Annotated in this window: 48 protein-coding genes and 2 pseudogenes (1 of these 50 cut by a window edge); 22 read left to right on the top strand and 28 right to left on the bottom strand. The window is 67.9% G+C overall.

Annotation, left to right across the window (positions count from 1 at the left end; all coding sequences use genetic code 11):
- Nucleotides 1-499 precede the first annotated feature (499 nt).
- Both AC07XB_RS24280 and AC07XB_RS24275 read right to left on the bottom strand, forming a co-directional pair.
- Nucleotides 500-667 (bottom strand): annotated as a pseudogene (locus AC07XB_RS24280) (transposase); the annotation flags it as partial.
- Nucleotides 668-727: 60 nt separating this feature from the next.
- Nucleotides 728-832: pseudogene (locus tag AC07XB_RS24275) on the bottom strand (hypothetical protein); the annotation flags it as partial.
- A gap of 251 nt (nt 833-1,083) precedes the next feature.
- Here AC07XB_RS24275 and AC07XB_RS24270 point away from each other — a divergent pair.
- Nucleotides 1,084-2,520 carry a pyridoxal phosphate-dependent decarboxylase family protein gene (locus tag AC07XB_RS24270; RefSeq protein WP_492830193.1) on the top strand — a complete coding sequence of 479 codons (1,437 nt, stop codon included), beginning with the start codon at nt 1,084-1,086 and terminating at the stop codon, nt 2,518-2,520.
- Between the two features lie 170 nt (nt 2,521-2,690).
- Here AC07XB_RS24270 and AC07XB_RS24265 read toward each other — a convergent pair whose 3' ends face one another.
- From AC07XB_RS24265 to AC07XB_RS24250, 4 genes are all read right to left on the bottom strand, one after another.
- Complete coding sequence (locus AC07XB_RS24265; RefSeq protein ID WP_253932450.1) at nt 2,691-2,966, bottom strand: hypothetical protein; 276 nt, start codon at nt 2,964-2,966, stop codon at nt 2,691-2,693.
- A gap of 34 nt (nt 2,967-3,000) precedes the next feature.
- Nucleotides 3,001-4,044: an EamA family transporter gene (locus AC07XB_RS24260; RefSeq protein WP_492830191.1), complete on the bottom strand. Its 1,044-nt coding sequence runs from the start codon at nt 4,042-4,044 to the stop codon at nt 3,001-3,003.
- Nucleotides 4,045-4,310: 266 nt separating this feature from the next.
- Entirely contained in the window at nt 4,311-4,958 is a 648-nt protein-coding gene (narL, locus tag AC07XB_RS24255; protein ID WP_253932448.1) for a two-component system response regulator NarL, read from the bottom strand.
- A gap of 193 nt (nt 4,959-5,151) precedes the next feature.
- On the bottom strand, nt 5,152-6,621 hold the full coding sequence (locus AC07XB_RS24250; protein WP_492830189.1) for a histidine kinase: 1,470 nt from the start codon (nt 6,619-6,621) through the stop codon (nt 5,152-5,154).
- 296 nt (nt 6,622-6,917) lie between these two features.
- Between AC07XB_RS24250 and AC07XB_RS24245 the strand changes: the two genes are divergently transcribed.
- On the top strand, nt 6,918-9,188 hold the full coding sequence (locus AC07XB_RS24245) for a sensor domain-containing protein (protein ID WP_492830187.1): 2,271 nt from the start codon (nt 6,918-6,920) through the stop codon (nt 9,186-9,188).
- Between the two features lie 31 nt (nt 9,189-9,219).
- On the opposite strand, the gene AC07XB_RS24240 is transcribed toward AC07XB_RS24245, so the two are convergent.
- From AC07XB_RS24240 to AC07XB_RS24195, 10 genes are all read right to left on the bottom strand, one after another.
- Complete coding sequence (locus tag AC07XB_RS24240) at nt 9,220-10,014, bottom strand: TorF family putative porin (RefSeq protein ID WP_492830185.1); 795 nt, start codon at nt 10,012-10,014, stop codon at nt 9,220-9,222.
- 57 nt (nt 10,015-10,071) lie between these two features.
- Nucleotides 10,072-11,034: an electron transfer flavoprotein subunit alpha/FixB family protein gene (locus tag AC07XB_RS24235; protein WP_492830183.1), complete on the bottom strand. Its 963-nt coding sequence runs from the start codon at nt 11,032-11,034 to the stop codon at nt 10,072-10,074.
- Nucleotides 11,031-11,831: an electron transfer flavoprotein subunit beta/FixA family protein gene (locus tag AC07XB_RS24230; RefSeq protein WP_492830181.1), complete on the bottom strand. Its 801-nt coding sequence runs from the start codon at nt 11,829-11,831 to the stop codon at nt 11,031-11,033. The genes AC07XB_RS24235 and AC07XB_RS24230 overlap by 4 nt, the downstream gene beginning before the upstream one ends.
- Nucleotides 11,828-13,270 carry a hypothetical protein gene (locus AC07XB_RS24225; RefSeq protein ID WP_492830179.1) on the bottom strand — a complete coding sequence of 481 codons (1,443 nt, stop codon included), beginning with the start codon at nt 13,268-13,270 and terminating at the stop codon, nt 11,828-11,830. Before AC07XB_RS24225 ends, AC07XB_RS24230 begins: the two co-directional genes overlap by 4 nt.
- Nucleotides 13,271-13,281: 11 nt before the next feature.
- On the bottom strand, nt 13,282-15,444 hold the full coding sequence (locus AC07XB_RS24220) for a heterodisulfide reductase-related iron-sulfur binding cluster (protein ID WP_416048571.1): 2,163 nt from the start codon (nt 15,442-15,444) through the stop codon (nt 13,282-13,284).
- 78 nt (nt 15,445-15,522) lie between these two features.
- Nucleotides 15,523-17,715 carry an oxidoreductase gene (locus AC07XB_RS24215; protein WP_416048570.1) on the bottom strand — a complete coding sequence of 731 codons (2,193 nt, stop codon included), beginning with the start codon at nt 17,713-17,715 and terminating at the stop codon, nt 15,523-15,525.
- A 117-nt stretch (nt 17,716-17,832) separates the two neighbouring features.
- Nucleotides 17,833-18,876: a heme-dependent oxidative N-demethylase family protein gene (locus tag AC07XB_RS24210; protein ID WP_492830177.1), complete on the bottom strand. Its 1,044-nt coding sequence runs from the start codon at nt 18,874-18,876 to the stop codon at nt 17,833-17,835.
- Nucleotides 18,877-18,884: 8 nt separating this feature from the next.
- Nucleotides 18,885-19,847 carry a PDR/VanB family oxidoreductase gene (locus AC07XB_RS24205; protein WP_492830174.1) on the bottom strand — a complete coding sequence of 321 codons (963 nt, stop codon included), beginning with the start codon at nt 19,845-19,847 and terminating at the stop codon, nt 18,885-18,887.
- Nucleotides 19,844-20,401 (bottom strand): dimethylamine monooxygenase subunit DmmA family protein, encoded by a 558-nt coding sequence (locus AC07XB_RS24200; protein WP_492830172.1) that lies wholly within the window; start codon nt 20,399-20,401, stop codon nt 19,844-19,846. The genes AC07XB_RS24205 and AC07XB_RS24200 overlap by 4 nt, the downstream gene beginning before the upstream one ends.
- A 33-nt stretch (nt 20,402-20,434) precedes the next feature.
- Nucleotides 20,435-21,550 (bottom strand): aminomethyl transferase family protein, encoded by a 1,116-nt coding sequence (locus tag AC07XB_RS24195; RefSeq protein WP_492830169.1) that lies wholly within the window; start codon nt 21,548-21,550, stop codon nt 20,435-20,437.
- Between the two features lie 186 nt (nt 21,551-21,736).
- Here AC07XB_RS24195 and AC07XB_RS24190 point away from each other — a divergent pair, with 186 nt between their 5' ends.
- From AC07XB_RS24190 to AC07XB_RS24165, 6 genes are all read left to right on the top strand, one after another.
- The gene (locus tag AC07XB_RS24190; protein WP_492830167.1) at nt 21,737-23,782 is read left to right on the top strand and encodes a sigma-54-dependent Fis family transcriptional regulator; all 2,046 of its coding nucleotides are present in this window, start codon (nt 21,737-21,739) and stop codon (nt 23,780-23,782) included.
- 176 nt (nt 23,783-23,958) lie between these two features.
- Complete coding sequence (locus AC07XB_RS24185; RefSeq protein WP_477132760.1) at nt 23,959-25,005, top strand: beta-ribofuranosylaminobenzene 5'-phosphate synthase family protein; 1,047 nt, start codon at nt 23,959-23,961, stop codon at nt 25,003-25,005.
- An 83-nt stretch (nt 25,006-25,088) separates the two neighbouring features.
- Nucleotides 25,089-25,994, top strand: coding sequence for an NAD(P)-dependent methylenetetrahydromethanopterin dehydrogenase (locus AC07XB_RS24180; RefSeq protein ID WP_492830165.1), 906 nt, complete (start codon nt 25,089-25,091; stop codon nt 25,992-25,994).
- Nucleotides 25,995-26,014: 20 nt separating this feature from the next.
- Nucleotides 26,015-27,022 (top strand): methenyltetrahydromethanopterin cyclohydrolase, encoded by a 1,008-nt coding sequence (mch, locus tag AC07XB_RS24175; protein WP_416048562.1) that lies wholly within the window; start codon nt 26,015-26,017, stop codon nt 27,020-27,022.
- A 1-nt stretch (nt 27,023) separates the two neighbouring features.
- The gene (locus AC07XB_RS24170) at nt 27,024-27,998 is read left to right on the top strand and encodes an ATP-grasp domain-containing protein (protein WP_492830163.1); all 975 of its coding nucleotides are present in this window, start codon (nt 27,024-27,026) and stop codon (nt 27,996-27,998) included.
- Nucleotides 27,995-28,912 (top strand): triphosphoribosyl-dephospho-CoA synthase, encoded by a 918-nt coding sequence (locus tag AC07XB_RS24165; protein ID WP_492830161.1) that lies wholly within the window; start codon nt 27,995-27,997, stop codon nt 28,910-28,912. Before AC07XB_RS24170 ends, AC07XB_RS24165 begins: the two co-directional genes overlap by 4 nt.
- 49 nt (nt 28,913-28,961) lie before the next feature.
- Here the strand turns inward: AC07XB_RS24165 and AC07XB_RS24160 are convergent, their stop codons facing one another.
- Entirely contained in the window at nt 28,962-29,426 is a 465-nt protein-coding gene (locus AC07XB_RS24160; protein WP_492830204.1) for a dihydroneopterin aldolase, read from the bottom strand.
- Between the two features lie 419 nt (nt 29,427-29,845).
- Between AC07XB_RS24160 and AC07XB_RS24155 the strand changes: the two genes are divergently transcribed.
- From AC07XB_RS24155 to AC07XB_RS24140, 4 genes are read left to right on the top strand one after another with little or no spacing between them, the layout of a single operon-like run.
- Nucleotides 29,846-30,442: a flavoprotein gene (locus AC07XB_RS24155; protein WP_492830202.1), complete on the top strand. Its 597-nt coding sequence runs from the start codon at nt 29,846-29,848 to the stop codon at nt 30,440-30,442.
- Nucleotides 30,421-31,806 carry a DUF6513 domain-containing protein gene (locus tag AC07XB_RS24150; protein WP_492830159.1) on the top strand — a complete coding sequence of 462 codons (1,386 nt, stop codon included), beginning with the start codon at nt 30,421-30,423 and terminating at the stop codon, nt 31,804-31,806. The genes AC07XB_RS24155 and AC07XB_RS24150 overlap by 22 nt, the downstream gene beginning before the upstream one ends.
- The gene (locus tag AC07XB_RS24145; protein WP_492830157.1) at nt 31,803-32,432 is read left to right on the top strand and encodes a DUF447 domain-containing protein; all 630 of its coding nucleotides are present in this window, start codon (nt 31,803-31,805) and stop codon (nt 32,430-32,432) included. The genes AC07XB_RS24150 and AC07XB_RS24145 overlap by 4 nt, the downstream gene beginning before the upstream one ends.
- Entirely contained in the window at nt 32,429-33,133 is a 705-nt protein-coding gene (locus AC07XB_RS24140) for a (5-formylfuran-3-yl)methyl phosphate synthase (protein ID WP_492830155.1), read from the top strand. The genes AC07XB_RS24145 and AC07XB_RS24140 overlap by 4 nt, the downstream gene beginning before the upstream one ends.
- Before the next feature lie 11 nt (nt 33,134-33,144).
- Here the strand turns inward: AC07XB_RS24140 and AC07XB_RS24135 are convergent, their stop codons facing one another.
- The 3 genes from AC07XB_RS24135 to AC07XB_RS24125 are packed head-to-tail and all read right to left on the bottom strand — an operon-like array spanning nt 33,145 to nt 35,849.
- Nucleotides 33,145-33,744 (bottom strand): amino acid kinase family protein, encoded by a 600-nt coding sequence (locus tag AC07XB_RS24135; protein WP_492830153.1) that lies wholly within the window; start codon nt 33,742-33,744, stop codon nt 33,145-33,147.
- 37 nt (nt 33,745-33,781) lie between these two features.
- The gene (locus tag AC07XB_RS24130; RefSeq protein WP_492830151.1) at nt 33,782-34,864 is read right to left on the bottom strand and encodes a hydantoinase/oxoprolinase family protein; all 1,083 of its coding nucleotides are present in this window, start codon (nt 34,862-34,864) and stop codon (nt 33,782-33,784) included.
- Nucleotides 34,854-35,849, bottom strand: coding sequence for an ATP-grasp domain-containing protein (locus tag AC07XB_RS24125; RefSeq protein WP_492830150.1), 996 nt, complete (start codon nt 35,847-35,849; stop codon nt 34,854-34,856). The genes AC07XB_RS24130 and AC07XB_RS24125 overlap by 11 nt, the downstream gene beginning before the upstream one ends.
- Nucleotides 35,850-35,858: 9 nt before the next feature.
- Between AC07XB_RS24125 and AC07XB_RS24120 the strand changes: the two genes are divergently transcribed.
- The 7 genes from AC07XB_RS24120 to AC07XB_RS24090 all read left to right on the top strand — a co-directional run bounded on the left by AC07XB_RS24120 (nt 35,859) and on the right by AC07XB_RS24090 (nt 43,659).
- Nucleotides 35,859-36,587 (top strand): HisA/HisF-related TIM barrel protein, encoded by a 729-nt coding sequence (locus AC07XB_RS24120; protein ID WP_416048553.1) that lies wholly within the window; start codon nt 35,859-35,861, stop codon nt 36,585-36,587.
- 287 nt (nt 36,588-36,874) lie between these two features.
- Entirely contained in the window at nt 36,875-38,221 is a 1,347-nt protein-coding gene (locus AC07XB_RS24115) for a molybdopterin-binding domain-containing protein (RefSeq protein WP_492830148.1), read from the top strand.
- Nucleotides 38,218-39,900, top strand: coding sequence for a formylmethanofuran dehydrogenase subunit A (locus AC07XB_RS24110; RefSeq protein WP_492830146.1), 1,683 nt, complete (start codon nt 38,218-38,220; stop codon nt 39,898-39,900). The genes AC07XB_RS24115 and AC07XB_RS24110 overlap by 4 nt, the downstream gene beginning before the upstream one ends.
- A gap of 40 nt (nt 39,901-39,940) precedes the next feature.
- Complete coding sequence (gene fhcD / locus AC07XB_RS24105; protein ID WP_492830144.1) at nt 39,941-40,855, top strand: formylmethanofuran--tetrahydromethanopterin N-formyltransferase; 915 nt, start codon at nt 39,941-39,943, stop codon at nt 40,853-40,855.
- Nucleotides 40,852-41,670 carry a formylmethanofuran dehydrogenase subunit C gene (locus AC07XB_RS24100; RefSeq protein ID WP_492830142.1) on the top strand — a complete coding sequence of 273 codons (819 nt, stop codon included), beginning with the start codon at nt 40,852-40,854 and terminating at the stop codon, nt 41,668-41,670. Before fhcD ends, AC07XB_RS24100 begins: the two co-directional genes overlap by 4 nt.
- A 14-nt stretch (nt 41,671-41,684) precedes the next feature.
- Complete coding sequence (gene pabB / locus AC07XB_RS24095) at nt 41,685-42,989, top strand: aminodeoxychorismate synthase component I (protein ID WP_492830140.1); 1,305 nt, start codon at nt 41,685-41,687, stop codon at nt 42,987-42,989.
- Entirely contained in the window at nt 42,970-43,659 is a 690-nt protein-coding gene (locus tag AC07XB_RS24090) for an HAD family hydrolase (RefSeq protein WP_492830138.1), read from the top strand. The genes pabB and AC07XB_RS24090 overlap by 20 nt, the downstream gene beginning before the upstream one ends.
- A 45-nt stretch (nt 43,660-43,704) precedes the next feature.
- Here the strand turns inward: AC07XB_RS24090 and AC07XB_RS24085 are convergent, their stop codons facing one another.
- From AC07XB_RS24085 to AC07XB_RS24050, 8 genes are all read right to left on the bottom strand, one after another.
- Complete coding sequence (locus AC07XB_RS24085; protein WP_416048546.1) at nt 43,705-44,658, bottom strand: VWA domain-containing protein; 954 nt, start codon at nt 44,656-44,658, stop codon at nt 43,705-43,707.
- The gene (locus AC07XB_RS24080; RefSeq protein WP_492830136.1) at nt 44,655-45,200 is read right to left on the bottom strand and encodes an MxaK protein; all 546 of its coding nucleotides are present in this window, start codon (nt 45,198-45,200) and stop codon (nt 44,655-44,657) included. The genes AC07XB_RS24085 and AC07XB_RS24080 overlap by 4 nt, the downstream gene beginning before the upstream one ends.
- Complete coding sequence (locus AC07XB_RS24075) at nt 45,197-46,189, bottom strand: vWA domain-containing protein (protein WP_492830134.1); 993 nt, start codon at nt 46,187-46,189, stop codon at nt 45,197-45,199. The genes AC07XB_RS24080 and AC07XB_RS24075 overlap by 4 nt, the downstream gene beginning before the upstream one ends.
- Nucleotides 46,186-47,085, bottom strand: coding sequence for a calcium incorporation protein MxaA (locus tag AC07XB_RS24070; RefSeq protein ID WP_492830132.1), 900 nt, complete (start codon nt 47,083-47,085; stop codon nt 46,186-46,188). Before AC07XB_RS24070 ends, AC07XB_RS24075 begins: the two co-directional genes overlap by 4 nt.
- A complete protein-coding gene (locus tag AC07XB_RS24065; protein WP_492830130.1) occupies nt 47,082-47,951 on the bottom strand; it encodes a DUF58 domain-containing protein in 870 nt (289 codons plus the stop codon). The genes AC07XB_RS24070 and AC07XB_RS24065 overlap by 4 nt, the downstream gene beginning before the upstream one ends.
- A gap of 22 nt (nt 47,952-47,973) precedes the next feature.
- Nucleotides 47,974-48,993 (bottom strand): AAA family ATPase, encoded by a 1,020-nt coding sequence (locus AC07XB_RS24060; RefSeq protein WP_492830128.1) that lies wholly within the window; start codon nt 48,991-48,993, stop codon nt 47,974-47,976.
- 341 nt (nt 48,994-49,334) lie between these two features.
- On the bottom strand, nt 49,335-49,973 hold the full coding sequence (locus AC07XB_RS24055) for a response regulator (protein WP_492830126.1): 639 nt from the start codon (nt 49,971-49,973) through the stop codon (nt 49,335-49,337).
- Nucleotides 49,974-49,985: 12 nt separating this feature from the next.
- On the bottom strand, nt 49,986-51,407 hold the full coding sequence (locus AC07XB_RS24050; protein ID WP_492830124.1) for a HAMP domain-containing sensor histidine kinase: 1,422 nt from the start codon (nt 51,405-51,407) through the stop codon (nt 49,986-49,988).
- 150 nt (nt 51,408-51,557) lie between these two features.
- Here AC07XB_RS24050 and AC07XB_RS24045 point away from each other — a divergent pair, with 150 nt between their 5' ends.
- The 3 genes from AC07XB_RS24045 to pqqB form a co-directional block, all read left to right on the top strand.
- Nucleotides 51,558-54,122, top strand: a complete 2,565-nt coding sequence (locus tag AC07XB_RS24045; protein WP_492830122.1) for a TonB-dependent receptor — start codon at nt 51,558-51,560, stop codon at nt 54,120-54,122.
- Between the two features lie 305 nt (nt 54,123-54,427).
- The gene (gene pqqA, locus AC07XB_RS24040; protein ID WP_081862393.1) at nt 54,428-54,502 is read left to right on the top strand and encodes a pyrroloquinoline quinone precursor peptide PqqA; all 75 of its coding nucleotides are present in this window, start codon (nt 54,428-54,430) and stop codon (nt 54,500-54,502) included.
- A gap of 80 nt (nt 54,503-54,582) precedes the next feature.
- Nucleotides 54,583-55,166: the 5' portion of a pyrroloquinoline quinone biosynthesis protein PqqB gene (gene pqqB / locus AC07XB_RS24035; RefSeq protein ID WP_492830120.1), read on the top strand. It continues 331 nt past the right edge of the window; 584 of the gene's 915 nt are visible here — the first part of the coding sequence; the start codon lies at nt 54,583-54,585; its stop codon lies beyond the right edge, outside the window.

Raw genomic sequence — 55,166 nt, 5'->3', positions numbered from 1 at the left:
GTGCTCCTCGAGAAACGAGACTTGGAATCTTCGTTTTACTCCAGGGGGCTTACCTCCGCGGCCCTTCATAGTATCTAGGGAAGTGCTGATCAATGAGGTTTGCGCTTGATGTTGCACAAGCCAATGACCTGGTTTTCACAATGCGAGAGAGATAGGCCGATTCAAGCCGGTTTTTCTCTCGTTTCGCGCCTTTCTTGGCACGCTTTGCGCGCTCAGGACAGATCGCTTCCCGTGCGAGATGTTTCCGTGCGTGCACGGGGTCTCTGACCGCGCGGGGTCCGGTGCTGCCTTGCCATGGCGGCAGCACCGGTGTGGCCTTCGGCTACTTCCTACAGCCTCGGCACCCCGGTCTACCCGCAGCTTTCGCCACGGGGCATCTATTACGCGGCTCAATACCCGGCCCGCGCGTACCCCTGTCAACGCTTCGCCTGCATCCTCACGGATGCACACGCATGACTCGGGGCCGTCGTGGCTGGCTAAACCTTCAACGTATGACTCTTTCATTCACAACATCTCGCCAGTTTTGACCGGCGCACAGGAAATAAATGCGCAACATCCGCTCCAGTCCGATTGGCGGTCGCCCACGTTTGCCTTTGGGGTAGTACGGCTCGACCGCCGCGATCAGGCGATGCCACGGCACAACACTTTCCATCTCCGCCAGGAAGCGCAGGTGTTCGTCCGTCCACCCCATGACTACCTGGATGACATTGTGCAATTGCGCGAGCGTCAAGTGCTCGGGAACGAGGACGCGCCGCCAAACCGGCGGGCTCAAGCCTCGCAGGCTGAATCGCAACTGGAGGACGGAGATCGCCGGTTGAGGATCGAAGGACATGCGCGCATTGTAGGTGGCTCATTGGCCTCTCGCGGGGAGAGGCTGATTTTAGCCCCCGCTTTGGCGCGGTCTCCGTGATGAAGACCGACGTGCCGATGGGTTCGCAAGCCGCAGCCTTCCCGCTCATGACCAGGCTTGCATGTCGCCACCACCGGCACCCATTGCCGCGCCCAGCACCTCAAATGCAGGAGGATTTCGTGTAGCATCCTTTCTTGAAAGAGATCGGCATCACGCTGCAGGAGAGTACTGGTATGTCGCGCAGGCAAACAGGGGATCTCGGTGTACTAGGCCGCGCTGCCGCGGCGGCCACGCGATACCGGGAATCGGTCGCGGAGAACGTGCAGCCGCCTGCCGGATCGTACGCGGCATGCCACCAGACATGGGACGGTCCCACGCCCGAAAGCGGCATGTCCGCGGCGGACACGATCGATGCCTTGCGCGCGCTGGCGGAACCTGGCTTGCTCCCGACCACCGGTGCGAGTTTTTTTGGCTGGGTCGTAGGTGCGTCGCATCCGGTCGGCGTCGCCGCCGACTGGCTCACCAGTGCCTGGGGCCAGAACTGCGGCAACCACCACGGCGCGCCCTCCGCCGCAGCCGCGGAGGACATCTCGGCCAGATGGCTGCTCGACATCCTCCGCCTGCCAGACGGTGCATCCGTGGGCTTTGTCACTGGCGCGACCATGGCCAACTTTGCCTGCCTCGCTGCCGCTCGCACGCATGTCCTGCAAAAGGTCGGCTGGGATGTCGAGGTCCAGGGCCTGTTCGGCGCACCCGAGATCCACGTGCTGGTCAGCGACGAGGCTCACACATCTGTCTTTGCCGCGCTGCGCCTGCTGGGGTTCGGGCGGGATCGCGTCACGCGCGTGCCGAGCGGGCACGACGGCGCCATGCTGGTGGCGCCCTTTCGCTCCGCGCTGGCCGCCTGCAAAGGCCCCGCCATCGTGATCGTGCAGGCTGGCCAGATCAATACCGGTGCGTTCGATCCGGTGCAGGAGATGCTGCCGGATATCCGTGAACGCTGCGCGTGGCTGCATGTGGATGGCGCCTTCGGCCTGTGGGCCAGGGCGTGCGCCGAGACAGCGCCGCTCGCCGCCGGCTACGAAGCCGCCGACTCATGGGCGACCGACGGGCACAAATGGCTGCAGGCCCCGTATGACAGCGGCTATGCCATCGTCGCCCATCCCGAAGCCCACCGGCGCGCGCTGACGGCTACCGCCAGCTACCTGCCCCACGCGGCCGCGGACGAGCGCGATCCATCGCATTACGTGCCGGAACTTTCCCGCCGTGCGCGCGGCTTCGCCACCTGGGCCATGCTGCGCCACCTCGGCCGCGCGGGCATCGCCGAGATGGTGTCGCGCCACTGCAGGCTGGCGCGCCGCATGGCTGTGCGGCTGGAAGAGCAAGCCGGCATTACCGTGCTGAACCAGGTATCGCTCAACCAGGTCATCGTCAGCTTCGGTATGGGTGAGGACGATGCGGTTGCCAACCGTTTGACCCGGGACGTGGTTGCACGCGTACAGTCCACGGGCGATTGCTATGTTGGCGGCGCTTGCTGGAAGGGCCACGAGATCATGCGCCTGTCGGTCATCTCCTGGCCTATCGGAGAGGACGACATCGATCGCGCCGCGGACAGCATCATCGAAGCCTGGCGATATGTCGCCAGGCTCGAGCGAATCCAGTCCGTCTAGATCTTGGTCACAAAAGTCCTGGCGTGATACAGCGCGGTCAGGCTGAGCGCCGTGATAATCACGATCGCGAGCACGTCAGCGCCCGGATAGCCCCAGAAATCCGACATGGCAGTCTCCTTGTTGAAGTTGGTGCTACAGCTGATATAGGTGAGGGTCCGCGGTGCGGCGCCTCACAGCAATCCGGTATCCCGCATGCGCTGGCGGCCGAAGTCGCTCACCCGGAAGCGAAATCGCATCTTGTCGGCATAGGCATCGAACTTTTCCTCGACGCTGGTCACCAGGCCGCCAGAATACAGATCCGTCAGAATGACGCGCACGGAGCCGATCCAGTACGGCCCTTGCTTGCCGTATTCCTCGCAGACCGATGCCGCGATATCGCTATCCCACATCCCGTCGGTACCGGCAATCTGCTGCAGTATGAAACCCTTGATATGCACTTTCGCCACTTGTCATCTCCGGTTCGAGAAATCGCCGCCGCACCTACAGCGAGCGGACCACTTCGAGGACGTCGCTCTTCTCCGTGTACATCAGGAAGGCGCCAGAAACTACCAGCGTGAGTCCCAACAGGAAGTTCCACGCCGGAAACTGCAACGTGAACGCCGCCAGGAACACCACCGCAAACGCGCCATAGAGCGCGGCAATGGCCTGCCCGCGGCCCACGCCGATGAGCGGGAAGGACTTGTACCAGGACACATAGCAAAAGCCGAAGGTGATGCCGGCCAGCAGCAGCCACGTGATGGCCTTGAGATTCCAGGTCTGGATGATCAGGTGGATGACGTCGACATCGCCGAACAGCGCCAGCGCCGGCAAGACCATGCACAGCCAGTAGATGGATTCCGCGGTGAAACGCACCGTAATGCCGCAATCCGGATCCGTGACATCGAGCGCGCGTCCCGCCAGCGCGCCCTCCACACCCCAGCCGATCGCGGCCATGGCGCCGCCGAGGTAGCCCAGCCACGAGGTATGCCGGTTCGAGGCGCCGGAGAGCTCGTCCAGGATCCCGGGCGCGTAGATCGCGATACCGCCGCCGACGATCACCAGGATCCCCAGCGTGGCACGCATCGTGATCTTCTCGTTGTACCAGATGCGCGCAATGCTGGCGCCGATGATCGGGTACAGCAACCCGGCGATCGCGGCGAACACGGCGCCCACATAGCCCATGGCGAGGAAGGAGCCGAAGATCGCCATCGGCCCGCCGAAGATCGCCGCGGCGAAGTACCACTTGGAAATGCGCCGCACTCGCACCAGTGTGCGGCCGAAGTCCTGGAACTTGCCCAGCACGATCAGCCACAGGAACAGAAACAGCAAGACCGAGAAGGCGTTGAACGTGGTGATGACCGCGGCCGCCGTCAGGAATTGGCGCGGATTCGCCAGATCCATGGTGGCGAACGGCGCCTCCTTCCAGACCGCCGCGCCCGGCACATACCACGCGCCCCACAAGACCGCGCACCAGAGCGCCCAGATAAAGCCCCAACGGATGCTGCGGGCACGGAATGCCACCTTCGCTTGGCCGACGGTCGTCATGAATCCTCCTGTGGTAAGCGCGTCGGGATGCGCGCCTGTTTCCTGCCTGATGTTTTTATGTCTTCGTGCGGGAATGGCTCAGGAAGACATGGAGAGGATTATTGGAGGGTGAAGGCGTGACAGACAATAATCCAAAGGAGAGATACCTACAAAGAGGCATGGCCGCGCAGCAATCCACCTCCGATAGTGGAAAACCGGCCGCTCGCATGCGAGGCGCTGCCGCCTCGGTCAGCGCAACAGCGCAGGTGCCGATCAGGATCCCGGGATCAGTGCCGCGACTTCTGGTGCTCGTGCCGCCACACCACGGCTTCCAGCCGTGAGTGCAGGTTGAGCTTGGAGAGCACGTGCTTGACGTGCACCTTGACAGTTCCCACGCTGATCCCGAGTTGCCGGGCAATCGTCTTGTTGCACAAGCCCTCAGCCAGGAAGTCCAGCACTTCGGATTCCCGGCCGGTCAGGTCCGCCTGCGCAGCAGGAACACGCTGGTTTGTTGCCACCACCTGCATCAAATTGCCGGTAATCGAGTCGCTCAACACGGACGCGCCGTTGGCCGCGCGCCGCAGGCAATCGCACAGATCCTCCGGCTCCATGTCCTTGAGCAGGTAGCCATGCGCCCCGGCACGCAGCGCCGACACGACATCGCGATCGTTGTCCGACACTGTCAGCATGATGAAGCGCGCATCCACCTGTTTCTCCCGCAATGCGCCGATCGTCTCGATGCCGCTCATGCCGGGCATGTTGAGGTCGATCAATATCACATTGGGTTGCATGCGCACGGCCATGTCGACACCCTCGGCGCCGGACGCGGCTTCTCCGACGACGCGAAAGCCCTTGTCCATGCCGATGAGTTGCGCCAGGCCTTTGCGAAACAGCGCATGATCGTCGATGACCAGAACCGTATTGCTCGCTTCCATGGCCAGTTGTCTCCGTTCTATTTTTCTGCGCGGCCGCGGCGGTTTGTCCTTCGTCCCGGTGTGGACCGCATTGCCGCCTGTGTCGGCGGCTGTTTGCAGGGGGTCCGGAGATGGTACACGGCATCCACCGATTTGTGGAACCCGCCCGTCCGCATAGCGGCGCCGTCAGGGTTTCCCCGATTGCGCGCGGCGCTTACCAGTCGGGCTGCCCCACCGGACGGAAGCGCACCGCAACGCAGCATCCGCCGCCCGGCCGCGGGGTGATGGCCAAAGCGCCGTCAAGGCTTAGCGCCCGTTCACGCATGATGGCGGTGCCGTGCTGGTTGCGCGCGTCCGCCGCCGGCTCGAAGCCGAGCCCGTCGTCCTCGATGGTGATCGCCATCGCACCGTTGTCCGCGGGCAGCAACCGGACCGTGGCCTGTGACGCGCCCGCGTGGCGCACGACATTGGACAAGGCTTCGCGCACGATTTGCACGATGTGGAATTCTTCGTTGGCCGTCAATCGGCAGTGCTTGAGCCGGTTGTCCAGCGTCATGGCCACGCTGCTGCGGGCACCGTATTCCTCCAGGGCCTCTTCCAGCGCGGCGGCGAGCCCCTGCGCATTGATCTGCGTGCGGAATGTCGTGATCAGCTCGCGCAGCTTGCGGTAGGCGCCGTTCAGCCCGTCGCGCAGTTCTTCCGCCGTCGACACAAGCTCCTCGCGCGCGTCACCGCGTTCCGACAGCGTTTGCAGCCGGCTGACCTGGATCTTCATGTATGACAGCGATTGCGCCAGCGAGTCATGCAGCTCGCGCGCCATCGTCGCGCGCTCCTCGATCAGCGCCACCCGCCGCCCCTCCTGCATGCGCCGGAAGCTACCGATGGCCAGTGCCAGGTGCGCGCCTACGGCTTCCCCGATCTGGCTCCCTTGCGACTGGCATTCGCGCGCCGTCTGAAACACCACGAACAGGTGGCCGTAACGCACCTTGCCGTCGCTGATGGGCACCGCCATCCCGGCACCGGCCTCGCCGGGCCGGGCCGGCGCGCCATGGTCCGCCATCTCGAACAGCATATGCGGGCCGGCCACCACCAGCGTGCGCGCGCGCTCGACCTGCGCCCAGCCGAGCGCGCCCACATGCACCACCGCCGGCAGTTGCAGCGCCTCGCTGGTCTCGTCGTCGAGGCAGATGCCACACGCCTGCGCCGCCAGGCTATCTGCCACCGCGCCGCAGACATTGCGCAAGGCCTGCGGGCTGAGCGATTCACCGGAGAGCGCCGTCATGACGTGGTCGAGCAAGGTCAGCCAGCGGTCCTGCGGCGTGGCAGCGGCAGCGTTACCCGCTGCCACGCCAGCCCAGGCCTCGCCCGCATGGCGGCGCAGGCGCAGGCCAACCAGCAAGCCGCCGCCGGCAACGATCAGCAAGGCAATGCGGACCGCGATGTCGACCCGCAGGTGCCGCTGCAGCGACTCAGCCACATCCACGGCGGCCTGTTCAAGCAGCGGCAAGGCTCCCGCCGCCGTAGTGAACGCGCCCGGCTGGTCCGCCTCGGAAAGGGCGGATCCGAACGGCGGATCGACCAGCAATGCGCGCGCTTCCGCCAGCCATTGCCGTGCCTCGCCATTGGCTTCGTTGCTGCCCGCAAAGCCGCTGCCGCGCTGCCGCAACTCGGCGGCCTTACTCATGAACCGCACTGCTTCGCTGGACCACGCCGCGGTCAATATGGGCTGCACCATCAGTGCCAGCGCAGCCAGTGCAGCCACCATCATGACCACCGCCCATGGACGCGCGCGATGCTGTTGCTGAGCCAAAAAAAGCAAGTATGATGGCGAGGCGCGTCTGGCAGGCACGGGATTGCTGTTCATTGGATCACCTTGGGTCGCAACGTGCATTCAGCCCTGAACGTTCGCATGCAAGCATAGCAAGCGAAGGCGGGAAAATAATAGGGGAGACGAGAGGGATTAGCGTGCGGGGAAGCATCATGCTGACCGTGTGGCTGTACCTGGGCGGCGCGGCCGCCGCGTGCGGCTACGCCATTGGCGCCACCATGGGCTGGCTGCCCAGCAGTACGCCGCTGGCCGTGGGCTGCCTCGGCGGCGCGCTCGTGCTGGTCTCGGTGGCGGCCGCCACCAACCGCCGCGTGCCTGTCAGGCACGCCGACGTAACCACGCATCGCCCGAACATCGGGCCCATTGCGCTGCATCACGACTATCGTGCCCTGGTCGACGGTATCGAGGACATCGTGTTCGAGACCGATGCCGATGCCACATTCCATTTCCTGAATCATGCGTGGAAGTTCGTCACCATGCTGGATGTGCACCTCTGCCTGCACACGCCCCTGTTTCGCTATGTCCATCCCGATGAGCAGGCGCTCAATCGCGAACAGTTTCTCACAGTCCTTTCCCGGCACAGCGACGCATGCCGCTACGAAACGCGGCTGATCTGCCATGACGGACATCCGCGCTGGATGGAGGTACGGCTGCGGCCCCGCTTCGACGGCCACGGCGAGGTGATCGGCACCACCGGCATGATGACCGACATCCAGTCCCGCAAGCGCGCGGAAGACGTGCTGCGCGCGCGCGATCGCAGCCTGTCGACGCTGCTGGATCACCTGCCCGGCATGGCGTTTCGCTGTCGCAACGACCGGCGCTGGACCATGGAATTCGTCAGCGATGGCTGCTTCGAGCTGACCGGGCTGGAGGCCGTGGACCTGCTCAACCACCCGTCCTACGACGCGTTGATCCACCCCGACGATCGCGCCTACGTGTGGGACTACGTGCAAAGCCAGCTCGCGCAGCACAAGGCATTCCACCTGCGCTATCGCATCCGGACCCACGCGGGACAGGAGAAATGGGTAAGCGAGCGCAGCCGCGGCATCTTTGCGGGCAACGGCACGCTGTTGGCCATCGAGGGCTTCATCTCCGATATCAGCGGCCAGAAACGCGACGAGGAGCGCGCCGAGCGCGAGCCGCTGCGCGACCGGCTGACCGGACTCAAGAGCCGCGCCCTGCTGCTCGACCGCATCGACCTCGCGCTGCAATACAGCGCGCCCTTCATGTTGCTGTGCCTGGATGTTGACAACCTGAAGCGGATCAACGAGCGGCACGGCCGCGCCTTCGGAGATCAGTTGCTGACCCGCCTGGGCGAGCGGCTCGCCGCCTGCTGCGGCCCTGGGATTTCTGCGGGACGCAGCGGTGGCGACGAGTTCGCGATACTCGCGCTGCAGGCCCCCGCCGGCGTGGGAAGCCCGACACTCGACCCCGCCCGTTTTGCGGGACGCACGCAGGACGAGCGCCGGCTGCGCAGCGTGATCTGCGCGCTGACGCTGGTCGATACGATTGCGGCCATGCTGGATACTCCGTTCGAGATCGACGGCGTATCCGTCTCCATCAACGCCAGGCTCGGCATCGCAATCCGGATCTCCAACCGGCCCGAGGCCCGCGCCATGCTGCGCGATGCCCTGCGCGCGGTGTATTCCGCGCAATGGCAAAGCGCGAATGGCACCGTGCGCTACGCCTTCGCCGGCGAGACGGCCCGCCGCACGGCGCAGGCCTGGCGGCGCTCGCTCGGCGAATTCGCGCGCGCCTTCGACTCGCAAGGCTTGCAGGTGAGCCTGGCCCAGGTCACGCCGCTCGGCGACGGCCTGGCCTGGGCGGAAGGCTCGGCATGCTGGCACAGCACGCGCGCTGGCACCATCCCCGCCGCGCATCTGTTCCTGTACGCGGCCCAGGCAGGCACGCTGGACAAGCTGGTCGAGCGCTACCTGCTCGCCATCTTCGACCAGGCCTATCCCCTGCTCAAGCCGCAGCAGCGGTTGTGCCTGTGCCTCGACACGGTACCGCTCGACGCCATGGTGCTGCGCGGCATCCAGGGCGCGCTGCAGGCCCTCGCCAGGACAGCCGCCCACGCTCGCATCGACCTGCTGTTGCCGCAACTCGCGGAACCCGGGCTTGCCGGGCTCGATGCCGCGCTTGCCGGTTTGCGCCAGGATGGCATCCGCCTGGGTGTCGACCTCACCCCGGCAGCCGCGCACGACGGCCCACCTTTGCCCGACTGGGCACTCCTTGTGGATTTCTGGCGGATCCGGCTCGATCATGGCGCCCCCGATACCAGCAACCTGGAGCGCCTGCTGCGGATCGCCGCCCGGCACGGCATCCCGGTAGCGGCGGGGGGTCAATCCGATGCCGCCAGCAGCCCGGACCGCTTCCAGCATTGGGTCGGGGTCGCGGAGCCCATCGGGCTGGAGGGTTAGGCGGCCATCGGCGCCCGTGCCGGGCATGGCATCAGAAGGTCTTCTTCATGCCCAGGATCCAGTGCGCCGTGCCTAGCCGCTTGCCGTCCGCTACCCACAGCGTTCGGTCGGCATTGGTGCCCGTATAGGCGAAAGAAACGATCCAGCCCTCGCCAATGGTCTTGCTGACGGCGGCGCGCCAGTCCGTATAGTTGAACTCCCCGTAGTTGCGCACCCATTGACGGCCTACGTGCAGCCCCAGCGTCACGTCCCACGGCAGTGGCACATCCGCATTCAGTTCCAGATAGCCGCTGCCGTGCGAGTTGCCTTTGCCGGTGCCCATCGATGCGCTGTCGTAGCCGAAGAAGTTGGTCAGCGTGCGCGAGTATTTCAGGGTCAGGATTTTCCAGCCGACGGCCCCGTAGAGTTCCAGCGTGTTGTACTTCTCGTCCGAACCCGGCAGCTTGGGATTTTCCGGATAGTAGAACTGCAGCAGGCCGACATCGAAGCGCCAGTCGCCGAATGACTTGGCATAGCCGCCGTACAGGTCCAGTTCCAGGCTGGCATCGTTGATCGCCTTGTGGCTGACATTGGTGCCCCAGATGCCGGCATAGAAGCCGCTTTCGTGCGCATAGTCGAAGCCGCCCTGAAGGGCCGGGCGATTCTGCGTATACGTGATGCCGCGAAAGACATAGTTGCTCATGAGCGCCACATTCGCGCTCACGATATGGGGGCTGGCAGGTGGCTTCGGCTCTTCCTGCGCGAACACGCAAGGCGCCGCGCCAGCCCCTCCGAACAGAAGAAAGCCGGAGGCGACCGCCCTGGCCCAGGATTGCGACAATTTCATGCGTCACCTTCAACAAGGAAAATGCGGCAATCGCGCGAGGGCGGTGCCGGAGCGTGATCAGAAGTGGTTTTGCAGTTCCTTGCCGATATCGAAGATGTCGCCAACGATGCCGTACTTGGCGATGGTGAAGATGGATGCTTCCGGATCGGTATTGACCGCCACGATGGTATCCACATGTTTCATGCCGGCCATGTGCTGGACCGAGCCCGAAATGCCCATCGCCACGTACAGCTTGCAGTTGGCCGCGGTCTTGCCGGACTGGCCGACCTGCCGCGATTTCGGCAACCAGCCCGAATCCGCGATCGGGCGGGAACAGCCGAGCGTGGCGCCCACCGAGTCGGAGAGCGCCTTGAACTGCTCGACATTGTCTTCCTCGCCCACGCCACGGCCGATGGAAAGGATGAAGTCGGCGCCCGGGATATCCACGTCGTCGCCGCCGGCCGGCTCCTCGAAGCCGAGATGCTGGCTGCGCGGCGTCACCGGCGGCGCGGGCAGGCTCGAAACAGCAGGCGTGCCAGCGGCCTCCACCGGCTTGAACGAGCCGGGCCGTACCGTCAACACCACCGTGGCGCGCCCCGGGAATTCCATCTCCACGTTCACCTTCTGCCCGTAGCCCGAGCGGGTGGCCACCCAGCCCTCCCCGTCCCGCTCGACCGCGAACACGTCGGTGGTGAAGCCATGCCCGTCGCGCACCGCCAGCGGCGCGGCGTAGCCCAGCGTATCGACGCTATGCGGCAGCAGCACCAGCGATGGCTGCCGCGCGGCGATCAGCGCGCGCACGGATGCCTCATACACCTCCGGATCGAAGGCATCGTCGGCGCTCTGCACCGTCACGATCTCGTCCACCCCCGCCAGCCTCAGCGGCTCCGCATAGCGCGCCGGGTCGGCGGCGATCACCGCCACCTGTACCGGCTCGCCGCTAGCCGTTTTCAACGCGGTTGCCAGGCCGACCAGCTCGCGGCTGACCGGACGCAGTTCTCCCTTGCGATGCTCGACTACCACCAGAATGCCCGCCATCATGCTTCTCCCCTGAATTCCTTGATGATCTTCGCCAGTTGCGATGCCTGTTCCGCGGGTGTGCCCTCGATCATCTGGGCGCGCCCTTTCTCCGGCACGTACATGCGGCGCACCCGCGACAGCGAACCTGCCGCGCCGGTATCGCCGGCCGCCAGCCCGATGTCGTCCGGCCCGACTACCTCGATCGGCCGTGCGGCGGCCTGCTTGATGCCGCGCAGCGATGCGTAGCGCGGGGTGTTGATGCCCAGTTGCAGGGTGAGCACGGCCGGGGTGTTGATCTTCATCGTGGCATAGGTGCCGCCTTCCAGCTCGCGTCGCACCGTGGCCGTATGCTCGCCCGGGGCGTACTCCAGCGCGGCCACTACCGCGGCATGCGGCGCGTCCAGCAGGCCGGCCATGGCCATGCCTGTGGCACCGAAGGCATGATCGGAAGCCTGCACGCCGGCAAAGACAAGATCGGCTGACTCGCGGCGGGCCAGCGCCGCCAGCACGCGCGCCACCGCGATCGGGTCGGACTCCTCGAGGGCGTCGTCCCAGACGCGGATCGCACGGTCGGCGCCCTTGGCCAGGCACTTGCGCAACTCCTCATCGGCGCTGTCGGGCCCGACCGTGGCCACGACCACTTCGATGTTGTCCCCGCCGGGCCCCTCCTTGAGCCGCATGGCTTCTTCCAGCGTGAAGTTGTCCCACTCGTTCAGGTCATGCACCAGGAAGTCGGGGTCGATGTCGCGGCTGTCGCCGCGCATTTCGAAGTCCTCATCCAGCGAGGCCACCTGCTTGATCGTCACCAGTATCTTCATATCGTCTCCATCGTCTTCAGCGGTGTTGGTCGTCCAGCTCTCGGCGCAGCCTCGGTCTGCGCGGCTGCGCACACGCCGGCCTGCCGAGCGAAATGACTGAATGTGCGGAAGCGGACCTGCGCATCGGGATCGTCGCGCATGCGCCAGCGGTCCGCGTCCGTGAGGTTGGCATGATCGAGCACCATGGCGCGGTGCAACGCGTAGCCGTCCTGGCGCAAGGCCAGCAGCACTTCACGCGGCGCAGCGCGGTTCAGGATCACCGCCCGGCGCACGTCCGGACTCTCGTGCGCTGCCAGCCTGGCAATCTGCGCTGGCGAGGTGGCGGCATTGCGCGCCACGCCCGCCAGCACGTCCACGCTGGCGCTGCGCGCGAGCCGGCGCAGCAATGCCGGCGCGAGATCATCGCGGTAGGCCACGCCCGCTTGCACCCAGTCCTCCGGGTCCGCGCCAAGCCGTTCAAGTACGTCCGCGGGACAAGCGGAATGCCGCGCCGCGCCGCGCCGCACCTCGACGTGGGCATCCCCGGCGGCAACCGTCACCAGCGCCGGTGGGCAGGCCGCATTGCGCGCCACGGTGCGGCGCACCCAGGAATCCGAGTCCTCCAGCAGCCAGCCGGCCATTCTTGCCGGCAAATCCGCCCGCCCCGCCACCGCGCGGCGCACCCCGGCCTCGGGATCGAAGCAGAGCGTCAGCAGCGCTTGCGGCGGCATGACGGCATGGGCGGCGGCAATCCGCCTCACCGTGGGGTCGGCATCGGCTGCCAGTTGCCGCAGCAGCGCCACCGGCGCACGCGCCTGTTGTGCGATGCAGCGCCGCTCGAGCACAGACTCGGGCATGGCTTCAAGCAAACACGCCGGGCAATGCGGATGCAGCAGAATCTGCGCGCGTACGGCCGGCTCGTCCGCCGCCGTCCACAAGGACTGCAACGTATCCGCGGCAGTGGCGAAATTAATCGCGAGCAAGCGATGCAGCATCGGAAGGTGGCGCCGCTCCAGCGCCGCCAGCACATCGGCGGCGGTGCCCGTGTTCTCGCACAGCGCCCGCAGTATCTTGACCTGCGTGGTGCCTTCGGCGATCTGCGCCAGCACGCCACGCGGCATGTGCGGATGCCTGGCCAGCAGCAAGCGCAGGCGTTCGCCTCCGCCGTGGCGCCAGAGCGTAACCAGCGCGTCCGCGGGGGTCGCGGGATTGCGGGCGAGACGCAAGCCAACCATGGCATCGTCGCGGCAGATCACAGCTAGCCGCGCCAGCACGAGCGGCGGGACGAATCCGGCCGACGCAAGCAGCAAGCGGTCGTGGCGGGCATCGAACAGACGCGGCGTCAACCACGCCTGGTGCGCTGGCGAGGCGTGCGCATAGAGCGCGGCGGCCGTGAGCGGCTCCGCGTCCTCCTGCGCACGCCGCAGCAGCTCGATCCAGTGCCGGCCGGAGAAGTTCATCGCCGCCTGCCCTACGCTTGCACCAGGCCGATCGCGGCGTGGCTGGCCTGGGGCGTGCCATAGGGCTCGGCCAGCGCATCGCGAATCAGCTCGATCAGCTCGCGCACCACGAACTTGCCTTCGTAGCCGCTGGTCTTCAATGCGTCCTCGAACATGGTCAGATCCTTCGGGCAGCACACCACGAAAACTTCCAGCCCTTCGATGCCGGCGGCCTCGCGCATGCGGTTCTGGGATGGTTTCTCCGCGCCGACCGGGTCGGGCATCCAGATGCGGCCGCCACCGGCGCCGCAGCAAAACGAGTTGTCGCCATGGCGCGGCATCTCCACCAGCTCGCAGCCGATCTGCTTCAGGATGTCGCGCGGCGCGCCATAGCCCTTGTTGAAGCGCCCGAGGTGACACGGATCGTGCAGGGTCACGCGCTGGCGCTGCGGCTGGCGCACCTTGATCTGGCCCTGTTCCAGCATGCGCTGCACGTAGCTTGTGTAATGCTCGATCTCGTAGGTGCCGCCAAAATCCGGGTACTCGTTGCGGATGGTGTTGTAGGAATGCGGGTCGGTCGTGACGATGCGCTTGAACTTCGCCGTGCCCAGCGTCGCGATATTGGTTTCGGCCAGCAGTTCGTAAAGCCCTTCCTCGCCAACGCGGCGCACGTCGTTGCCGGCGTTGGATTCGCCCTCGAACAGCAGGCCGAAGCTCACGCCTGCCTCATGCAGCAAGGTGGCGAACGCTTGGCTGACCTTCTGGTTGCGGGGGTCGAACGAGGCGTAGTCGCCGACGAACCAGAGCAAGTCCACCGGTTCCTTGCGCGCATCCTTGATCTCGAACGGCAGCGCCTTGGTCCAGGCCGCGCGCTTGCGCTTGGATTCCCCGAAGGAGTTGCCGGTCTTGTGGATGGTCTGCAGCGTCTTCTGCAGTTGCGGTTCCATGTCGCCGTCTTCCACCAGCTTGCGGCGCATCTGCACGATGATGGGCACGTGCTCGATCGCCACCGGGCAGATCTCGACGCAGGCCATGCAGGTGCGGCAGGACCACAAGGTCTCCATGAACACCTGGCCGCCGTCCTTGCCATGCGGGCTCAGCTTGACCTCATCCGGGAGGGCCTGCTTCTGCAGCGCGTCGTTGGCGAACTCGCGCAGCGACAGGATCACATCGCGCGGGGACAGCGGCGCGCCGGACGCCTGCGCCGGGCAAGCCTCGTGGCAGCGGCCGCACTTGGTGCAGGCATCCAGGTTCAGCAGATGCTTCCACGTGAAATCGGTGATCGTACTGTAGCCGACCTTGTCACCGGTAGCCGCCTGGCGCGGCAGGCGTTGCGCAGCCAGCGGATCGCGCAGCATCAGCGAGCCTGCGGCGGTGAAGATGTGCTTGACCTTGGTGAACGGGATCAGCGCGATCAGCGTCAGCGCCAGCAGGCCGTGGAACCACCACAGGCCGCTGCGCAAGACGCCTGCGGCCCCGGCGCTGACGCCCACGGCGCGCATCGCCTCGGCCAGCGCTGCGCCGAACGGCGACCACCAGCGCAGTTCCCACACCTCCGGCCTTTCCTGCAGCCACACCAGCCGTGCGGCCTCCAGCACGTAGCCGGTCGCACCGATGATGATCAGCGCCCACAGAAAAGCCCAGTCCTCGCGGCGGTAGCCGCTGCGGTCATAACCCGGCTCTCCCGGCTTGCGGTCCGGGCGGGTGTAATCCAGCTTGGGCGGCTTGATCCAGCCGCGCCGGATCATCATGTAGACCAGCCCTGCGATCATGGCAACGCCGGCGCAATCGAGCACCAGCGAGAACCACAGGTAGAACTTGCCATGCCAGAAGCGCAGGCCGAACAGCTTGCCGGTGATGTCGTACTCCAGCGTGATCGTGGCGGTGCCGATGAACAGCAGCGCGAAGCCGTAGAAGATCAGCCGGTGCGCGCGCCCGGCGGCGGGATCGCGCCGGGCGATGGTGCGGTGGCTGGCCACGGTGCGGCACATCTGCATGAAGCGCTTGCCGATCTCCAGCGGCGCGCCCAGCGGCTGGCCGCGACGGTACTTGCGGATCTGCACATAGGTGCCATAGCAGAAGACACCGATGGCGGCGAAGCCCACCAGGTAGAACAGCACGATGGCGGGTGACGAGAATCCTTCAAACAGGACCCGGGTGACCTGGAGCGGGTCGAACTTGTCTGCGGCGGGCATGGCGGCTTCCGTCTGTGTTTGCGCGGGGGTGCGAAGCTTCCGGCGGGGACGGCCTGCGCGGCCGCCCCCTGCCCGGGGTCAGATCTTGTAGATGATCTCGAACGTGCCTTCTTTCTTGTGCGGCACGCCCCAGACTGGCACCTCCCGGCGGTACGGCAGCGGGATCTGCGCGTCCGCCTCCTCGATCTCGCGCGCCAGCCGCTGGCCGCCGAAGGTGGCGTCCGCGATCAGGCGCGGGGCCTCCGCGTCGCCGATCAGGTACACACCCTTGATGCCAAGGCTTTCCCAGCGGTCCTCGGCCGCCTTCAGCTGGCGGTGCAGGGTATCGTCGGAGCGGCGGCCGGTCACCAGCACCAGCGAGTCGAACTCCAGCCAGCGATGGCTCTTGTTCTCGTCGCGCGGCGACTTGCCGGGGCCGCGGTAGGTGCGGCGCGAGCCGTCGCCCCAGATGCTGTAGACCTCCAGCCGGCCCGGCTCGATGCGGCTGCAGAAATGGTCGCCCATCTCCTTGACCTTGAGCTCGTGCAGGCGCCGCATCATGTTGGGATATTCCAGCGTGAAGTGCATGTAGTTGGCCAGGTGCACGCCACTGACGATGGTCACCTCATGGCCCGCGGTGGCGAGCTTCTCGGCCAGGCTCGGCGCCATGAAGTAGGTGTCCGCGTTGAGGATCACCACCCGCTTGCCGATCGCCTTCTTGCCGGCGATCACCTGCTCCGGCGTCAACTGGTCGTCGCGCGAAGCGTCCGCGCCCGGGATCGGGTCGTGCGTCAGGCAGTTGGTGCCGTCGGTGACCCAGTGCGAGCCGGTGGCGATGACCACCTTCTCGGCACCATACTCCAGGATGGCGTTGGCCGTCAGCGCCTTCTGCCCCAGCGCGAGCTGGCTCTGCTTGTTCTTCTTCAGCAGCTTGTTGATCTGGGTCTCCCGGTAGTCGCGGTGGTAGCCCCACTCACCCAGGCCCGGCAGCGTGATGATCTGGTTCAGGTGCCCGCCGATCTTCTCGGCCTGGTCCACCAGGTGGACGGTATGGCCGCGTTCCATCAGCACGCGCGCGCATTCCGAGCCGGCCGGGCCGGCGCCCACCACCAGCACGGCGTCGTCGGACTTCTTCTTGGCGAACTTCTCCGGGTGCCAGCCACGGCGATATTCCTCGCCGGCGGTGGCGTTCTGCGTGCAGATCATCGGAGGGCCGCCGATCTCCCACCGTGAGATGCAGACATTGCAGCCGATGCAGACGCGGATATCGTCGATGCGCCCTTCCTCGATCTTCTTTGGCAGGAACGGGTCGGCAATCGAAGGACGCGCCGCGCCGATGATATCGGCGATGCCCTTGGTCACGATCTCGGTCATCTTCTCGGGATCGGTAAAGCGCCCCACGCCCAGCACAGGTTTCTTCGATACCTGCTTGATAAATCGGGTCCACGGGATCTGGTGGCCTTGCAGGTTGAAACGCGAGGGGCCGGCGTCCTCGCCCCACTCGGCGATGTCGCCCACGTCCACGTCCCACAGGTCCAGCAGCGAATCCGCCATCTCGACGAACTTCATGCCGTCCTGCTCCACCTCGATCCCCGCGCAGCCGTACAGCGAGTCCACCGCGAAGCGCGTGGCGATGGCGCAGTCGTCGCCGACGGCGCGCCGCACTTTCTCCAGTGTTTCCAACCAGAAGCGGGCGCGGTTCTCCAGCGAGCCGCCGTACTTGTCGGTGCGTTTGTTGTAGTACGGCGAGAGGAACTGCAGCGGCAGGTAGGAGTGCGCGCCGTACACGTAGACGATATCGAAGCCCGCGTCACGCGCCCGATAGGCGGCATCGACGTAGTACTGCTGCACCTGCGCGATGTCGCGCAGGTCCATTTCCTTGCAGTAGGTCAGCGTTTCGAACTCCGACGCGTACTGGCTGGGGCCGCGCGGCGTGGCCCGGCTTTCCATGCAAGGCGCGTGCGCGCCGCCGTACCACATCTCGATGCCGGCCAGCGCGCCGTGCTTGTGCACCTCGTCGGTCATCGCGCGCAGGTTACGCACGTCGCCTTCGTCCCAGATCCGTGCTGACAGGCGGTGCGTGTCGTCGGATTCCGGGTGGATGGAGCAGTATTCCGTATTGAGCGCGGCCCAACCGCCTTCGGCCTTCAACGAGCGGTGCGCGGCCTGGAAGCCGGGCAGCGTGGACCCGGCACCGATGCAGTGAGGCACCTGGTAGAACCGGTTGCGCAATGTCTTGGGACCGATCTGGATCGGTTCGAACAGGATGTCGTAGCGTGGGTCGCGGGCCATTTTTTGTCTCCAGCCGGTTTGTAAGGCGATCGCGCAAGGCGTCGCAAGCAGTGCGGAGCGCGCTGGCTCCGCATGGGATCTTTTGTGGGGGCCGATCTTGTCGCGGCGCTGCGGCGCTTACCCGGGGGCGGTGCCCGCGCCGAGGGTGCGGCCGTCGTCGTACGCTGCCAGCCAGTCGATCGCCGCCTGCCGGTAGCGCGTGATGCCTTTGTAGTCGGCCAGTTCGTCCGGCAACGTGCGCAGCACGCGGTGCAGGCGCGCCGCCCACTTGGGCACCGTGGCCAGCTCCTGCAGGCTGATCAGGTAGCAACGCACGCCAAAGCCGACGGCATTGCTGCGGGGCAGCCGGAACAGGGTCTGCAGTTCTACCCTCAGGTGCACCAGCTCGCCCGCGTTCTCGCGGATGACGGTGGCGCGGTCCGCCCCCCACTCCGGATAGCGTTCCGGTGACGTGTCCAGGCGCGGGTGAATCGTCATGGTCCAGTTCAAGCGGCGCACCGGCGCGCCCACGCGCAAGAGCAGGAGATACTTCAGCGCGCGGTCGAAGATGCCCAGTTCGTGCGCCAGCGGCACGGGCCCGTGCCATTCGCCGAAGCTCATGCCGAGATCGAAATCCAGCGACCAGTCCGCCTGCGTGGTGACCATGCCGGCGTCCATGAACAGGTTGTCCTGGCGATGGTCCATCAGCACCCAGTCGCCCTGGTTCTGCCGCGTGATGTATTCCAGCGGTGGATAAGGCAGCGTCGCGGCATCGCCGAAGACAAAGTCCTGGCGCAGGCCGAGTATGCGGTTCTCCCAGGTCCATCGCGCGCCGTCTCGCCGCAGCGAGAAATGCGCGGGATAGCTGGCCGCCAGCGATTCCATCATCAGCTCAAGCGTGTCCCACTGCGCCTGCATCATGTGCGGCAAGGCCATGCAGCGGCCCGGGTCCTGCGCAAGCACCAAGGAGCGTTCGCGGCACTCGGCGATGTAGTGCTCGTCAACGTCGAAGGGGTGCTCGGTGACGCTGCCCGCCGGCCCGGCGCTGTGCGGTTCAATGTTGACCGAGTACATGTACAGGTCTTCCATGAACGGGAACGGAAAACGCTGGATGGCGGCCGAACTGTTGGCGTATGCGAAATCGTCGCGGAAGCTCTCGCCGGTCTTGAACGTGATATGCATCGCGTCTCCTAGATCGCCAGCACCAGACGCTGGCAGTTCGCCCGGGACACGCAGGGCATCAGCTTGCGGCCGCTCGCCCTTTCCTCGGCGGAAAGATAGTGATCGTGGTGGACCAGCTCGCCGTCGGTCTCCAGCACCTCCAGCTCGCACTGGCCACAAGCACCGCCGCGGCACAGGTAGGACACTTTCACACCGGCTGCCTCGATCGCTTCGAGCAGGCTGGTCTGGGCGCCCACTTGCAACGTGATGCCGCTGCGGGCGAGCACCGCCTCGAACGGCGCGCCCACCGGCGGCGCCAGGAACTGCTCCCAATGCACATGGCTGTCCGGCCACCCTGCGGTGCGCGCCGCCTGGCGCAGTGCTTCGATCATGCCGGCGGGACCGCAGACATAGGCATCGGTACCCAGCGGCTGGCCCGCCAGCACCTTGGCGAAGTCCAGTTGCTGGCCAGCGTCTTCCACGTAGAGACGCAGCCTCTCGCCCGCAAGCCGAAGCAGCTCCGTGGCAAAGCCGGCATGCTCCTGGCTGCGCACGGCGTAGTGCAGCTCGTACGGCGCATCCAGCCGCCGCAGCTCCGCCAGTTGCGAGAAGAACGGCGTGATGCCGATACCCCCCGCGATCAAGATGTGCTTGCGGCGCGTCTTGAGCAGCGGGAAGAGGTTGACCGGGGCCGAGACGCGCAGAATCGAGCCTTCCTGCACCTGTTCATGCATGAAGCGCGAACCACCCCGTCCTTCGTCGGCGCGGCGCACGCCGATCTGGTAGTGACTGGTGTCCCAAGGCGAGCTCATCAGGGAATACGGGTTTCGGTGCGGGCGGCCTTCGCCCTGCATCTCGACCACGATATGGCTGCCCCCCGAGAAGGCGGGAAGGTCCGCTCCATCAACGTGGCGCAGCGTGTAACGCTTGACCAGCGGCGTCACCGCCTCTATCCGCGCCACGCGCACCGGTAGGCTCTCTTGCGACGTCATGCTGCCCCCGGTGTTTCCGCGTCGGCCATCACGCCCATGAAGGCGGCCAGGCGACGGGAATAATGATCACGCACCAGCAGCTTGCGGCCGCAGCCCGCGCATGGAGCGATGCCTCCGGATACCGCGCCGTTGCAGGTGCGGCAATGCACGCAGTAGACCCGCCGCGAACCCGGTGCCACGCATTCGCATTGCATCTCGGCGGGGTCCAGCCCATGCTGTTCGGCCACCCGGCTCACCTGGGCGAGGAAATCCTCGTCGCCGGCAGCGTAGAAGCGCAAGCCCATCGGCAACACGGCCAGCGCTTCGCCCAACTGGTCAAGCAGCGCGGCCATGGACGCGGTAACCGTCACATCGGTGCCGGCGGAGCGCAACGCTTGTGTCAGGTCGGCGCCCGCCTCGGCGGCGTATAGCACCTTGCACGCGCCAGCCTCCCTGGCCAGGCGCCGCAGCGCGTTGCCGCCCACGCCCCGGGCCACCGCCAGGTGCGCCTTGCCGCTGCCGTCGAACTGCAGCGGGCGGTACACCGGCATGCTCTTGATGCCTGTCACCAGCATGGCAAGCTCCTGCGTGGATAGATGGATGCCTGCTCAGGCGGCCTTGACTTGGGTACGCAGGCGCTGCGGATCGTAGAACGGCGTCTTGGTCACCGTGCCCGTATGCGCACCGTTGCTGTCGCGGATCTCCACCTTGGTGCCTAGCGCCTTGTAGCCGGGCTGCAGGTGCACGAGCGCCAGCGATTGCATCAGGTAGCGGCTGAAGGTGGCACTGGTCACCACGCCCACTTCCTTGCCATCCACGAAGATCTTTGATCCGGCCTCCACCGCGCGGACATGCCGTACCGCCACGCCGGCCTGGAAGAAGCGCTCCTTGCCGCGCGCATTGAGCAGTGCCGCCTTGCCCACGTAGTCGCCGGTCTTGTCGGTGTCGATGGCCCAGCCGAGGTTGACTTCCCACGGCGTGGTGTCGCCTTCCGGCATGTCGAAGGGGAAGAACAGCAAGCCCGCTTCGATGCGCGCGAGTTCGAGGGAATCCCAGGCGCAGGGAATCAGCCCCTGCGGCTTGCCCGCTTCCAGGATGGCGTCCCACAAGGCGATCGCGTCCGCCGCGGCGCAGGCGATCTCAAAGCCTTCTTCGCCCGAGTAGCCGCCCCGCGAAACTACGATCTTGCGGCCAAACAGCGTGGTCTCGCGGTGCGCAAAATACGGCAGGGAGGCCAACCCGGTGCCGATATGCAGCTTGAGGATGGCGGCGGCGCGGGGCCCTTGCAGGGACAGCATATGCACGTCAAAGTCCTGCTCCCACTTCACATCGCGGCCCTTCGAGAGCGCGGCCAGCTGGCGCTGCGTATTGCCGCTGCCGTGCGACAGGCGGTATTGGTTGGGGCCGTCGCAGATCACCATCAGGTCGTCGCTGACTGCGCCGTTCTCATCCACGGCTGCAGCCAGCCGCGCCGTGCCAGGCTGCAAGCGATGCACATCGATTGGTGCCATCTTGTCGATGACCGACGCGGCATCCTGGCCGGAGACCTTGACGATGTTCAGACCGCTTATGTCATAGAGGCCGGCAGCGGTGCGCACCGCCACTACCTCATCCTGCGGATCGCGCCGATAGCGCCAGGGGATCGGCATGTCGTTCCAGGTATCGCCGTCCAGGGTGGAACCGAGTTCGCGATGCCGATCGTTCAGGATGGATGCTCTGGTCATGTGCAGTCTCCGCAGGGTGTTTGCATTTGTGCGGAGTATGGCGAGCCGGCCCCCCTCCCAACAATTTCCACTTGGCACTACCTCCTTGGTAGTAGATGCGGGCGGTGCCTAAGGGGTATTGCAAGGCCAGGTACCGGTCCGCAGACTCCAGCCCACGGAAGTACGCCAGCGCAGGAGGAGAAACACATGACGGCATTGACCTTGACCCAGCTTCCCGTGCCGGCCGCGGGCACGCATGCGCAGCGCATCGCGCGCGCCGTCGCCTACCCGCAGTCCGCAACGGATGCCAGCGCCGTGGTGGTGCGCTCGTGGACCCGTTGCCTGGGCGAACACGGGCTCGATCCGGAGTTGCGTGCCGTGCCGCCGGTGCTCTCCGCCAGCGAATTGCGCGAGCGCGGGGAGCGCCTGGCCGACCTGGTGGACTGTGCCAGGCTGGAGATGAGCACGCTTTATCAGCAACTGGCCGACCCGGAGATGGCGGTGATGCTGACCGATGGCGAGGGCGTGGTCATGCATCTGGTTGCCGCCGACCCGTTCGCGCGGGAGATCGCCCCGGAAGGCCTGCGCGTCGGCGCGATCTGGAGCGAGCGCGAAGCCGGCACCAACGGCATAGGCACCTGCCTGGCGGAGAACGGTGCCGTGGCAATACGCCAGCATGAGCACTTCTTCCAGCGCTATGCCGGCCTGGCCTGCTCGGCTGCGCCTATCTATGACGAGAACGGGGTACTGGCCGCGGTGCTCGATGTCACCAGCCGCTCGCCCTTGCCGTTGCAGCAGCATTCCCCGGTGCTGGTCGGCATGTCCTGCCGCCATATCGAGAACCGCCTGTTTGACGCCCGCTTCCGCCACGCCTATCCGATCCGCTTCCACAGCCAGCCGGAACTGGTCTATACGCCCGGCGAAGGCAAGCTGGCGGTCGATGCCGACGGCGTAGTGCTCGCCGCCAACCGCAGCGCCCTGCTCCAGCTCGGCTGCCATTCGCTGCAGGCAGTGCGCGGCAAGCGCATCGATGAACTGTTCATGATCTCGCTCGACGAACTGGTGGCGCGCAGCGCGCGCCAGTCTTTTCATCCGATGCCGGTCTACCTCGCGCAGGCATCGGATCGTTTCTTCATGGTCGCGCAGCAGCCGCCACAGGAGTACCAGCCACGGCCCGCCCGGCCGGCGGCACGCAGCGCGCCGGCGCAGGAAGCTTGCGCGCCCCAGCCGGCCCGCGCAGGCCTGGCCTGCGGCGATCCGCGCATGGACGCACAGGTCCGGCTCGCCACGCGCGTCATCGCGCGCAACGTGCCCATCCTGCTCCACGGCGAAACCGGCTCGGGCAAGGACGTCTTCGCCAATGCGCTGCACGCGGCCAGCCCTGCGGCACAAGGCGCCTTCGTGGCCATCAATTGCGCCTCTCTGCCGGAATCGCTGATCGAGAGCGAACTGTTCGGCTACCGGGCGGGAGCCTTTACCGGCGCCCAGCGCGAAGGCCGGCGCGGCAAGATCCTCCAGGCCGACGGCGGCACGCTGTTCCTCGATGAGATCGGCGATATGCCGATGGCCTTGCAGGCACGCCTGCTGCGCGTGCTGGAGGAGCGGCGGGTGACACCGCTCGGGTCCGAAACCTCGGCCCGGGTCGATTTCCAGCTGATCAGCGCCAGCCATCGCAACCTCGCCGAGCTGGTCCATGACGGGCGCTTTCGCGAAGACCTCTTCTACCGGCTAAGCGGCGTCGAGCTGCGCCTGCCGCCCTTGCGCGAACGCACCGACCGGCTGGCCCTGATCCACGCCATCCTGGCCGAGGAGGCCGGCCCGCAGGAAACGCCGCCCACGCTCGCACCCGACGCCGAGCAGGCGCTGATGCGCTACGACTGGCCTGGCAACCTGCGGCAACTGCGCTACGTGCTGCGCACTGCCGTGGCCCTGTGCGACGGCGCGCGCCTGACCAGCCGGCAGCTTCCGCCGGAAGTCGCGCAAGGCGCACAGAATTCCGCGCGCCGTGGCCGGGGTGCCGGCGCAGGAGCCGAGGCAAGCAAGCCCGCGCAGCAGAGCCTGCCGCCCTTTAACGCCATCCAGTTGAACGAGCGCAAGACCATCCTGGAACTGCTGGAGACGCATCGTTGGAATGTCAGCACCGTCGCCCGCGTGCTGCGGGTCAGCCGCAACACGCTGTACCGCAAGATGCACCAGTTATGCATCGAGATCGCGCGGGAGGCGGCAGCGTCACGGCATGCGGGCGGGGCCTGAGCGCGGCCCACCCGCGCCCGGCTTGGCGTCATGACACCTTGTCCGCAAAGCGGAACGCGGGGCATGACACGCTGTCACTCCAACGCGCCGCGCCGCGTCCCCTGCAGGCCGGCGGCGCAGTGGTATGCCGCTTGCTAGATCAGGCAGACAAAGCGATTCGCGAAAGGCCCTCATCCATGCAAACGCTCGAAAAACCCACCCACGAAGGTCATGGCATCAACCCGTCCGGCGCGGTTCGGATTCACGCGACCGGGCGCCTGCATCTGGGCTTTCTCGACCCGGGCGCATCGCTTGGGCGGCGCTTTGGCAGTCTCGGCTTGTCGATCGGCGGCCCGGCGACCATCCTCGACCTCGGCCCGGCCGTGCAGGACCGGGTCGCCGCGGTGAACCACGCCGCACGGCAGGAAGTCCCGCGCGTCTCGGCCTGGCTGGAACAGCTCAAGCAAGCCAGCGGCATCCAGTGCCCCCTCGCGGTCTGCCTGCATGAGGTATTGCCTGCGCATGCGGGCTTCGGCTCGGGCACGCAACTGGCGCTGGCCCTGGGCCGGACGTTTGCAACGCTGCACGGCCTGCCATGGTCCGCCGCCGACATCGCCAGCCTGCTAGGCCGTGGAGGCCGCTCCGGCGTAGGCATCGCTGCATTCGAGCGCGGCGGGCTGCTGGTGGACAGCGGCCCGCGTGGCGCGGGCAGCGTGGCGCCGTTGACGGCGCGTTTCGATTTCCCGGCCGACTGGCGCATCGTGCTGCTGCTCGACACCAGCCGCACCGGCTTGCACGGCGCAGCGGAGAAGCAGGCCATGCAAGGCCTGCCGTCCTTCCCCCAGGCACTGTCCGCCGATCTCTGCCACCGCGTGCTGATGCAGATCCTGCCCGCCGCCGCCGAGCATGACTTCGTGCCCTTCGCCCAAGGCGTCAATCACCTGCAGCAGGTCATCGGCGGCTACTTCGCGCCGGCGCAAGGCGGCGTGTACAGCAGCCCGGCGGTCGGCCAAGCGCTGGCCCGGATCTCGCAGCAGGCGGGCGCCAACGCAGCAGCCGTCGGGCAAAGCTCATGGGGCCCGACCGGCTTCGCCATCGTACCTTCGCAAGCCACAGCCGAACAGGCAGTAGCGGACATCCGCGCGGCAGGACTGTTGGGCCCCTTCCTGCAGGCACGCATTGTTGCAGGGGTCAATGGTGGCGCGCAAGTCGTGCCATCGGCGCGGCAGCGCAGCGCGGCGTGAGGCGGGTGACAGGATGCGCCAACGCCGATAGACCCGAGCCCCAATTACCTGAAGTTGAGCACCCAGATCACGGAGCCCCCAAAATGGCACGCCCCTACATTCTTCACATGTTCACCCCGACCCGGCAAGCCAGCCCCTTCGACGTCAACATGGCCGTCGACGCCGGCTACGAGCACGTCATCCCCTACGCTGAAGTCGGCCTCGACAACGTTGCCGCCCTGACCCAGGACGCCATCTTCTCCCGCGGGCCGAAAGGCGTCGCCAACACCGGCATCTTCATCGGCGGTCGTGATGTGGTACTGGCGACCGACATGCTCGAGGCGGCGCGCAAGGCCATGGTGCCTCCGTTCGCGGTGTCCGTCTTCGCCGACCCGAGCGGTTCCTACACCACCGCCGCGGCGCTGGTGGCCACCGTCGAGCGGCAACTGCGCAAGGTGCATCGATCCGATTTCTCCGGCCGCCGGGTGCTGGTGCTTGGCGGCAGCGGCGCCGTCGGGCGCGTCGCGGGGGCGCTGGCCTCGCAACTTGGCGCGCGCGTCTGGCTGTCGAACCGCTCCGGGAGCGAGCAAGCCACCCGCATCAGCCGGGAGACCAACGAACGCTTCAACGCGCAGACCGAGGGCATCCTGATCCGCTCGGCGGAGGCGCTCCAGGCGGCGCTGGCCGAAGCTGACGTGGTCTTCGCCACCGCAAGCGCTGGCGTCCAGGTCGTGAGCGAGGCGGACCGTGCCGCCGCAGGCAAGCTGCTGGTAGCCGCCGACGTGAACGCCGTGCCTCCTGCGGGCATCGCTGGCGTGGACGCCAGTGCCGATGGCAAGCCCGTCGGCACTGGCAAGGCCGTGGGCGTCGGCGCGCTCGCCATCGGCAACATCAAGTACCAGGTCCAGCACCGCCTGTTCCTCGCCATGCGCGAAGCCGCCAAGCCGGTCTACCTGGGCTTCCCCGAAGCCATGGCCATGGCGCGCACCGTTGCCGCCGAACTGCCCTGAATCACCCAACCGAGGCGCCCATGCCAAGCACAACGAATCCTAGCGCTACGTTCAGCGTCAACGCGCTCAGCCAGCCGCTCGTCGCCAGCCTGCTCGGCCACCGCGCCGAGTGGCAGCTCTCGGTCTCCAATGGGCCCATGGGCGTACGCATCGTCGATGCCGGCGTCGAGACGCGCGGCAGCGTCGAGGCGGGCATTGCCATTGCGGCGATCTGCATGGGCGGGCTGGGCCAGGTGCGCCTGCGCCACGGCGGCGCAGGTTGGCCCACGCAGATCGAGGTCAGCAGCGGACAGCCTGTGCTGGCCTGCCTGGCCAGCCAGTACGCCGGCTGGAGCCTGAGCGCCAGCAAGGAGGAAACCGGCGGCAGGAAGTTCTTCGCGCTGGGCTCCGGCCCGGCGCGCGCGCTCGCTGGCAAGGAAACGCTGTTCGAGGAGCTTGGCTACCGCGACAGCCTGCCCGACGGTGGCAGCGGCGCCTGCCTGGTGCTGGAAGTCGACCGCGCGCCGCCGGAGATCGTCATCCAGAAGATCCTGCGGGACTGCGGACTGCGGCCCGGGCAACTGACCGTGATCCTGACGCCGACGGCAAGCCTGGCCGGCACCACGCAGGTGGTAGGCCGCGTGCTGGAGGTCGCGCTACACAAGGCGCACGTGCTTGGCTTCCCGCTGGACCGCATCGTCGGCGGCAGCGGTGTCGCGCCACTGCCGCCACCGGGCGCCGATGCGGGCGATGCGATGGGCCGCACCAACGATGCCATCCTGTACGGCGGCAGCGTGCACCTGACGGTCGACACCGACGACGATGCCGCCCGGGCGCTTGCCCTCGCGCTTCCCTCGGCCAGGTCGCGCGACTATGGGCGCCCCTTCGCCGATGTGTTCAAGGAGTATGGCTACGACTTCTACCGCATCGACCCGGCCCTGTTCGCGCCCGCCGAGGCGTGGGTCAGCAACCTCGCTTCCGGCCGGACCTGGCACGCTGGTGCGCTGAACCTGCCGCTGCTGCACGGGCAATGGCTGCAGGAAGCCTGACATGGCCGCCTCCCCTGCGCGCAGCCCGCTGCGCATCGCCATCATGACCGACGAAACCGGTTGGCATACCGCCACGCTGAAGCAGGCCCTGCGCAAGCGCGGCTGCGAAGGCCGCTGTGTGGACCTGGCCGATTGCCGGATCGACACCACATGGGCCTGGCACGGCCTGGTGATCCCCGGCTATGGGCGTGCCCTGCCGGATGCCGTGATCGTGCGCGGCCTCGCGTCCGGCAGCTTCGAGCAGGTCACGCTGCGGCTGGGCATCCTGCACGCGCTGCGCGAACTGGGGGTGCCCGTGTACAACGACGCGCGTGCCATCGAGCGCAGCGTGGACAAGGGCATGACCAGCTTCCTGCTGCACCTGGCCGGCATTCCCACGCCCGCGACCTGGGTGAGCGAATCCGCGCCGCACGCGCAGCGCACGGTGATGCGCGAGAGCGCCGCCGGGCACGCGCTGGTGCTCAAGCCGCTGTTCGGCTCGCAGGGCAAGGGGCTGCAGCGCATCGGCATGGTCGAGGCAGGACACGCGCCCGTGCCGCTGCCTGCGCTGGCGGCATACCGGCATGTGGCCTACCTGCAGCGCTTCGTCCCCTCTCCGGCTGCGCCCGGCAAGCCGGGGTTCGACTGGCGCGTGCTAGTGGTCGGCGGACGGGCGGTGGCGGCCATGCGCCGCGTCAGCCAGGGCTGGATTCACAATGTGGCGCAAGGCGCCCGCTGCGAGCACGCTGACATCACGCCTGCGCTGGCTGCACTTGCCGTGCGCGCTACCGAAGCGCTTGGCCTCGACTACGCTGGCGTGGATCTCGTTCCCGTCGGCGAAGGGGAAGACACGGATCAGGCGATGGTCATCGAGGTCAATGGCGTGGCGGCCTGGCATGGGCTGCAATCCGTCACGGCGGTCGATATCGCCGGCCTGCTTGTCGATGATCTGCTCAAGCGCAAGCTGCCCGCGGCGCGCCAGGGAGCCGTGGCGTGAGAGCGGCACCGGACAACAGCGTGGCCGGCACTGCCGCGGTGGCTTTCCTGTGGGCGTGCACGCTGGACGTGGCGGTGGCCAAACCGGGCAACGTCAGCATGGATGCCCCCGGCCACGGCATGACTGCCAGGCTCTTCCTGGACAGCGCGGCGGTGGCGGTGGCACCGCTGACCGATGCCGCGCTCACGGTCGGCGAGCGTATCGAGGAGGCGGTCGCGCAAACGCAGGCGGTGGCGCGGTGCAACACCAATCTCGGCATCCTGCTGCTATGCGCGCCACTGGCCGCCGCCGTGGAAGGCGAGCCGCCGCGCGATGCCGAAACGCTGCGCGAGCAGACCGAGGCGGTGCTGGCGGCCCTGACCGTGGCCGATGCCGAGGCCGCCTATCGCGCGATCGCGCACGCCATGCCGGCCGGCCTTGGCGCGGCGCCGGAGCAGGACGTGGCCGCCAGGCCCACGGTGAACCTGCGCGCCGCCATGCACCTGGCCGCCATGCGCGATACGGTGGCGCGCCAGTATGCGAATGGCTACGCCGACCTCTTCACGCTCGGGCTGCCGGTGCTGCGCAGGCACCTCGCCGGACACGGTGCCTGGCCCGAGCGCCTGCACCGGGCGGTGGTAGCCGTCCATCTCGCCTTCCTGGCGCGCTTCCCGGACTCGCATATCGCACGCAAGCATGGGCTGGCTGTGGCAAGGCGCGTGAGTGACCGCGCGCGGCTGTTCCACGGGCGCATCGAGGCGGGCCAGTCCATTGATGCGGAGGCATTCGTGCAATGGGACCGGGAATTGAAAGCCACCGGCCTCAACCCGGGCACCAGCGCCGACCTGACCGTTGCCAGCGCGATGATCGCGGGTTGCCTCGATCCGGCGCTGTGCGCGATGCCCATCGACCCGCGCCAGGCCCGAGTCAGGTAGCGCAAATCAGCGTGGCGCCGGCCTGTTCCGGCGCCACGCCGGGAAACACCTAGAAATCAACGGCGCCCCGGCCCAGCCAGCCGTACCCGTGATCCTTAACGTGCAAGGTCTCGTCGCGGCGCCGCTCTATCGCCACCCCCACCGAGTCAACGTCGTCGAATTTCTTCGGCTTGACCACCACCACGCGCACCCAGTGCGCCCCAAAGTCTTCCAGCAGCAATTGCGCCACGCGCTCGGCAAGCGCCTCCAGCAACTGCAGCCGGTGCGTGGCCATCAAGTCCCGCAACGCGGTGCGGACCTTGCCATAGTCGATGGTGTCGCCGATCCGGTCACTGCTGCAGGCGGCACTGCGCGGCAGCCCGGCTGTCAGGTCGATGCGCAGCGGTTGCGGCGTGCGCAGTTCGCTGTCGTCAATGCCGATGATCGTCTGCGCTTCGAAGCCTTCGATAAAGATCAGGTCCATCGGCACCGGCGCGGCCGCCGGTGCCGTCCGGGCGGCCATGGATTCCGCCATCAGGCCCGGCAGCAAGCCGAACTCCGCCGCTTCGGCCTGCCACATCATGTCGTCTCGTTTCATCTGCCCTCCGTGCAATGCACTCGCTACCAGCGCGCGGCCGGCGACCACGCTCCCGTGCCTGTCTCGCAAGAAGCAGGCCACGGGCAAGCGCGGGACCGCGCCCCAGTTCCGGCGGGGCCAGGCGGGACGCCGGCGCGGCGTGCAAGCGCGGGACATACGCAAGCCGGACGACACAACCTGTCCCGCCGACGGCGCAGTCAGCGCGGCGCAACCCGGCGCCCGGGCCTTGCGGATCAAGGCGCCGGCGCCAGGCACGACTCCTGCAATCATTCCAGCCCAGTTCGATCACCCTAGCGAGTCACACGTTGGCCCAACTCTCTGCCCCACTTGGCCCGGACACCGAAGGATTCGCCCTCATCGAGGGCGAGGACGCCGATGCTCTCGCTCGGACCGAGGGTATCCCCCGCTTTGCCTGGGCCATCACCGGCTCCGGGCATTTCCTCGAAGAAAGCCTGGCGCTTGCCGCCGCCCTGCCCGATGTGGACATGTTCCTGTCGCGCGCGGCCGAGGAAGTGCTGGCGATCTACGGTATCCAGTTGAAGGACCTGAAGGCGCGCTTCCGCGTCTTCCGGGACAAGACCGCCAGCGCGGCGCCGGTCGGCATGTTTTATGCGCGCCGCTACCACACCGCCATCGTCGCCCCGGCCACCAGCAATACCGTCGCCAAATGCGTCGCCGGCATCTCCGACACGCTGCCAACCAATATCCTCGCCCAGGCGGGCAAGCTCGGCATCCCCGGCATCGTGTACGCGTGCGACACGGAGCCCGTGGTGGTCACCAAGGGGCCGGACGGCTGGCTGAAGCTGCATCCCCGCAATATCGAACTGGAGAACGTGGAACGGCTGCGGCGTATCGACCATTGCGAAGTGGTGTGTTCCATCGACGAACTGCGCCGCACGCTGGATCAACGACTGAAGGCACTGACACTGACATGGAACACATCGTCTTCCTGACCGGCCGCCTGGCGGAAAAAGGCCTGGAACGCGTGCTGCGCAGCCTGGAGCCCGCGCCGTTCTCCTGGGAGATCCGCGAAATCGGCGTGCAGGTGGCCGCGCTGATGACCGCCGACCTGGTGCGCCGACGGGTGGCCGCGCCCGTGGTGGCGGACCGCATCATCGTGCCGGGCCGCTGCCGCGGGGACCTGGACGCGCTGTCGCTGTACTACGGCATGCCGGTGGAGCGCGGGCCGGAAGAGCTCAAGGATCTGCCGCAGTTCTTCAACCGCAAGGCCAAGCCGGTCGACCTGTCGCGGCACGACATCGCGATCTTCGCCGAGATCGTCGACGCGCCCCAGCTCGATATCGAAAGCGTATGCGCGCGGGCGCGCCGGCACCGGGCGGATGGCGCCGACGTCATCGACCTCGGCTGCCTGCCCGCCACGCCCTTCCCGCACCTGGAGGACACGGTGCGCGCGCTGAAGGCGGAGGGCTTCCTGGTCAGCGTGGATTCGATGAACGCCGGCGAACTGGTGCGCGGCGGCACGGCCGGCGCGGACTACTTGCTCAGCCTGACCCTGGACACCCTGTGGGTGGCGGACGAGGTCGCGGCCACGCCGATCCTGGTGCCGCAGCAGCCGGGCGACGAAGCGTCGCTGTGCGCGGCGATCGAAGCCATGGAGCAGCGCGGCCGGGCCTATATCGCCGACGCCATCCTCGACCCGATCCCGTTCGGCCTGCTGGCCTCGCTTGGGCGCTACGAGCGGCTGCGCCAGCGCTTTCCCAAGGCGCCCATCATGCTCGGCGTGGGCAACCTGACCGAGCTGACCGAGGCGGACACCGGCGGCATCAATGCCATCCTGATGGGCATCGCGGTGGAGCTGCACGCCTCGGCGATCCTGACCACGCAGGTCAGCGGCCACGCACGCCGCGCCATTCGCGAAGCGGACGTGGCGCGCCGGATGATGTACGCCGCGCGCGAGCAGAACGCTTTGCCCAAAGGCATCACCGACGAGATGATGACGCTGCATGCGCGTGAGCCCTACCCCGATACACCGGAGGAAATTGCCGAGACCGCCAGCGCGATCCGCGACCCGAACTTCCGCGTGCAGGTCTCCGAGCAAGGAATACACGCCTACAACCGCGACGGGCACCACGTGGCCTCCGACCCCTTCACCCTGTTTCCCCGGCTGCAACTGGAGCACGACGGCAACCACGCCTTCTACCTGGGCGTGGAACTGGCGCGCGCGGAGATCGCCTGGCGCCTGGGCAAGCGCTACGTACAGGACCAATCGCTGGACTGGGGCTGCGCCGCCGAACGCGATGCACAGGATCTGACCGAATGGTGCGCGCCGGGCGCCACCATGCGAAAGCGGGCATGAGGGCAAGCACCATGAGCAATGACGTGATCTACGAAACCGTCGTCACCACCGTCTCGGCGGACGGTGCGGCGCATATCGCGCCGATGGGTGTGCGCTACCGGGGTAGCGACATCGTGCTGATGCCGTTCCGGCCCTCCGCCACCTATGACAACATCGTCGGCAGCGGCACCGCCGTGGTCAACCTGACCACCGACGTGCGCGTCTTCGCCGGCTGCCTCACGGGCCGCCGCCAGTGGCCCACCGTGCCGGCGGAGCGGATCCAGGGCGTGCGGCTGGCCAGCGCGCTGAGCCACATCGAACTGCGCCTGATGCAGCAAGGCGGCGATCCCGCGCGGCCTTCGCTGCGCATGGGCCGCGTGCACGAGGCCCGTCACGGTGACTTTCCCGGATTCAACCGCGCGCAGGCGGCGGTCATCGAAGGCGCGGTGCTGGTCAGCCGGCTGGACCTGCTGCCGGCCGACAAGATCGCCCGCGAGATGGCCTACCTGCAGATCGCCATCGACAAGACCGCCGGCGCGGCGGAACACGAAGCATGGCAATGGCTGCAGGACCGCGTCGCGGCCTGGCATGCCGGCAATACCGGCCACAGCGCCGCCCCCGAGCCCACCTTGGAGAAGACCCGATGACATCCCTGCTGACCAGCGTACGCAATGTGACGGAGGCCCTGCAAGCCGCCATTGCGGGGGCCGACCTGATCGACCTGAAGGAACCCAGGGCGGGAGCGCTCGGCGCGCTGCCGGCGCAAACCGTGCGTGAGGTGGTCGGCGCGGTGCGCGCGCGCTGGCCCGGGCGCTTGCTGAGCGCGACGATCGGCGACGTGGCGCCGGCCGAGCATGCCGTCATGATGCTGATGGCCAACACCATCGGCAAATGCGGTGTCGATTACGTCAAGGTGGGCGTGTCGCCCGGCGCACACGGGCGCGAAGCCTTGCGGCGCCTGGCTACCTTGCCATGGCAGGTGGTGCCGGTGTTCCTGGCCGACCACGGGGTGGACCTGAAGCTGGTTGAAGAGGCCTGCGAGTTGGGCTTTCCGGCGGTGATGGCCGACACGGCGGGAAAGCAGGCAGGCAGCCTGTTCGACTGCGTCGACATAGCCACGCTCGCGGCCATGACCCGCATCGCACGGCGCCGGGGCGTCAAGGTTGGCCTGGCCGGCTCACTGCAGCTCGTGCATCTGCCGCAACTGCATGCGCTGGCGCCGGACTTTGCAGGCTTCCGTGGGGCGTTGTGCGACGGCGGGCGCGCTGGGCGCCTCGATCCGGCCAAGGTGGCGGCGCTGCGCGCCGGTTTGCACCCGGCGGCCGCGTTGGAACCGCAGCCGGCCTGAGCACCGCACGTCTACGCGACCCCGTCTCGCGGGGCGTCGCTGAACAGCGCGCGCAAGCGCTGCAGATCCTCCTTATGCAGAAGCTCGACCGGATATGCCGCGTCGCGCGTGTAATGGCAGAAGCCGCGGTCGACCACCCCCGAATCCATATACTCCGCCAGCGTCATCCCACGCTTGACCGGACACGACTTGACCAACACCAGCCGCCGCGCGCCAAGCCGGCTGGCCAGCCACGCGGCGATGCTGTCAGCAGTCACGTCCCAGCTCGCCAACGCATCCGGCGCCTTGCGCAATAGGCCGAATGGCGCCCAGACTGCAACGCCGCCATCGCGCAGCACGGCATGGATCGCATTGTCGTCGGCGGCCACCTTCAGGCCGGGGCACAGCCCCTGCAGCATCAAGCCATACTGGACCATGGCCAGCACCGCCATATTGTGCGCAACCAGGTCGTCGAAGGCCCATTGCCCCTGGTACTCGCGCACCTGGTCGGCAAACCCGCCGCCGCCCGGCACCACCACCACGCGCCCGCCGCCGCGCGCGGCCAGTTCCCGCAGCCAGTCTCGCAGCACCGGGTCGCGGCCAAGGCTGCCGCCGATCTTTACGATGTGCACAGAGCCTCCCACTTCAGTGCGGCACACCGGGAACACGTCATTGGCATGCCTCCGTGCCTTCCATCGCGACCGCCTCGTCCCCCGCCTGCCAAAGCAGGACCGCCACGGCAATGCTTGGGGCGCACACGCGCGCCCACTCCACGTGGGCCGGCGCCATGCCGGCGAGGTCTTCAAAGGCCCGATAGGGACGACCAAGCCGGCCGGCCAGATCGCGCGCCAGGAAATGCCCGCAGCCCGCGCCGATCAGCGGCGCGTCTGGCGGCAAGCCAGACCGGTCGATGACGCGCAGCAGGTTGTCCCACAGCGCTGCGATCTGGGCCTGCCGCCACGCGCGCGCGACCTCCAGCCATGCCGCCGGCGACGCGTCGCGCGCATCGTGCCCGATCATCCTGGCCAGCCGCTGCCGTGTTGCCTCCGGCGTCTTGGCGCCGCCGTCGGCCGCCGGGTGGGGATCGTGCGCGTCGGGCAGTTCCCCCGTGATCCGGTACACATCGGCGGTGGTGGCGAACAGCTCGTTCATCACGTTGTAGCGGGTGCCCTTCAAGGCGATGCGGCGTGCCAGCGCGCAAAGCGGCGTGCGCGCCACGCCCAGGTAAACCAGTTCGCCCGAGGCCAGCCGGCCGGCGTCGTCGCGGCCGTGCGCCGCCACCTCGCCGTCCACGATGGGAATCAGGTCGCTGGTGGTGGTGCCGATGTCCACCAGCACGCCGTGACCGATGCGCTCAGCCACCATGCGGGCGGTCGCCACCCAGTTGGCCGAGGCGATGTGCTGCCAGTCCGCCGCCACCTGGCGCCGCGTGCGCCAGCCCGCAGCGCCGGCGAAGAAGACGGTGCGTTCGCCAAAGGCGCCCCACATGATGTCTGCCAGCGCCACCACGCCGGCCTCGCGGTGCTCGAACAGGTCGGCCATTTCGCCGGTCATGGTGACCGCGTGCGCGGCGTGCCCGCAATCGGGCCAGCGCGCGCGCGCTTGCGCCAGCACGTCGTCCAGCAGATGCAAGCCCTGCCACAAGGGACAGGCCCACTGCGCGATATCGCGCACGATGCCGTCCTCCAGGCGCGTTGCCTTGATATTGGCGCCGCCCAGGTCCCAGCCGTAGACAACCCGCTCAGCGGCCATGGGAGGCTCCGTTGGCGACCAGCCGCTCGGCCAGGATCTGGTGTCCCGCCAGCATCTCGCAGGCCAGGTTGCGGCCCAGTTCGGCTGACAGGCCCACATAGGCGCAGGTCACCCGAGGATTCACCTCGATCACCACGGGGCCGCGCCCGGGATGCCAGACCAGATCGATGCCGACGAACCCCCGCAAGCCGGGCATGCCCGTCGCCACGCACTGCGCCACGTCCGCCAGCCAGCGGCCCGCCGAGCCCTCGCGTTCGATGGCATTGATCTGCACGCCGTCGTCATGCACCTGCCCGCGCGCATCGACGCGAATGCGCTGCGCGTTCACGCTCAGCAATTCGGTGCCGCCCGGGCCGCACAACAGCGACAGGCTTAGCGGCTCGCCCTCCACCCAGGGCTCGAGCACCACCGGCTCGCCATCCGCGAGCCGCCGCAGCCAGGCTTCATGCGCCGCGTCGAAACCGTCGTAGGCGTACGTCGCCACCGATCCCGCGCCATCGTCCGGCTTGACCACCCAGCACCCGGGCTCGGCCGCGTCCCCTTCGCTCCATGGCTGGGTCGCGGCGACGCCGAGCGCGGCAAGCCGCTGCGCGGTGGCGCGCTTGCTGGTGGCCAGCGCGATCGCGCCGGCGTCGCAGCCCAGCCAGCGCGCGTCGCCCACCATGTAGTTCAGGCTCAGCAGCACCCCCTCGGATTCCGGTGCCACAACCCAGCTCACGTCGTGGCAAGCCGCCTGGCGGCGCACGAAGTCCGCCGCGTCCTCGCCAGGCATGTGCGCGCACCAGCTCACCTTGTGCGCGCCATGGCAATCCGCCGGCAGCTCGCCGGGCAGCGCCGCGCAGGTGAGCGCCACATCGCCGATGCGCGCCAGATCTGCGATCATCGCGTCACGCATGGCCCTGCCCTGGCGCAGCAGGTGCGGCACCGCGCGGGTGTCCATGGCGCCCGCACTGATATATTCATAGACGAACACACGCGTCATCATTCCCTCTCCATGCACATCATCCCAGTCATCGATCTTCTCGACGGCCGCGTTGTCCGAGCAGTGCGCGGCCAGCGCGACCAGTACCGCCCCATCGTGTCCGGCCTGCATCCGGGCAGCGATCCGGTGGCACTGGCGCGGGCGATGCTTGCGTATTGCGCGAGCCGCACGCTGTATATCGCCGACCTTGACGCGCTCACGGGGCGCGCCGCCCAGCTTGAGGCGCTGCAGGCCCTTTGCCTTGCCTTGCCGGAAACCGAGCTCTGGCTGGACGCCGGCTTCGCCAATGCCGCCCAGGCCACGGCGTCACTGGCCGCGCTGCGCGGCACTGGCGCGCGGGTGGTGCCGGTGTTCGGCAGCGAAAGCTTGTCCGAGCCGCCCGCCGCGGCAGGCGCCGCACCGCCGTTCGACACCTGGCCCGGCGCCGTGCTCTCGCTCGACCGGCGCCATGGCATGCCGCTGGGCAACGCGGCATGGTGGCAGGCCAGTGCCGCATGGCCGGCGCAGCTGATCGTGATGGCGCTGGATCGCGTCGGCGCGTTCGAAGGGCCCGACCTGGCAACACTCGCGGCGATCCGCTCGCAGGCGGGCACCGGGCGCAGGCTGGTCGGCGCCGGTGGCATTCGCGATGGCGCCGACCTGGCCGCCGCCGCGCATGCCGGGGCCAGCGCCTGGCTGGTTGCATCGGCCATTCACGATCTCCGTATTCCGCCGGCTGGCCAGGCAGGACAATCCTCCTGATCCGCGCAAGCGGCACCCTCAAGCAAAAATACAAGCAGGCATAAACACGTTCCATGCCAGCCTGCTACGGCGTGCTGGCGCGGCTTGGCGCCGCATGCGCAACCAACCGGGGTGACAGGTTGCCACGTGCACGGAGCACCGGTTGTCTCGTTGCCCCGGCTCCTGGCGCATCCCGTGCGCTGCGGTTTCCCCGCTGCCAGGCGCCTTGCACTCGCCATGGTGGGCGGATGGCGGCTGCGCGGCGGCATGCGGGCAGCCCGCTGGCACAGGCTTTGCTCGACATGGGCATGGCACCCGCTCCCGATCTCCCCTCCGACCCCCGTGGCCGCCCAGCCGGCCGGGCCACCTGGACCTGCCCCTTCTGCGCGCTGCTGTGCGACGGGCTCGACGTTGCGCAGGATGCGGCGGGCGGCTGGACACCGGCACTGGCCGGCAGCACCTGCCCGCGTATGGCAAGCGCGCTGGCTTGGTTCGATGCGCGAGCAGTGGCAACCACGCCAAGCGCCGATGGCCGCCCCGTGGCATTGCCCCAGGCGCTCGACGCTGCCGCGCTCCTGCTGCGCGAGAGCCGGCTCCCGCTGTTTGGCGGCCTCGCCACCGACGTGGCCGGCGCGCGCGCGCTTTACGCCCTGGCCAACCACAGCGGCGCGGTGCTCGACCATGCGCATGGCGACGCCATGACGGCCAGCCTGCGCGCGCTGCAGGATCGCGGCGCGTTCACCACCACGCTGGCCGAGGTGCGCAACCATGCCGACTTGATACTGTGCATTGGCACCCAGCCCTCGCACAAACATCCCGAGTTCTTCCGACGCTGCGGCCTGGCGGACAGAGAACAGCCGTGCACGCGCGAGCTGGTCTTCCTGGGCACGCCGGTCGACCCAGCGGCGGCACTGCTTGCGAATGCGCGCTGCAGTGAAGTTGCGCTGCCCGAGGGCGAGGACCTGTACCAGACACTCGCCTCGCTGAACGCCCTGTGCCGCCCGCGTGCGCTGGCCGACGGCAACATCGCTCCAGCTTCCCTGCGCGATCTCTCGGCGCGCTTGCTGGCCGCGCGTTACGCTGTCATCGTGTGGACGCCGTCCACGCTCTGCGCGCAGGCGGGTGGCAAGCATGCCGCGCTGCTGATCGAGGGCATCCACCACCTGGTCAAGACACTCAACCGCACCACGCGCGCCGGCGGCCTGTCGTTCGGCGGCGACGACGGCGGCAATACCGTCAACCAGGCCATCACCTGGCTGTCCGGCGTGCCGCTGCGCACGCATGTGCACCCTGGCGGGCTCGATCACGATCCGCACCGGCACGGGACCGAGCGCCTGCTGCGCGGCGGCGATGTCGACGCGCTGCTGTGGGTCGCCAGTTTCACTCCGGACCTGCCTCCGCCCGCCAGCCCCGTGCCCACCGTGGTGCTCGGGCATCCGGCGCTGGCCGCATCGATGGCCGGGCGTTCCGGCGTCTTCATTCCGGTATCGACGCCGGGCATCGGCTCGGCCGGGCACCTGTTCCGCACCGATGGCGGCATCGTGCTGCCGCTCACCCCGCTGCGCGACGACGGCCTGCCTACGGTCGCGGCGGTGGCGGCGCAATTGCTTGCACGGCTACGGCAAGCGCCCGCGGCCACGGAGTTCGCACCATGAGTACCATGCGCCTGCACGGCGGCCGCCTGTACGACCCCGCACGGGGGGTCGACGGCCAGCTTGCCGACCTCTATATCCGCGACGGCCGCATCGTTGAGCTGGCGCCCGGCACGCGAGCGGAGGCGGAGCTCGATATCGGCGGTATGGTGGTGATGGCCGGGGGCATCGACATGCATTCGCATATCGGCGGCGGCAAGGTCAACCTGGCCCGCATGCTGCTGCCCGAGGACCACCGCGACAACCTCCCCGCCACCGGGCCGCTGGAGCTGGCCTCCTGCGGCACCTGCACGCCCGGCACGCTGGCCACCGGCTACCGCTATGCGCAGATGGGCTACACCGCCGCGTTCGAGCCCGCCATGATGGCGTCGAACGCGCGCCAGACACATTTCGAGATGGGCGACACGCCGGTCATCGATCATGGCGCCTATGTCATGCTCGGCAACGACGACCTGTTCCTGCGCATGCTCGCCGAGGGCACCGATTTCCAGCGCATCCGCGATTATGTCGGCTGGACCATTAACGCCAGCAAGGCGCTGGGCGTCAAGGTGGTCAACCCGGGCGGCATCTCGGCCTTCAAGTTCAACCAGCGCCAGCTCGACGTAGACGACCAGCACGTCCACTACCGCATCACCCCGCGCGATGTGTTGCGCACGCTGAGCCAGGCGCTGACCGAACTCAAGGTGCCGCACCCCTTGCATATCCATGCCAGCAATCTCGGGGTGCCGGGCAATATCGAATCGACCCTGGCCACCATGGCCGCGCTCGAAGGCCTGCCTGGCCACCTTACCCATATCCAGTTCCACAGCTACGGCGCGGACGGGCCGCGCAAGTTCTCTTCGGCGGCGCTGCGCATTACCGAAGCAGTCAACGCCAGCCCCAATATCTCGATCGACGTCGGCCAGATCATCTTCGGCCAGACCGTGACCGCATCGGGCGACACCATGATGCAGGTGAGGAATGCCGGCCTGGCCCACCCGCGCAAATGGATCGGCGCCGATATCGAATGCGACGCGGGCTGCGGCGTGGTGCCGTTCCGATACCGCGAGCAGAGCTATGTCAATGCGCTGCAATGGGCCATCGGCCTGGAAGTCTTCCTGACGGTCAAGAACCCCTGGCAGGTGACGCTGACCACCGACCACCCCAATGGCGGCCCGTTCACCAGCTACCCGCACCTGATCCGCCTGCTGATGGACAAGTCCTTCCGCGACGAGCAACTCGCCAGGCTGCACCCGGAGGTAGCCGCCAACTGCGCGCTGCCCGATATCAAGCGAGAACTGACGCTGTACGAGATTGCCGTGCTGACCCGGGCCGGGCCGGCGCGCCTGCTTGGCCTGCGCGACCGCGGCCACCTGGGCGCGGGGGCGGCGGCCGACATCGCGGTGTACCGCGAGGAGGCCAACCGCGAAACCATGTTCACCGCGCCAGAGTATGTGTTCAAGGACGGCGCCCTGGTGGCGCGCGCGGGGCGCATCATCGCCACGCCTGCCGGCGGCACGCACTATGTGGAGCCCGAGTACGACAAAGGCATCGAAAGGACCCTGCGCAAGTACAGCGACAGCCATCTCGCGCTCAATTTCGACAACGCCGCTATCGGCCACGACGAACTGTGCGCCTGCTGCAACGGCGGCCGGCTGCTGCCAGCGCAGTGCGACCCGATGCGCCGGCAGGACACCGTATGAACGGGCACGCTACATTGCCGCGCGCCTGGGGACATCTCGCATGCTGATCAACGGAATCGCCATCGACGACACCTTCGCGGAAGCCTTCCCGATGAAGGCGACCCGCCTGCTGGTCACGGCGCATAACCTGACCTGGGCCCGGCATGCCGCGGCCGCGCTCACGGGCTTCGCGACTTCGGTGATCGCCTGCGGCTGCGAAGCCGGCATCGAGCGCGAGATCCAGCCAGCCGACTCCCCCGACGGGCGACCCGGCGTGGCCGTGCTGCTGTTCTCGATGTCGGGCAAGGAGCTGGCCAAGCAGGTCGAGCGCCGCGTCGGCCAGTGCGTGCTGACCTGTCCCACCACGGCGGTGTACGCGGGGCTGGCCGAGGGCGAGGCCATCCCGCTGGGCAAGAACCTGCGCTTTTTCGGCGACGGCTGGCAGATCGCCAAGATGATCGACGGCGTGCGCTACTGGCGCGTGCCGGTGATGGACGGCGAGTTCGTCTGCCAGGAAACCACCGCGGTGGTCAAGGCGGTGGGCGGCGGCAACCTGCTAATGCTGGCCCGCGACACGGATAGCGCGCTTGCCGCCGCCGAGGCCGCGGTGGCGGCGATGCGCCAGGTGCCCAATATCATCATGCCGTTTCCCGGCGGCGTGGTCCGTTCCGGCTCGAAGGTCGGCGCCAGGTACGCCGGCATGCATGCCTCCACCAATGACGCCTTCTGCCCCAGCCTTGCCGGCCTGGTGGCCGGCAGCCAGCTTGGGCCCACCGTGCGCTGCGTGCTGGAGATCGTGATCGACGGGCTGACGGAAGCCGACGTGGCCGCCGCCATGCGGGCCGGGATCGCGGCGCTCGCCGGGCGCGGCGCCGCTGCCGGGCTGGTGCGCATATCCGCCGGCAACTATGGCGGCAAGCTCGGACCCTTCCACTTCCACCTGCACCGGCTCGCCAGCCCGGGAGAACGCGCATGAGCAGCCTGACCCTGCGCCTCGCCAACGCCCCCGCGCTGCGGGTCGACCTGCGCCAGTTGACGCCCACCACCCTGGCTGGCATGGCGCCGGACGCGGTAGCACGCCTGCCCTTGTGGCATGGCAATGAGCGCATCGCCCTCGGCGAACTGTTCACCGTGCAGGCTCACGCCGCCGATGGCGAACCCAGTCTCACCTTTGAAGGCGACCTGGGGCGCTTCGACCGGATCGGCTGGCAAATGTCCGGCGGTACGTTGCGGGTCAACGGCAACGCCGGCGACTATCTCGGCTGCGGCATGCAGGGCGGCACGCTGCGCGTGAGCGGCAGCGCGGGCGACTTCACGGCAGCGGCAATGGCCGGCGGCCACATCGCGGTCGGCTGCAATACCGGGGACTTCGCCGCCGCCGCGCTGCCTGGCGATATGGACGGCATGCGCGGCGGGACTCTCGCCGTCGGCGGCAACGCCGGCGACCGCCTCGGCGACCGCATGCGGCGCGGCACCGTGCTGGTGGCAGGCAGTGCCGGGGACTTCACGGGCTCGCGCATGGTCGCCGGCACCATCGCGATTGCGGGCGCCACCGGTGCCCACCTGGCTTACGGCATGCGCCGCGGCACCATCGTACTGCTCAGCGCCAAGCCACAGGCTCGCGCCACCTTCGTGCGCACCAACGGCAATTTCGACGTGTTCTGGACGCTGCTGGCACGCAGCCTGGCCCGCGCCGGCGGCCCGTTCACGGCTTTGCCTGCGCTGCGGCCGCGCCGCCTGGTGGGCGACCTTGCGATGGACGGTAAGGGCGAGTTGCTGACGTTTGACTAGTCAAGGAGCGAGCAATGGGCGATCAAAGCTACGCGCTGCTCGACGACGCGAACGCCACGCCGGGCCAGCCCACCAGCCGCCTGTACACCGGCTTGCTGCGCGAGATCCGCTGCACGGATCCGGCGGGGCTCGGGCAGGCATGGCAGCAAGCCGATGCAGCCATGCGCGGCGGAGCCCACGCGGTGTTGTTGGGGGACTACGAGTGGGGCATGGCGCTCCAGGGACTGGGCCACCTCGCAGCGGTGGAACCCCGTGAGCCCGCCCTGCGCATTCTCCTTTTCCGCGAACTGGCGCGCCTCTCGCGCGAGCAGGTCGATGCTTGGCTCGCCAGGATGGACGGCGCGACGCCCTCGCCTGCGGGTGCCGGCGCATTCCGGCCGAGCGTGGACCGTCCAACCTTCCACGCCGCGATCGCCCGTATCCATGAAGCGCTGCGTGCCGGTGAGACCTATCAGGTCAATTACACCTACCGGATCGATTTTGAAGCCTCGGGCTCCCCGCTTGGCCTGTACCGCCGCTTGCGCGCGCGCCAGCCGGTGCCATACGGGGCGCTGATCGCCCTGCCACACGACGCGCAGCAGCCTTTCATCCTGTCCTGCTCTCCCGAGCTGTTCCTGCGCCATGAAGACGGCAAGCTCACCGCGCGCCCGATGAAAGGCACCGCCCGGCGCGGCACGAGCCCGGCCGAAGACCGCGCGATTGCCCGCGCGCTGGCGGCCGACGAGAAGAATCGCGCCGAGAACCTGATGATCGTCGACCTGCTGCGCAACGACCTGGGTCGCGTGGCGCAAATCGGCTCGGTCAAGGTGCCGGCGCTGTTCTCGATTGAGCCCTACGCCAGCGTGTTCCAGATGACCTCCACTGTCGAGGCGACACTGCCCGAAGCCGTATCGATGCCGGCCCTGCTGCGCGCCCTCTTTCCCTGCGGCTCCATCACCGGCGCGCCCAGGCATCACACCATGGAGCTGATCGCCGCGCAGGAAACCAGTCCCCGAGGCCTGTACACCGGCGCCATAGGCTGGATCGACGCCCCCGCCCCCGGCTCCGCGCGCGCCTGTGGCAGCTTCTGCCTGTCGGTGGCCATCCGCACGCTGGCGCTCGGGCCCGCCCGTGGCGGCGTGCGGGCCGGCCGCATGGGTGTCGGTGCGGGCATCGTGCTCGATAGCGAGGCCGCATCGGAGTTCGAGGAATGCGCGCTGAAGGCCGCCTTCCTGACCGGGCTTGTGCCCGACCCCGGGCCAACGCCTTATCATGTGCGGGATCTGTCCATTCCCGACCTCGTCGTTACCCGTGCCGCCCATGCAACTCGTACTGTTTGACCTCGACCACACTCTGGTGCCCTTCGACAGCGGCTCCACCTGGCTGCGCTACCTGATGCAACTCGGGGTGCTTGACGAGGCCGAATTCGCCCCGCAGAACCTGCGCTTCGCCCAGGACTATATCGACGGCAAGCTGGATATCCATGCCTTCCAGCGCTTCTGCATGTCCTTCCTGGCTCGCTACGACCGCCGCGATCTCGACACCTGGCGCAGCGCCTTCATCGCCAGCATCGCCGACCGGATCCCGGCACCATCACGCGAGCTGGTGAATCAGCACCGCTCCGCCGGCGACCTGTGCTGCATCGTGACCGCCACCAACGACTTCGTCGCCCGCGGCTTTGCCGACAGCTTCGGCGTGGGGCACCTCGTTGCCTCCCTAGCCGCAACCGTCGGCGCCGGCCCGCTGGCCCCCTTCAGCGGCGAGATGGTCGGCGTGCCGAGCTTCGGCGCGGGCAAGGTCGAACGGGTAGCGCAATGGCTGGCCGCAATCGGGCGGCGCTGGGAAGAATTCGAGCGTTCGCTGTTCTATTCCGATTCGGCCAACGACCTGCCGCTGCTGGAGCACGTCAGCCATCCGATCGTGGTGGCGCCGGATCCGCGCCTGCGCGCCATCGCGCTGGACCGGGGCTGGCCGGTTATCGAGCAGGCGGGGCCGCTTGTCGTTGCCTAGGTGTGATATGGGCTAAACGCCGCTCCACCAGTTCGGAGGAGGATATCAGGGCGAAGACTCCGGCTTGCCTTGCCCGAAGAAGCGGCGCAGAGGCAGGCGCCCGAGCGCTGGCAGAAAATGCCAGGTCAGCAACAACAGGGCGAGCACGGCCGGCAGCCAGCGCAGATCGGTCCTGACCGGCTGCCGATGCGCCAGGCGCCCGTCAAGCAGCGCGCTGGTCAAGGCTCCGGGCACGGCGACGCGGCGGTAGCCAAGACCCGTCTGCCTGGCCAGCGCTTCCAGATGCGCTTCATGCAAGGCCGAAAGATGTTCCTGGCTTTGCGCCGGCGCCACGCCACCGGATACTGCGCCGAGCTGCACGACCTCGTCGGCGCGCCAGTAGCCGATGCGGTTGCCATCCGGGTCGGACTTGGGAATGGGTATCGGCGTGTCGCCCCCTACCCCGAACAGCCAGCCGCTGGTCTCGCCTGGCGTGACATTCAGCATGGAGTGCTCCGACGGCCGGAGCGGCGGCGACTCATGGCCATCGGTGATAAAGACGACGCGGGTGCCATCACCCATGCTCTTGCCCATGCGCAGCGTCCAGTAAAGGCCCTTCGTGATGCTGCTCGCATTGACCCAGGCCATGCGGCTGTCGATGCGATCCAGCGACGACAGCAAGGCATCGTAATTGGCGCAGACCTCAAGCGGCGTCAGCAGGGGGAGCGCGCGATAGTCGGCAAACACGGCCCAGCCCACTTCAGAGCCGCAGGGCAAGTGCTTCAGCGCCTCGCGCATGGCGCCGCGCGCGTACGCCAGGCGGCTCACGGGCGCGGCCGGGCTTCCCATGTCCTCGACATTCATGCTTTGCGTTACGTCGAAGGTGACCATATAGCGGAAGGTGCCGCGCGGCAGGGTCAGCGGCGGCATCCAGACCGCGGCCACCAGCAGCAGCAACGTCACCGCCAGCGGCCCGCTTCCCCGCGCGAAGAACCGGCCAGCCAGCGTGCGCAGCGTCAAGGCAGGTCTCCCGGGGGCAGGCCCGGCACCTTGATGCGCAGCAGCTCCTTGGGCATGTCGTCGGTCTCGGCGCCGAACACATCCTGCGCCTCGGGGGCGAGCCAGAGCGCGCGCTCCAGGTTGTAGCGGGCATCCCAGTCGCCGGGATCGGCGCGCAGCAGCTCGCGGTAGCGCTCTTTGGCAAGTTCCACCAGCGCCTGCGCCTGGAAGGCATCGTTCGCGGCAGTGTCGCGCGCATTGCGCAGGAACATATTGCCCAGGTTGAACAGCGCCGCCTGCCCGAGCGCATCGGTGCGGCCGCGCTGGATCAGGCTGTTGTAGACCGCCAGGGCCGCGTCATGCTGGCCGGCCTCGGCCAGCGCGCTGGCCTGCGCCAGCCTGGCCTCGGGCACGTCGGCGGCGGCGCTGGCGTTCGCCTTTGCCGATGCCACGGCCTGGTTGATCCGGGCCGCCTTGCGCAGTTGCACGACCTGGGCGGCCGCGAGCGCGCCGAAGCCAACCGCCGCCACGGCAAACGCCAGATGAATGGTGCGCCGCCTCATGTCCAGCTCCGCAATTGAAGGCATCGGTATCCAAGCAGCAGCGCGCAGCAAACCAGCGCCGCGCCAAAGACGTAGGCGCTGCCATCCTTGCGCGGCACGCGCTCCGTGAACGACAGCGGCAGGTTCTGCTGGCGGCCGACTTCAGCGATGGCGGCGGCCATGGCACTGGCGTCCTCGGCCTCGTACGCGCGATATGGCGTGGTCAGGCTCTGGAAGAAGCGGTGCAGAGCGATCTCCTGTGCCGGGCTGTCGTCCGGGACATCGGCGTGCAGGCTTGGACTGATGCCGGTGCGCAGGTAGATCCAGTACAACGCAATGCGGTTGCGGGCCAGGCCGGCCTCGATACGTTTGCGCGTGCCGGCATCGAGCTGCGCGCCGCCGTCCGACACCATCAGGATGATGCGGCTGCCGGAGTAAGGGCGCGCGTCGAACTCGGCGATCGCTGCCAGCACCGCCCTGCCGATATCGGTGTTCATCAGCCCCCGGCCGATGCGGGTGGCCGCGATGCCAGCCTGGATCGCCTGCTTGTGCTCGGTAAACGGCAGCACGCGCAAGGGGCTGGTGCTGAACATCATGAAGGCATAGCGGTCATTGGGCCGCTGCGCGACGAAGCGCGTGAGCAGCTCGCGCGCGACATCGCCCTTGGTGTCTCCCTGCGTGCGCAGCGCGGCCTGCTCGCCCTTGGCCACGATGACGGAATTCATGCTGCCGCTGCGGTCCAGCAGGATCAGGATCTCCGCGCCGTGCCCGGTCCGCGCCACCTGCGTTTCCGAGCGGCCCGGGCTGGCCAGGCCGACGATGATGCCCGCCATGGCGATCACGCCAAGGCCCCGTTCCAGCACGCCGGCGACGCGGCCGATGCGATCCGGTGGCAGCCACGCCACGCTGGGAAAAGACAGCGTGTCGCCGCGCCGGCGCAGCAGCGGCAACAGGGCCAGCGGCAGCAGCGCCAATACCCACGGATGGACGAAGTCAAAGGGAATCGTCATGGCCGGGCACGCTTCTCGGCAAGATAGAGGTCGCGGCAGAGCGCGCGCAACGGAAATGGCTCGCCATTGGGCTCGCCCGAGAAGAACCGCTGATCCGAGCGGGCATAGAAATGCTGAAGCCGCGCGCGCAGGGGTTCCAGATGCGGTGCCCGCGCCAGCAGCCCGGGGAGCGCTGCCGCGCGCAGGACCGTTCCGGCGGTCTCGTTCAGGGCCTGGTGCAGGCATAGCCAGGCCTCGGCCTGGCTGGGGTCGAGACTGCGCATCCTGCGCCATGCCCGCGCCAAAGGCAGTTGCCTGGATTCGCGCCGGTTGCGCCAGGCCCACCAGCCCAGCCAGGCGGCCAAGGTGGCCGCCAGCGCGGCGAGCCACAGCCGCATCCGCCGCGCAATCGGCTCGGTTGGCAACGCAGGCACGGCCCGGTCGGGACGCATTTCGAGCAAGCCGCCTTTGCCGAGCACAGCCTGCGGCGTCAGCGGGCCGACGCTGATCAGGTGCGCGCCGGTCTTCAGCGCCGGACCCGTGCTCATGGGCAGCGACAAGGCAGGCAGCGCGATCGCGGTCAGCGTTTGCGGCGCATTGACGATCTGGTAGCTTACGCGCAGCCAGCGGCGGCCGTCGGGATCGGTCTCCCACTGGACCGGACGCCGTTCCAGCCATCCGCTGATGCGCTCCGCGCGTGGCAGCGCGGCTGGTTCGATGGTGCGGCCATCGGCGGGCAGCAGGATGCGCTGCGTGACCACGTCGCCAAGCACGTAGCCAAAGGCGCGGGGTTGCTGCACGACCACGGTGGCCGCTTTTCCCTGCGCCCGGGCGGAGGGAAGGACCAGCACGGCGGCAATCGTTGCCGCACAAGCCGCGCCGGCAAGCCTGGGAAGGAGGTGCCGGCGATGCGTCATGCCACGGCCTCGAGAAAATAGCGGGACACGGCCTCGGCCTCGAATGCCCCGTGCAGATGAATGGGTCGCAGCCCTCGCGCGAGGAACAGGGCATCAAGCCGGGCGCGCCGCGACGCCACCGCATCGCGCCACTGGTCGCGCAGCCTCTTGCGCACCCAAAGCGTGCGCTGGCGGCCGGTTTCCGCATCGCGCACGGCCAGCAGCGCATTGCCTGGCGGTGGCTCGGTTTCAGCGGGGTCCCAGGTAATCATTGGCACCACGTACGCCTGCGCCAGCATGTCGAGAATGCCGTCCAGTGCTTCAAGCGCCCAATGAAAGTCTGAGACCAGGAAAATCAGTCCCTGCCGATCCGCTAACCGCTGCGCCGCTTGCGAGAGCCCTTCGGCACCACCCGCGCAGGCCGAAGCGCCTGCGCTCGCGAACTCCCGCAGCATCGCCGACATGGCATAGCCGGCGCCACGGCTGTGCCGCGCCGGCACGAACAGGTCGGTGCGCTCCACCGCATCGAAAGCCAGCATGCCCACAGGGTCGCCGGCGCGGAAGGCGCTATGCCCCAGCCCTTCGAGGAAATCCGCCGCAACGTGCAGCTTGCTTGCCCGCGCCCCGAATCGCATGGAGGCCGACACATCGACCACGGCGTGCACCGGCACGCTGACGCGCTGGCGGTGCACGCGCACCAGCCATTCCCGCCGCAGGTTGCGCAGGCTGGCGCGCAGGTCGAGCCGCCGCGGGTCCGGATTGTCGAGCAGGCGCATGTGCGCGGCAAATTCCTGCCCATGGCCGAGGCTGGTGCCCAGGTGGGCCCCCGGCCGCAAGCCGCCCGCGCGGGCGGGCAGCCGATAGTAGAATTCGTGCGGGCTGGTCATGGCCACGTTCGCGTCGTTCGCATCATGGCGCGGCAATGGTGCCCATGATCTGCCGCACCAGCGCGTCGGACAGTTCCGCGCGGCGCAGTTCATACACCGGCGTGAAGAACACGCGATGGCCGAGCGCCGACGGCAACACGGCATGGATGTCTTCCGGCACGAGATGCGTGCGCCCCGCCATCCATGCCACCACGCGCGCTGCCCGCATCAGAGCGCTCATGCCGCGTGGGCTTGCGCCCGCAAGAACGAAACGCTCCATGTCGACGCCGTCCAGGCGAATGCCGAAACGCTGCGGCGTTTCGGTCGCCTCCCACAGTTTCAGCACATAGCGCTCGATGGTCTCGCTGGCTTGTATCCCGCGCTGGATGATCGCGGCGATCTCGTTGAGTTGCGCCCAAGGCAGTACATCCGGCGCGACCTGCTCCAGCAAGGACTCGGTATCGTGGTAGGCCGCTTCGAAGACCAGCGCGCGGCGCACGGGGGGATCGGCGGGCGTGGCAATGTTCAGATCGAACATGAAGCGGTCGCGGGCGGCGGAGGCCAGCTCGAAAGTCTCCTCCTTCTCGACCTTGTTGCGGTCGGCGAACACCGTCATATGCGGGAAGCGGTACTCGCGGTTGAAGGCCGACACCGAGCGCTCTGCCATGGCCCGCAGCAGCAGCGACTGGACCTGCGGGCGGGCCCGGTTGATCTCGTTGAAGAAGAAGGTGGTCAGCCGTTCGCCGTGGCGCAGCAGCGGGCCGGGGTCGATGCGCGGTCTGCTCTGTTCGTCCACATAGCTGTGATAGACCAGATCGCCCGGCATCAGGTCGATGGTCCCTTCCACGCGCTCGAAATCGCCGCCGATGGCGCGGGCAAAGGCGCGTAGCACGGTGGTCTTGCCCACGCCGACGTCGCCTTCAAGCAGCACGTGGCCGCGCGCGAACAGCGCAACGTTGATCAGGCGGATGATCTGCGGCTGGCCGATCACCGCCTTGGCCACCTCGCGCTCCACACGCCGGGCACTGTCGCGCCAGTCCTGGAGTTTCTCGTCTGCTGTCATCGGATTCTCTTGATCCATTGCGGCCGGGAACGGCGCCGGCTAATCAGGGATCCTTTGCACAAGGCATGCCAGGCGTGTGGCGGAACATGGGTGTCAGTTGACGGGACGCGATCTGATGGAGGAAATGCGGAATCCAGGAGCCGGGACGGCTCGGGACAGAATGGCGCACATTGTTGCAGCGCGCAGCAATGTGTGGCGGGAGCGGGTTGTCGGACTCGCGGGCGGCAATCGGCACTTGTATCGACGAAGTCAACCGCCTTGTATATACGGTCAGCGATGAGCGCCTGGATATCGTTGCGTGCCGCTTCCACGACTGAACGCTGAACGCAGAACGCAGAACGCTAAAGCAAGCCATGCTGCCGCGCATAGCGATGCATCTCCAGCGCATTGCCAAGCCCCATCTTCTTCCGAAGAATGGTCTGGTAATTGGCCACGGTCTTGATGCTCAGGAATAGCCGGCCGGCAATCTCCTCCACCTGCTGCCCCTGCGCCAGGAGACGGAATACATCGAACTCCCGCGACGACAAGCCGAGGTGCGGGACCTCATCCCGTTGCCCGCCGATGTGCGCCATGGCCTCCCTGACATCGTCCGACAGGGGCCGCTCCCCGCGCATGACCAGCTGCACGGCATCGACCAGGGCCTCGGGCGGACTGCTCTTGGTCAGGTAGCCGCGCGCGCCGGCCTTCAGTGCCTGCGCCACCAGCGCGGGGCTGTCGTGCATGCTGAACACCAGCACGCGCAATCCGGGCAGGCGGCTGCCCAGCCTTTGCAGGGTTTCCAGCCCGCCACGGCCCGGCATCGACAGGTCTAGGATCAGCACCTCGGCTTCGTGCTGCGTCAGCCAGCCGTAGGCGACGTCGGTGTCGCCGAACTCTGCCACGACTTCAATGCCCGTTTCCAGTTCCAGCAAACGCCGGTAGCCGGTGCGCACCACGGCGTGGTCGTCCGCGAGCGCCACCCGGATGGGTTCCGTCACCATATCGCCATGCCTTCAGGCCTCCTGCGCCCAGTCGTCATGATTCGCCAGTTCCGCCGGCCTGCCTGCGCCAGCCAGGCAGAAGCGCGCCGCAAGCCGCAGGCCGGGCCGATCTGCGCCGGGTGCCGACTCGCTGATCTCGATCTCCGCGCCATGCGCCCATACTCGCTCGCGCAGGCCGTCAAGCCCGTGGCCCTGGCGCGCCGATTGCGAGGCGGCAGCCATGCCGACGCCGTCGTCTTCCACCGACCAATCCACCGTGCCCGCGCCGTCGGCCCGCAGCGACACCGTTGCCTGGCTCGCCCGCGCGTGGCGCACGACGTTGGTCAGCGCCTCCTGGGTCATCCGATAGAGCGACAGGGCCAGTTCGTCCGGCAAGTCGGCGCCATCCAGGTCTAGCCGCAACACAAAGGCGGTGTGCCCGCCCGCCTGCCCGCGCCAGCCCTCCACCAGCTCGCCCAGCATGCGCGCCAGCGGCACCGGTCCGCTGCCCGGGAGCAAGCCGTGCGGGCGCAGCCCGTGCAGCAGGTCGCGCACGTCCAGGTGGATGCGCTCGCAGTGGTTGGCCAGATCCCGCGCCACGGCGTTCAAGGCCGGGTCGGCGCGCGTCTTGCGTGCCATGTAGGCCGTGTCGGCGCGCATCGCGGTCAGCACCTGCCCGAATTCGTCGTGCAATTCCCGGGCCAGCCGCGCGCGTTCCTGCTCCTGCAGGGTCAACACGCGAAGGCTGAGCGCACGGCGTGTCGCCTGGGTGTGCGCGAGCGCGTCGGCCAGGTGGTTCAGCGCCCGTGCTATCGCATCCAGCTCGCGCGTCGGCATGGCGGGCAGGCGGTGCGCGTAGTCGCTGCGCTCATAACGCGAGATTGCATGGAGGATGTCGCGCAGGGGCGCCAGCGCGCGCCGCACCACCCAGCAGATGCCGCCCAGCATCGTGGCGCTGAACAGGCCCAGCAGCGCCAGCACGCCGACGATGTCGCCGAAAGCTTCGCGCTGCTCGCTGAGCGGATTCCATACCAGGCTGGCCTGCCAGTCGCTGCCATCGCCGCGCGCGATGCGCCAGGTCTGGGCCGGGGCGGCGGCAGGGCCTTGCCATCGGGCCTGGACCCAGCGCCAGGCCTGGAACAGCCCCGGCACGGCCTCCTGCTGCGCCGGGCCCACCAGCACACGGCCTTCGCCATCCTTTAGCAGCAGTTGCAGGTGGCGCAGCTCCCCCGAAGCATTGATGCGCCGCAAGGCGCCCAGGCTTGCGCCAGCGCCGGCCTGCCCGCCCCCCTGCAGCGCCGTCAGGTGCGCCACCAGTTCGGCAGTGCGCAGCGCGCCGATGCCCTCGTGCCGCACATTGACCTGCGCCTGCCACAGTGCCGCCAGCAAGGCACAACACAAGCCGATCAGGGTCACCCACGCGGCGCGGCGCATCAGCAGCCTTGACATCTCCATGGCTCTCGCCTCCTCGCGTTTCGTCTCTTTCCTATGCATGGCGCGGCGCGCCCTGCGGCAAATCAAGTCGGGATTTTTTCCCGGCCGCAGCGGTATGGGACCTGCTTAAGCAGGAACGGATGCCCAGATAACAAGATGAGGAGACCCGCCATGACCGTTGCCCCGAGACCACCACGCCGCCCGCGCCACCCGCCCCCGCAAAAGAACCCGGGCTTGCGCCGCACCACGCTGGCACGCGCGGTCGTCCGGCTATGCCTCCCGCTCGCGGCAGGCGCGGCATCGGCCCAGCCGGACCACACCCTCTCAGCGAGTTTCGTGCCTGCAGCGCCGGCGGTGGTGGCGGCGAGCACCGCACCACTGCCCGGCCTGGCCGCGCCGCGAGATACATTGCCGATTCCGGTACAGACTGTCACGCCGGGGCACACCGGCAATACCGCGGATGGTGCCATGCTGCCGGAAGTCCAGATCGTGGCAACCGCTCCGCTGCCCGGCATCGGCGTGGACCGCGATCTGGTGCCGTACACGGTGCAGGCGGTCAGCGGCGACGACCTGAACGGCAAGCGCGCCGGCACGCTCGCCGAATACCTGGCGCGCTACTTCACCGGTGTCAACGTCAACGACATCCAGGGCAGCCCCTTCCAGTCCGACCTCACCTACCACGGCTTTCGCGCCTCACCGATCCCGGGCGCGTCGCAAGGCTTGTCGATCTACCTGGACGGCATCCGCGTCAACGAACCCTTCGGCGACGTGGTGAGCTGGGACATGATTCCCGAGGCCGCGCTGGAGAGCGTCTTGCTGGTCTCCAGCGCCAACCCTGCCTACGGCCTCAACACGCTCGGCGGCGCGCTCGCCATGACCACCCGCTCCGGCCTGACTTCGCCCGGCTTCACCGCCGACCTGTCCTACGGCAGCGGCAACCGCAAGCGCGCCGACCTGTCGGGCGGCATCCGCAGCGACAGTGGCTGGCACGCCTTCGCCGCCGGCACCCTGTTCCAGGAACAGGGCTGGCGCGATCATTCCGAGGGCCGGCTCGGCAACCTGTTCGTCAAGGCCGGGCATGCCAGCGACACCACCAGCTGGGACGTGTCCCTGCTGCACGGGCGCAGCACCCTGATCGGCAACGGCCTGGTGCCGAGCTACCGCGCGAGCGGCAATGCCCTGCTGCCCGGCCTGTATGAAAGCAACCGCGCCGCGGCGTACACCTACCCGGACAAGACCCGCAACCAGGTCACCCAGGTCGCCCTCAACGGCCGCCACTGGTTCGACGACAAGACCAGCGCCGCGATGCTCGCCTACGTTCGCACCAGCCGTCGCGACACCACCAACGGCGACATCAACCCGGACTACGACGCTTACACGGAAGACTGCGAAGACGGCTTCAACGCCGACGGCAGCCCGCGCAAGTCCCGCTGCGGCTTCACCCGGGCCGAAGGCGCCGCGCTGGACCCGGCCGTGCTCAACACCACGCATATGTGGCAGCAATCCATCGGCGTGGCGCTCAGCGCCGCCAAGGAAACCGAGCACCACCTGCTCAACGCCGGGCTGACCTTCGACCGTAGCCGCCTGACCTATTCGCAGTACGAGCAGCTCGCCACCTTCACCGACGATCGCGGCGTGGTCGCCGACCCGAATGCACCGAACGAGCTGTTCTCCGGCGTCAGCGGAACCTCGCGCGCGGTCGGCCTGTACCTGTCCGATACCTGGTCCTTGACGGCCAGCACCTTCCTCACCGCCTCGGCCAGGTGGAACCACGTCACCGTGAGCAATACGCTGCGCAACAGCGACGGCACCGAACAGCCGCAGGAGAGCTTCACCTACCGTCGGCTCAATCCCGCGCTGGGCCTGACCCAGAAGCTGGGCGGCGGCGTCTCGGTGTTCGGCGGCTACGCCCAAAACAACCGGGTGCCGACGGTGCTGGAACTGGGTTGCGCCGATCCGGCCCAGCCCTGCCGCCTGCCCGCCGGCCTGCAGGCCGACCCCTACCTCAAGCAGGTCGTGTCGCACTCCTACGAGGCGGGCGCGCGCTGGCGTCCCTCCAAGGACACCGAGGTGTCCGGCTCGTTCTACCGCATTGATAACCACGACGACATCCTGTTCCTGCGCGCGCCCAACACCCAGCAGGGCTACTTCGCCAACTTCGACCGTACCCGCAACCAGGGCTTCGACCTCTCCGCGCGGCAGCGCCTGGGCGACTTCACGCTGCGCCTCGGCTACAGCTATCTGGAGGCCACCTACCAGGCCAACGGGCAGCTCGCGGTGGGAGAGCGCACCATCGACGTCAAGCCGGGCATGCGCAGGGCCGGCCTGCCGCGGCACACCATCAAGCTGGGCGTGGACTGGCAGGCGCTGGCCGGCCTGACCCTGGGCGCCGACCTGGTTGGCGTGTCCAGCAGCGTGACCAACGGCAATGAAGACGGCCTGCGCGCCGACCCGCAGCCCGGCAAGGCGCCAAAGTACGCGGACTGGAGCACGCCCGGGTACGCCACGGTGAACCTGCGGGCGTCCTACCGCGTGAACAAGCACTTCGAGGTCTACGCGCGCGTGGCCAACCTGTTCGACCGCCGCTACGAGACCTATGGCCAGATCTCCAACGACCTGTTCCCCAACGGCAACCTGCTGCGCCCGCACGTAACGCCGGAGGACAATGCCAGCGCGCTGTTCGTCGCGCCGGGCGCACCGCGCAGCGCCTGGGTCGGGGTTGTGTACCGGATGTAGGCAGGCAGCCTGTTGCACATCTGGCCCGCGCTGTGGCAATGGCGTGACACTTTGTCCACGCCCGCGAGCACTTACCGAGAGCCTCAGGCGGGGCGTCATGTAATGCTGCGAAGCAGCATGATGCCCGCCTGGCCTGCTAGACGGAACCAGGCAAGAGGCTGCACGGCAATTGGCTTCGCCCAACGGTCGACGGCGGCGGCCGGGCATGCTTGTTGCGACACCGATGCCGACGGCAAGCAAGCTTCGCCGTTAGCTTCGCATGGACTATGCTGTACTTGCCTACCCCATCCTGAAAGGAGCCGCCAATGACCTGGACCACTCCCGCATACATCGATATGCGGTACGGATTCGAGATCACCATGTACATTGCCAACCGCTGATCCGGCGGACGGCTGGAATCCGGGAAAGCCCGCCGGCCGGCGGGCTTTTTTCTTGGCCCTGACTGGACAAACACCAGGCCATGACGACACTTCGGGTACTGGGATCGGCTGCCGGCGGCGGCTTTCCCCAATGGAACTGCAACTGCTTCAACTGCGACGGGCTGCGTCGCGGCACCATTGCCGCCACCGCACGTACGCAATCTTCGATCGCGCTATCCGAGGACGGCGTGCAATGGTTGCTGGTCAACGCCTCGCCCGACATCCTTGCGCAGATCCGCGCCACCCCGGCGCTGCAGCCGGCCCGCGCGGCGCGCGACACCGGAATCGCCGCCGTCTTGCTGATGGACGCGCAGATCGACCATGTCACCGGCCTGCTGATGCTGCGCGAGCACCGCAGCGCGCTGCCGGTCTATGCCACGGCCCCGGTGCTGCAGGACCTGAGCGAAGGTTTTCCGCTGTCCCGCATCCTGTCCCACTACTGCACCCTGGAAACCCATCCGCTGCCCCTGGACGCACGCCCCTTCACCGTGCCGCCGCTCGCGGGGCTCACCTTGCATGCGATCGCCCTGGACAGCAAACCGCCGCCCTACTCCCCCAACCGCGCTGCGCCGCAGCGTGGCGACAATATCGGCCTGCGCATCGTCAGCGCCGGCGGCAAGCGCGT

The sequence above is a fragment of the Cupriavidus sp. GW821-FHT02F09 genome (assembly GCF_059421605.1).
The sequence above is the reverse complement of the archived record's forward strand: the minus strand, read 5'-3'. Positions and strand labels throughout refer to the sequence as shown.

What these genes read in the sequence shown, in the direction of transcription:
- fhcD (WP_492830144.1), top strand. Translation starts at nt 39,941, where the DNA reads ATGCTGATCAACGGAATCGCCATCGACGACACCTTCGCGGAAGCCTTC.
- AC07XB_RS24065 (WP_492830130.1), bottom strand. Translation starts at nt 47,951, where the DNA reads ATGACCAGCCCGCACGAATTCTACTATCGGCTGCCCGCCCGCGCGGGC.
- AC07XB_RS24050 (WP_492830124.1), bottom strand. Translation starts at nt 51,407, where the DNA reads ATGGAGATGTCAAGGCTGCTGATGCGCCGCGCCGCGTGGGTGACCCTG.
- AC07XB_RS24145 (WP_492830157.1), top strand. Translation starts at nt 31,803, where the DNA reads ATGAGGGCAAGCACCATGAGCAATGACGTGATCTACGAAACCGTCGTC.
- AC07XB_RS24225 (WP_492830179.1), bottom strand. Translation starts at nt 13,270, where the DNA reads ATGAACTTCTCCGGCCGGCACTGGATCGAGCTGCTGCGGCGTGCGCAG.
- AC07XB_RS24235 (WP_492830183.1), bottom strand. Translation starts at nt 11,034, where the DNA reads ATGATGGCGGGCATTCTGGTGGTAGTCGAGCATCGCAAGGGAGAACTG.
- AC07XB_RS24270 (WP_492830193.1), top strand. Translation starts at nt 1,084, where the DNA reads ATGTCGCGCAGGCAAACAGGGGATCTCGGTGTACTAGGCCGCGCTGCC.
- AC07XB_RS24210 (WP_492830177.1), bottom strand. Translation starts at nt 18,876, where the DNA reads ATGCATATCACGTTCAAGACCGGCGAGAGCTTCCGCGACGATTTCGCA.
- AC07XB_RS24110 (WP_492830146.1), top strand. Translation starts at nt 38,218, where the DNA reads ATGAGTACCATGCGCCTGCACGGCGGCCGCCTGTACGACCCCGCACGG.
- AC07XB_RS24100 (WP_492830142.1), top strand. Translation starts at nt 40,852, where the DNA reads ATGAGCAGCCTGACCCTGCGCCTCGCCAACGCCCCCGCGCTGCGGGTC.
- AC07XB_RS24080 (WP_492830136.1), bottom strand. Translation starts at nt 45,200, where the DNA reads ATGAGGCGGCGCACCATTCATCTGGCGTTTGCCGTGGCGGCGGTTGGC.
- AC07XB_RS24130 (WP_492830151.1), bottom strand. Translation starts at nt 34,864, where the DNA reads ATGGCCGCTGAGCGGGTTGTCTACGGCTGGGACCTGGGCGGCGCCAAT.
- AC07XB_RS24070 (WP_492830132.1), bottom strand. Translation starts at nt 47,085, where the DNA reads ATGACGCATCGCCGGCACCTCCTTCCCAGGCTTGCCGGCGCGGCTTGT.
- AC07XB_RS24150 (WP_492830159.1), top strand. Translation starts at nt 30,421, where the DNA reads ATGGAACACATCGTCTTCCTGACCGGCCGCCTGGCGGAAAAAGGCCTG.
- AC07XB_RS24230 (WP_492830181.1), bottom strand. Translation starts at nt 11,831, where the DNA reads ATGAAGATACTGGTGACGATCAAGCAGGTGGCCTCGCTGGATGAGGAC.
- AC07XB_RS24075 (WP_492830134.1), bottom strand. Translation starts at nt 46,189, where the DNA reads ATGACGATTCCCTTTGACTTCGTCCATCCGTGGGTATTGGCGCTGCTG.
- AC07XB_RS24200 (WP_492830172.1), bottom strand. Translation starts at nt 20,401, where the DNA reads ATGCTGGTGACAGGCATCAAGAGCATGCCGGTGTACCGCCCGCTGCAG.
- AC07XB_RS24045 (WP_492830122.1), top strand. Translation starts at nt 51,558, where the DNA reads ATGACCGTTGCCCCGAGACCACCACGCCGCCCGCGCCACCCGCCCCCG.
- AC07XB_RS24195 (WP_492830169.1), bottom strand. Translation starts at nt 21,550, where the DNA reads ATGACCAGAGCATCCATCCTGAACGATCGGCATCGCGAACTCGGTTCC.
- AC07XB_RS24120 (WP_416048553.1), top strand. Translation starts at nt 35,859, where the DNA reads ATGCACATCATCCCAGTCATCGATCTTCTCGACGGCCGCGTTGTCCGA.
- AC07XB_RS24215 (WP_416048570.1), bottom strand. Translation starts at nt 17,715, where the DNA reads ATGGCCCGCGACCCACGCTACGACATCCTGTTCGAACCGATCCAGATC.
- AC07XB_RS24245 (WP_492830187.1), top strand. Translation starts at nt 6,918, where the DNA reads ATGCTGACCGTGTGGCTGTACCTGGGCGGCGCGGCCGCCGCGTGCGGC.
- mch (WP_416048562.1), top strand. Translation starts at nt 26,015, where the DNA reads ATGCCAAGCACAACGAATCCTAGCGCTACGTTCAGCGTCAACGCGCTC.
- AC07XB_RS24090 (WP_492830138.1), top strand. Translation starts at nt 42,970, where the DNA reads ATGCAACTCGTACTGTTTGACCTCGACCACACTCTGGTGCCCTTCGAC.
- AC07XB_RS24160 (WP_492830204.1), bottom strand. Translation starts at nt 29,426, where the DNA reads ATGGCGGAATCCATGGCCGCCCGGACGGCACCGGCGGCCGCGCCGGTG.
- AC07XB_RS24205 (WP_492830174.1), bottom strand. Translation starts at nt 19,847, where the DNA reads ATGACGTCGCAAGAGAGCCTACCGGTGCGCGTGGCGCGGATAGAGGCG.
- AC07XB_RS24060 (WP_492830128.1), bottom strand. Translation starts at nt 48,993, where the DNA reads ATGACAGCAGACGAGAAACTCCAGGACTGGCGCGACAGTGCCCGGCGT.
- AC07XB_RS24170 (WP_492830163.1), top strand. Translation starts at nt 27,024, where the DNA reads ATGGCCGCCTCCCCTGCGCGCAGCCCGCTGCGCATCGCCATCATGACC.
- AC07XB_RS24115 (WP_492830148.1), top strand. Translation starts at nt 36,875, where the DNA reads ATGGCACCCGCTCCCGATCTCCCCTCCGACCCCCGTGGCCGCCCAGCC.
- narL (WP_253932448.1), bottom strand. Translation starts at nt 4,958, where the DNA reads ATGGAAGCGAGCAATACGGTTCTGGTCATCGACGATCATGCGCTGTTT.
- pabB (WP_492830140.1), top strand. Translation starts at nt 41,685, where the DNA reads ATGGGCGATCAAAGCTACGCGCTGCTCGACGACGCGAACGCCACGCCG.
- AC07XB_RS24190 (WP_492830167.1), top strand. Translation starts at nt 21,737, where the DNA reads ATGACGGCATTGACCTTGACCCAGCTTCCCGTGCCGGCCGCGGGCACG.
- AC07XB_RS24140 (WP_492830155.1), top strand. Translation starts at nt 32,429, where the DNA reads ATGACATCCCTGCTGACCAGCGTACGCAATGTGACGGAGGCCCTGCAA.
- AC07XB_RS24055 (WP_492830126.1), bottom strand. Translation starts at nt 49,973, where the DNA reads ATGGTGACGGAACCCATCCGGGTGGCGCTCGCGGACGACCACGCCGTG.
- AC07XB_RS24125 (WP_492830150.1), bottom strand. Translation starts at nt 35,849, where the DNA reads ATGATGACGCGTGTGTTCGTCTATGAATATATCAGTGCGGGCGCCATG.
- AC07XB_RS24250 (WP_492830189.1), bottom strand. Translation starts at nt 6,621, where the DNA reads ATGAGTAAGGCCGCCGAGTTGCGGCAGCGCGGCAGCGGCTTTGCGGGC.
- AC07XB_RS24240 (WP_492830185.1), bottom strand. Translation starts at nt 10,014, where the DNA reads ATGAAATTGTCGCAATCCTGGGCCAGGGCGGTCGCCTCCGGCTTTCTT.
- AC07XB_RS24220 (WP_416048571.1), bottom strand. Translation starts at nt 15,444, where the DNA reads ATGCCCGCCGCAGACAAGTTCGACCCGCTCCAGGTCACCCGGGTCCTG.
- AC07XB_RS24185 (WP_477132760.1), top strand. Translation starts at nt 23,959, where the DNA reads ATGCAAACGCTCGAAAAACCCACCCACGAAGGTCATGGCATCAACCCG.
- AC07XB_RS24260 (WP_492830191.1), bottom strand. Translation starts at nt 4,044, where the DNA reads ATGACGACCGTCGGCCAAGCGAAGGTGGCATTCCGTGCCCGCAGCATC.
- AC07XB_RS24180 (WP_492830165.1), top strand. Translation starts at nt 25,089, where the DNA reads ATGGCACGCCCCTACATTCTTCACATGTTCACCCCGACCCGGCAAGCC.